Here is a 55,721-nt window from a genome sequence, read left to right on the forward strand (position 1 = left end):
ACGCCTTGCGTCCCACTCCCGCGAAGCCCGAGAACGCGTATGGGTCCTCCTGCTCCGTCACCACCGGGGCGTCCGGGCGCCAGTTCGGCATCGACACGAGGCCGGGCTCTACCATCTCGTACCCCTCGAAGAAGCGGGCTATCTCGTCGCGGGACCGCATGACCAGGGGGTTGCGGATGTTCTCGTAGACGTCGACCGCGCCGCCCGCCTCTTCCCGGGTGAGCGGAAGGCCCTCGTACGAGGCGTGGGACACGACGACGATGCTGCCGGGGGCGAGCGCTTCGCGCAGTTCGGCGACCGCGGTCTGCGGGTCGTCGCAGTCCTCGATGAAGTGGAGCACCGCGACCAGCAGCAGGGCCACCGGGCGGTCCAGGTCGAGCAGTCCGGAGATCTCCGGGCTTTTCACGATCTCCTGCGGGCGGCGCAGATCGGCGGCGGCGATCACCGCCCGGTCGTTTCCTTCGAGCACGGCCCGGCTGTGCGCGACCGCGACCGGGTCGTGGTCGACGTACGCCACCCGCGCCTCGGGGTCGGCGGTCCGGGCGACTTCGTGCACATTGCCGAAGGTCGGTATTCCGGAACCGATGTCCAGAAACTGACTGATGCCCTCGCTCACCGCGTAACGCACGGCTCGCCGCATAAAGGCGCGATTCGCCTGCATGATCTTGGGGAGTCCCGGCATGAACTCCATGGCCTTGCGTGCCGCTTCCCGATCCACCTCGAAATTGTGCGATCCGCCCAGATAGAAATCGTACATTCGAGACACGCTCGGCACTGAAATGTCAATGCCTCGCGGTGCCCAGGCGGGACGCTCCATCGATGTCTCCAACAAGTCGCCACGGCGATCCGGCCATGTTCATGGTCAGTGTTGTCCAGAGGCTACTGATCGACTGCCAAGAGAGCGAGCGGAAACGGAAATTAGCCGTCCGTTATTGGTCACACACCAGTGGCATGTGCAACCGGGCCGTCGCTGCGGGTGACATTCGATGCCGGACCGGTCCTTGCGAGGTGCCTCCGGGCCCATGCGCCGTTGCGGCCTTGGTTGTTGATGAATCCGGTGATGGCACCGGTTTCGCATCGGCGGATTCACTTCCGGACCGGATGGCCTGCGATGTACCGGCAGTTGAGTCCGCCGGGTCGATTGGCGGTGACAAATGCCTTGGCGGTGAAGCGTTTGGAAGCGTTCTTTACCAATGAGGCTATGTCCGGTCGCTCCACCGTCACTTCACCTCACCGTCACTTCACCGGTCCGGCCGGCCGGACGCGTCAACTTCCCGACGGCTCGTCCCCGTTGCCAAGGGCACTCGCACCACCCATGACGTCGGGCACCGGCCCCGTCCCTGCCGGGTTCTGCCTGGTCCCGGACCCTCCCCCGACGGCAAACGCCCGCGGCTCCAGTTCCCCACCATCAGGCGAATCCCGCCCTCGCTCCGCGTGTCCCGTGAGCTGCTGGAACATGCTCCCGGTCGTGTACGGATCACTCATAGGACGGCTCACGGCAGCCGTCGCCCTTCTCTGGCTGCTCGGCACCCCGGCTCCCGCGGTCGCGGACAGCTGCGCGTACGCCTCCATCGGTGAGAGCGGCGGCAGTTCATCGGTCGCCACATCGGGCGACGGCAGTTGCCACGCGGGCCCGGTTCCCGAGCCCACGCCCCCACCCACACCACGACCGGCACCTACGCCTCCCCCGCCTCCGCCGCTTCCTCCACCACCGCCACCACCGCCGTCACCACCGCCGCCCGCACCGCCGCGGGCGAAGCCGGGGCCCGTGCCGCCACCCCCAGCACCGGCGCCCACACCCACGCCGTCGCCCACACCGACGCCGTCCCCCTCGCCGTCCGTACGCCCCACACCCCTGCCCGTGGCGCTGCCCACCTACCGCAAGCCGCCGCGCAAGGTAGTGCGGCACGGCACCTCCCTGGTCAACCTCACCCTGCTGATCACGGCGCCCGCGGTGTTCGCCGTCGCCGTACTGCGTCCCCGCTCCCGCTGACCCCCGGAGGATCACAATGTCGGAATGGCTTGTTCTCGCCCTCGCCATGGTCGCGGCCAGCGCCGTCGTGCTGACCATCGCCGTACTCAACAACCGCCGGATCGGGGAGGACGACGACCCGTCCGAGACCCCTGACGTCATCGAGTACATGACGATGATGATCGGCGTCGTGTACGCGATCGTGCTGGGCCTGGCCATCGCGGGCGTCTGGGAGGGACGTGGCGCCGCGCAGGAATACGTACGTCAGGAGGCCCAGGCACTGCACGAGGTGAGTGTCCGCTCCGCCGTCTACCCGGCCGAGGTGCGCGCCCGCATCCGCGCCGATGTCGACGCCTACGTCCACCACGTCGTCAATGACGAGTGGCGGGCGATGAGCGAGCACGGCAGCCTCACCCCCGAGGGGACCCGCCTGCTGGCCAAGGTGCGCGCCGATGTCACCCAGTACCAACCGCGGAACGACCACGAGGGGCAGGCATATCAGCCACTGGTCGACGAGGTGGCCGCGGCCGACGACGCACGCAGCGCACGCGGGCAGAGCGCCGGTGCGACCATGCCGGGCGTGGTCTGGTTCGGCCTGATCATCGGAGCCCTGGTGACCATCGGGCTTATGTTCACGCTGCAGATCCGCAGAACGTTCCGTGAACTCCTGCTGGCGGGCCTGTTCAGTGTTCTGATCGCCTTTCTGTTGTTCCTGATCTGGGACTTCGACACCCCCTTCGGGCGCGGGCTCTCGGCCACCGCGGCACCGTTCCTCGACCTGTTCCCCCGCGCCACGGGCGGCTAGCGGTCCGTCAGGACGCGGACGGAGTGCGCCGCTCGGGCGAAACCGGAGCCCGAGCGGCGCACTCCGATCGCGGGCGGTATGCACGGCTTCTAGCGTTTGGCACGTCGAGGTGCATTTCTTACGCTCTGTGGAAATCCGTTCCGCAAGTGCTCCTCGGGGATCCGGAGGCTCACCCATGCGCGCAATAGGCGTCGCACCCGTCGCCCTGCTCGGCGCCGCCGCTCTCGCCCTGACCGCTCCGTCCGCAGCCGCGTACGGAACGACGTCGGGAGGCGCGTCCTCCGCGACCGGATTCACCGTCACTCCGTCGGTGATCGCGCCGGGAAGCCAGGTCACCCTGGCCGCCCGGGGGTGCTCCACAACCGCAACCGCCGGCTCGGCCGTCTTCGACACCGTCACCATCCCCGCGGGTGGCACAAGAGCGGCCACGGTCGACTGGGACGCGAGACCCGGCGCCTCCTACGAAGTGACGTTCATCTGCAGCACGTCGCCCGACCCCACGGCGAAGTCCGGTCTCACGATCGCCGCGGCTCCCGCACCGGCCGGGGCCACCCGTCCCGCGGCGGCCCCGGCCGGTGCGCAGGGCGGGCTCGGCGGCGGCATCGGAACGATGAACACGGTGCAGATCGCCGTCGGAGCGGCGTCGGCGGTGGCAGTGGTCGCCGGCTCCGCCCTGGTGGCACGCCGTCGCAGGGAGCGCCGCTCGCACTGACAGCAGGGTAGGTGCCGACCGAGAAGTCACCCCGGGTCCCGTTGCGGGCCCCGGGGCGACGGGCGTTTGCGGCGGGGGGCCGACGCCGGGGGGCGAAGCGCTCGCCCCGGACGGTTCCTCACCCGATGGAGGGATCCGGCGGCCCCGGCCGAGGCTGTGCCGCAGCCCGCTCCGGAGTCGGCCCGAGCAGCGGATAGCCTCACTGCCGTGACAGAACCGCAGCCTCATCAGTTCGAACGTGGCACAGACGGCCCGAAAGTGATCGTCGCAGGCCTCGACGGGTCCGATTCCTCCATGCGTGCCGCGGCCTACGCTGCGGGGCTCGCCCGCCGCCAGGGCGCCATGCTCGCCCTCGTCTACGTCCAGCCGGTGCTGCCCGCTGGGGCCGCGCTGGGCGCACCGATCGCCGATACGACGGGCGAGGTCGCGGAGGGGCTGGTGAGCGAGATCCGGGAGTCGACCCGGCGGGTGAAGGAAATATGGGACGTGCGCTGGGAGTTCCACACCTTCCGCGGCGACCCTTACAACGGGCTCGTGACCGCGGCGGACGAACTGAAGGCGGACGCCGTAATCGTGGGCGCGTCGGAATCGGCCGGACACCGGTTCATCGGCTCGGTCGCGATCCGGCTGGTGAAGGCGGGCCGTTGGCCCGTCACGGTTGTCCCGTAGGCACCGCGGAATCCTTCACTCCGACGGACGGCACGCCTTCTTCCGCACCGGCTCGGCCTGGGCCATCATGAGCGCCCGTCAGGGACAGCCGTCAGCGGAGAGGTGACTCATGGCAAGGCTCCGAGTGGGCGAGGGTGTGCTGCGCCGCAAGCCGATCGAGCAGATCGACGAGAAAGGGCCCGCGGGGGAAGCCGCCACTCAGCTCACCAGAACGCTCGGACTGTGGCAGCTCACAGCCATCGGCGTGGGCGGCATCATCGGCGCGGGCATCTTCACCCTCGCCGGCACGGTGGCGAACGGCACCGCCGGTCCCGCCGTCCTGGTCTCGTTCCTGATCGCGGGTGTGGCGAGTGCCGCGGCCGCGTTCAGCTACGCGGAGTTCGCGGGCCTGATCCCGAAGGCCGGCTCCGCCTACACCTACGGGTACGCGGTGCTCGGCGAGCTGGTGGGCTGGTTCATCGGCTGGGACCTGCTGCTGGAGTACACGGCGATCGTGGCGGTGGTCGCGATCGGCATCTCCGGCTACTTCAGTTTCCTGCTCGGGGAGATGGGGCTCGAAGTACCGAAGTGGATGCTGGGCGCGCCCGGTACCGGCGACGGCCACAAGGTGGACCTGTTCGCCTCGCTGCTCTGTCTGCTCGTCGCGTACCTGCTCACCCTCGGCATCAAGAACGCGGCGCGCTTCGAGACGGTCGTGGTCGTCCTGAAGGTCCTGGTCGTCCTGCTGGTCATCGGCGTCGGTGTGTTCCACATCAACACCGCCAACTACACCCCGTTCTTCCCGTTCGGGATCAGCGGGGCCTTCACCGGTGCGGCCACGGTGTTCTTCGCGGTGTTCGGGTACGACGCCATGTCGACTGCGGCCGAGGAGTCCAAGGACGCCCAGCGCCACATGCCGAAGGCGATCCTGTACTCCCTCGGGATCTCCATGGTGCTCTACGTGGCGGCGTGCCTGGTATTGACGGGGATGCAGAGCTACAAGGACATCGACCCTGAGTCCGGATTCTCCACGGCCTTCAAGTCGGTGGGGCTCGACCGGCTCGCCGATTTGATCGCGGTGGGCGCGATCATCGGCATCCTCACGGTGATGTTCACCTTCATGCTCGGCGTGACCCGGGTCTGGTTCTCGATGAGCCGTGACGGGCTGCTGCCGAAGTGGTTCGCCAAGACCCACCCGACCCGGCACGTGCCGACCCGGGTGACCTGGATCGTCGGTGCCGCCTCGGCCCTGATCGCCGGGTTCCTGCCGATCGGCGAGGCCGCCGAGCTGACCAACATCGGCATTCTGCTGGCGTTCGTCGTGGTGTGCATCGCGGTGATCGTGCTGCGCTACAAGCAGCCGGAGCTGCCGCGCACGTTCCGCACCCCCGGGATGCCGTTCGTCCCGGCGCTCGGGGTGGTGTTCTCGGTCTGGCTGATCACCTTCCTCCAGTGGCAGACCTGGGTGCGTTTCGTGGTCTGGTTCCTGATCGGACTGGTCATCTACTTCGGCTACTCGTACCGGAAGTCGAACATGGCGAACACTCCGGGCGCGGGAACGGGAACGGGCTGACCCGGAAGCCGGGCGGCGGCTGCCCGGCCGCCGCCCGACCGTTCACCGCACCATTCGCCGCACTGTGCGACCGCTCGTCGCACGAGGCCGCCCACCGCCTGTTCCTCGGCGCCCCGATGCGTTCGTATACGCCAGTCGGCAGCGAAGCCGCAGGCCTGGGCGGAAAGGGCGTTCACGATGACCATCACGACGACCGATGAGCGGACCCTCGCGGATCTGCAGCGGGAGCACGGGCCCGCCCTCCTGCATTTCCTGCTCGGTCTGACCTTCGGCGACCGGCAGCGCGCCGAGGACCTGCTCCAGGAGACCCTGGTCCGGGCCTGGCAGCATCCGGAGGCCTTCGACGCCCCGTACGACTCGATGCGGCCCTGGCTCTTCACGGTCGCGCGGCGGCTCGCGATCGACGCGCGCCGCTCCAGGCAGGCCCGGCCGACCGAGCTCGGCGACGCCGTGCTGGATACCACCCCGGCCGGCGAGGACCCCGCCGACACCACGGTCTCGGCGCTCGACGTACGCGAAGCGGTACGCACCCTCAGTCCGGAACACCGCGCGGTCCTCGTCCAGATGTACTTCCGCGGGCTCACCGTGGACGAGACGGCCCGGGTTCTCGGCATTCCGGCGGGCACGGTCAAGTCGCGCTCCTACTACGCGCTGCGCCGGCTCTCCCACAACCTCCCCGGCTACTCCAGCAGGTCCTCCGCGCGCAGCAGGGCGAGCAGCGAGACGGCCTCCGCGGCCTCCACGTAGTCGGCGGCGCAGCGGTCGCAGGTCTGCAGATGGCGGGAGACCGTGCGGGTCTCGCCCGCCGTGAGCGCGTCGAGTACGTAGGCGCCCAGCGCATGGCGAACGTGCGGGCCCTCCCCGGGATCGGCGGTCATCGCATCCTCGTGTCGTCGACGCATCCGGTGGTGACGGATCCTGTCCTTCTGGCCACGCGGGGCGCGCTCCCCCGGTTCAATGCTCCGTGAAGCGCGGTACCGAACACAGAAAGAGGCGAGACGGGATGTGCCCGGAGCGTCAGAATGGAACCGGTGGGGCCGGGCTGCAGGTCCCGATGGCCTGGATGTACGCGGAGTACATCGCCGATGAGCTGCTGCGGACCGGCGATCTGATGGAGCCGTCCACACTGGAGTACCGAGCGGGGCGCGATGCCCTCGCTCTCACCATATTCCTCTCGGACGGCGCGGTGGCCGATGCGCTGCCCGCGGCCCGGCTGGACAAGCTGCGCCTGCTGACGGCGTACGGGGCGACGTGGTGCGGCTGGGTCCGTGAGCGGCTGGACGCGCTCGACGCGGCCCCGGTGTCCGGCAAGGCCGGCCCGGACCCCGATCTGGCCCTGGCCCGCGCGGCCTGGCGCTGGCTGGAGGAGACCGAGCTGCTCGCGGCCGACCTCGACGCGATCGCGCCGCCGCCCTGGGAGCCGGTGGGCGACGGGCCGGACGCGGAGGAGGCGGCCCAGGTGTGGACGCCGGCCTGGCAACTGGGGCTGCCGCTGGGGCATCTGGCGATCCATCTCCACTGACAGGGACCTGGTCGGCCGGTCAGGAACCGTGCACCCCGGCACGGTACTTCGGCAGCCGCACGGTGATCTTCATCCCGGCGCCGATGCCCGTCTCGATGACGAGGCCGTAGTCGTCCCCGTACACCTGGCGCAGCCGTTCGTCGACGTTGAGCAGTCCGATTCCGGTGGAGCGGCCACCCTCGCCGCGCAGGATGTGGCGCAGGCGCTCCGGGTCCATCCCGGTGCCGTCGTCCTCGATGACGACCTCGGCCTCGGAGCCGGCGTCCAGGGCGCTGATGGTGATGCGGCTGGAGGTGACGGCCCCTTCGAGGCCGTGCTTGACGGCGTTCTCGACGAGCGGCTGGAGACAGAGGAACGGCAGGGCGACGGGCAGTACCTCGGGGGCGACCTGGAGGGTGACCAGGAGCCGTTCGCCGAAGCGTGCGCGTACCAGTGCCAGGTACTGGTCGATGGAGTGGAGTTCGTCGGCGAGGGTGGTGAAGTCGCCGTGGCGGCGGAACGAGTAGCGGGTGAAGTCGGCGAATTCCAGAAGGAGTTCGCGGGCCCGTTCCGGGTCGGTGCGGACGAACGAGGCGATGGCGGCGAGCGAGTTGAAGATGAAGTGCGGGGAGATCTGGGCCCGCAGCGCTCTGATCTCGGCCTCGATGAGCTGGGTGCGGGATCGGTCGAGCTCGGCGAGTTCCAGCTGTACGCAGACCCAGCGGGCCACCTCTCCGGCGGCGCGCGCCAGCACCGCGGATTCGCGCGGGGCATAGGCGATCAGGGTGCCCAGTACCCGGTTGTCGACGGTGAGCGGCACGGCGACGGCCCAGCGCAGCGGGCAGTCCAGGTCGTCGCAGTCGCTGCGGAAGGCGGTGTCCCGGCCGCTGGCGAGCAGGTCGCGCACCTGGTCCATGACGTGGCGGCCGTGGTGCTCGCCCTCGCCGTCCCAGACCAGGACCCGGTCGTGGTCGGTGAGGCAGAGCGCTTCCGTGCCGAGCAGGGAGCGCAGCCGGCGGGCGGACCTGCGGGCGCTCTCCTCGGTGAGCCCGGCGCGCAGCGGGGGCGCGGCGAGGGAGGCGGTGTGCAGGGTCTCGAAGGTGGCGTGCTCGACGGGTGTCCCGACGTCGCTGGTGCGCAGGGGCCGGGCGGTGCGGCGGCCGAGCAGAAAACCCGCGCCGAGCGGCAGCAGGGCCAGCAGGACGAGTGCGGCGTATCCGGCGCTCGTCATCGGTGCCTTCCCGACGTCAGTGCCTCGGGCAGGTGAAAGCGGGTCATGGCGGCATTGGTGCCCGGGGGTATCCGGCCGGGGGTGGCGAGGGACACCAGGATCATCGCGAGGAAGCCGACCGGCACCGACCACACGGCGGGCCAGGCGAGCAGGGTGTGCGGCCAGCCGGGCGGGCGGACCGCGCCGCTGACGGTGATGGCGACGGACAGGAACGCGGAGCCGCCGCCGAGCAGCAGTCCGGCGATGGCGCCGGGCGGGGTGAGGCGCCGCCACCAGATGCCGAGGACCAGCAGCGGGCAGAAGGAGGACGCGGAGACGGCGAACGCCATGCCGACGGAGTCGGCCACCGGCACCCGGCTGACGATCAGCGAACCCGCCAGCGGTACGCACATGGCGAGGACGGTGGCCAGCCGGAAGTGCCGTACCCCGCGCGAGGGCAGGACGTCCTGGGTGATGACCCCGGCGACGGCCATGGTGAGCCCGGAGGCGGTCGACAGGAACGCGGCGAACGCGCCGCCCGCGATGAGCGCGCCGAGCAGGTCACCGCCGAGTCCGCCGACGATCCTGCCGGGCAGCAGCAGCACGGCGGCGTCCGCGTCCCCGCCGTGGATCAGCTCGGGGGCGTACAGCCTGCCCAGGGCCCCGTAGACCGGGGGCAGCAGGTAGAACACGCCGATGAGGGCGAGGACGGCGACCGTGGTGCGTCGGGCGTCGCGGCCGTTGGGGCTGGTGTAGAAGCGGACCACGACGTGCGGCAGTCCCATGGTGCCCAGGAAGGTCGCGACGATCAGCCCGTAGGTGGCGTACATCGGGTGGTCGGCGCGGAAGACGGAGAGCTGCTCGTCGAAGCTGACGCGGGGGCGTCCGTCGCCCTGCCAGGCGAGCACCAGGAAGATCGCGGGGACCAGGAGCGCGGTCAGTTTCAGCCAGTACTGGAAGACCTGGACGAAGGTGATGGAGCGCATGCCGCCCGCGGCGACGGCGATCACGACGACGGAGGCCACGAGCACGTCGCCGAGCCAGCCGGGCGCCCCGGTGAGGATCTTGAGCGTCAGCCCCGCGCCCTGGAGCTGCGGTACGAGATAGAGCCAGCCCGCCGCGACCACGAAGACGCTGACCAGTCTGCGCACCTGCCGTGATTCCAGCCGCCCTTCGGCGAAGTCGGGCAGGGTGTACGCCCCCGAGCGGCGCAGCGGTGCGGCGACGAAGACCAGCAGCACCAGATAGCCCGCGGTGTAGCCGACCGGGTACCAGAGCATGTCCGGGCCGTGCACCAGCACCAGGCCGGCGATGCCGAGGAAGGAGGCGGCGGAGAGGTATTCGCCGCTGATGGCGGCGGCGTTGAGCCGGGGCCGTACGGTGCGCGAGGCGACGTAGAAGTCGGAGGTGGTGCGGGAGATGCGCAGTCCGAAGCCGCCGACGAGTACGGTCGCGAGGACGACGGCGGCGACCGCCGCCACCGCGTACGTACGGCTCACTGTGCGGGGCGGCCTTCCACGAGCCGGGCGAAGTCGCGTTCGTTGCGCTCGGCCCGTCGCACGTACCACCAGGCGATCAGGGTGAGCGGCGGGTAGGCGGCGAAGCCGAGGACCGCCCAGACGAGCGCGGCGCTGTGCAGGGCCTCGAAGACCAGTGGCAGCGTCCCGACGACCACGGCGAGGCCGGCGAAAGCGGTGAGTCCGGCCCGCAGTTGGCTGCGCATCAGCGAACGGACGTACGCGCCGCCGAGCGCGGTCTGCTCGTCGATCTCCGACTGGGTGCGGTAGCGCGGCAGCGGGCGCACCCGCCGGGGCTCCCCCGTCACCACTTCGCGCCGGGGCGCTGGCTCTGCGGACATGGGCCCGGAGTGTATGCGGCGCCGGACCGCCGTGGGAAGGGCCGGATCCTGGTCGGCGCTGGTCAGCGGCCGGTCTGGCGCATCAGCAGATCACGCAGCGCCCGGGTGTGGCGGCGGCTCACCGCGAGCTCCGCGGTGCCGATTCGGACGCTCATGCTGCCCGCGTCGAGGCGGAGTTCGTCGATCCGGCCGAGGGCGACGAGGTGGCGCCGGTGGATGCGTACGAAGCCCCTGGAGCGCCAGCGCTCCTCCAGGGTGGTGAGGGGGACGCGGACGAGGTGGCTGCCGGTGGCGGTGTGCAGCCGGGCGTAGTCGCCCTGGGCCTCGGCGTAGGCGATGTCGTCGATCGGGACGAACCGGATGACTCCGCCCAGCTCCACCGGGATCTGGTCGCCCGCGGTGTCGAGCACGGGCGCGGAGCGGTCGCCCACCTGTTCGGCGACCCGGCGCACCGCCTCGGCCAGCCGCTCGCGGCGTACGGGTTTGAGGACGTAGTCGACGGCCTTCAGGTCGAACGCCTGGACGGCGAAGCCCTCGTGGGCGGTGACGAAGACGATGAGGGGAGGCGCGGCGAAGCCGGCCAGCAGCTGGGCGACGTCGAGACCGGTGAGGCCCGCCATGTGTATGTCCAGGAAAACGACGTCGATGGCGGCCGGGTCGTCCGGGCCCGCCTCGACTGCGGCGCCGATTCGGCGCAGCGCCTCGGTGGCCCCGGTGGCCCCGTCGGCGCTGCGGATCCGGGGATCGGCGCGCAGGAGGTACAGGAGTTCCTCCAGGGCGGGTTCTTCGTCGTCGACGGCGAGTACGCGCAGCATGGGCCGGAGTGTAGAGCGCGCACGGGGGTGCGGGGCCTGGTGATTCACCGCTTCTTCGCGTACCGGCCCGCCCGCGCACCCTGGCGGGTCATTTCAGCAGCCTGGACAGGCGGCGGTCGGCCAGCGGCTTGCCGCCGGTCTGGCAGGTCGGGCAGTACTGGAGCGAGGAGTCGCTGAACGACACCTCGCGGATGGTGTCCCCGCAGACCGGACAGGGCTCGCCGGTGCGTCCGTGGACCCGCATCCCGCTCTTCTTCTCGGCCTTGAGCCTCCCGGCCGCGAGACCGCTGGAGCGGGCAACCGCGTCCTGGAGCGTGGTGCGCATCGCCGTGTGGAGCGCGGTGATCTGCTCGTCGGTGAGGTTCGCGGTGAGCAGGTAGGGCGACATCTTCGCGACGTGCAGGATCTCGTCGCTGTAGGCGTTGCCGATGCCGGCGATCAGCGACTGGTCGCGCAGCGCGCCCTTGATCCGGCGGCGTTCCCCGGCGAGCAGCGCGGCGAACGCGTCGCGGTCGAATGAGCCGGCGAGGGGGTCGGGGCCCAGCCTGGCGATGCCCGGCACCTGGGCCGGGTCGTGCACCAGGTACACGGCGAGGCGCTTGGTGGTGCCCGCCTCGGTGAGGTCGAAGCCGTCGCCGCCGGTCAGCACGGTGCGCAGTGCCAGGGGCCCCTTGCCGGGGCGCGGCGGTTCGGCGGGGAAGGCGTCCTTCCAGCGCAGCCAGCCGGCCCGCGCGAGATGGGTGATCAGGTGCAGCGGCCCGACGCCGATGTCCAGGAATTTGCCGTGCCGGGCGATGCCGGTGACCGCACCACCGTGGAGGGCGGACAGCGGCGGGTCGTACGTCTTGAGGACGCTCACGTTGAGCGGCAGGACGCGGTCGATCTCCTTGCCGACCAGGTGGTCGTCGAGGAAGACCCGCAGAGCTTCGACTTCCGGTAGTTCGGGCATGGTCCCAGACTGCCAAAAGCATCGGTCCGGTGCCTGTCGGCGGCCTTGGACCCGCTCGGCCGCGGTGGCTCTCAGAGGCCGTAGACCCGCTCGGCCGTGGTGGCGAGGACCCGAGCCCGCTCGTCCCCGGTGAGGGCCTCGGTGAGGGTGCGTGCCGTCTCGACGACCTCCTCGTACGTCGCCGCGAGCCGGCACACGGGCCAGTCCGAGCCGAACATCAGCCGGTCGGGGCCGAAGGCGTCGAGGACGGTGTCGGCGTACGGGCGCAGATCATGCACGGTCCAGGAGCGCACATCGGCCTCGGTGACCAGGCCGGAGAGTTTGCAGACGGTGTTGGGGCGGGCGGCCAGCGCCCTGATGTCGTCCGCCCAGGGGCGCAGCTCACCTGCGGCGACGGGAGGCTTGCCGGCGTGGTCGAGCACGAAGGCCAGCTCGGGCAACAGCGCCGCCGCCTGGACGGTTGCGGGCAGCTGGCGGGCCTGGACGACGAGGTCGTAGACGAGCCCGGCGTCGGCGACGGCGCTTAGTCCGCGCAGGACCTCGGGGCGCAGCAGCCAGCCGGGGTCGGGCTCGCCCTGCACCTGGTGGCGGATGCCGACGAGCCGGTCGCCGCCGGGCAGTTCACGCAAGCGGGCCAGGGTGTCGGCGACGTCCGGCGCCGTGAGGTCGCACCAGCCGACGACGCCCGCGACGAGGTCGTTGCCGTGGGCGAGTGCCAGGAACTCGGGGGTCTCCGCCGCGACGGTGACGGTCTGGACGAGGACGGTGGCGCACACCCCGGCGGCACGCGCCTCGGGTTCCAGGTCGGCCAGGGTGAAGTTCCTCCGGAGCGGGGCGAGTTCGTCGCCGGTTATCCAGTCCTGGTCACGTACCGAGAGGTCCCACACATGGTGGTGGGCGTCGACGATCCGTTCCTGACCGGTCATGTCACAGCTCCCAGGCGACCGGGAGCCCCGCTGCGGCGCCGTCGGCCGAGTAGTCGTGCGCGACATCGAGCAGTTCGTCCATCCTGGCCTGCCAGGCGATGTTGACGGGGAGCTGCTCCAGCTCGGCGAGGAGTGCGGCGTAGTCCTCGCAGTCGATGACGTGGAAGAGGTCGGTGCCGCTGCGCCAGATCGTCCAGGACGTGGCGCCCGCCGCGCGGATCGCGGCGGTGAGCTCCGCCGGGACCTCGCGGTGAGCGGCCTCGTACTCCTCGATGCGGTCGGCGCGGACCTTGGTGTGCAGGGCGATTCTCATGTCAGTGTCCGTTCTCGGTCAGCAGGCCCTCGGCGCGCAGCTCGTCCCAGAGCTCGCCCGGGATCTCGCGGCGGAGCAGGGCGGCGGCGTCGCGCACCTCGTCCGGGGAGCGGGTGCCCACGAGGACCGTGGCGACGGCAGGGTGGGCGAGCGGGTAGTGGAGGGCGGCGGCCCGCAGCGGGACGCCGTGGCCCTCCGTGACGGCCTTGATCCGCAGAGCCCGGTCCAGGAGGGTGAGGGGCGCGGCCGTGTAGTCGTACGTGGCGCCGGGGCGCGGGTCGGCGAGCAGCCCGGAGTTGAAGACCCCGCCGACGACCACGCTGCGGCCCCGGACGGCCGCCTCGGGCAGCAGCTCGTCGAGCGCGGACTGGTCCAGGAGGGTGTAGCGCCCGGCGCAGAGCACCACGTCGACATCGGTGTCGCGCAGGAACCGGGTCAGCATCGCGGTCTGGTTCATCCCGGCGCCGATGGCGCCGACGACGCCCTGGGCGCGCAGCTTCTCCAGTGCCGGGTACGCCTCGTCGAACGCGGCCCGCGCGTGGTCGTCGGGGTCGTGCAGATAGGCGATGTCGATACGGTCGAGCCCGAGCCGCTCCAGGCTGTCCTCGATGCTGCGGCGTACGCCGTCGGCGCTGAAGTCCCAGCGTCGGCGATGGGTGGCGGGCACGGCGAAGCCTTCGGAGAGGCTGTCGGAGCTGTCGCCGGAACCGGAGCCGGTGGCGTCGGCGGGCAGCGGGTCGAGCACCCGCCCCACCTTGGTGGACAGTACGTACGAGTCGCGGGGCCGGGAGCGCAGGGCCTCGCCCAGCCGTCGTTCGGAGAGGCCGAGTCCGTAGTGCGGCGCGGTGTCGAAGTAGCGGACGTCCTCGTCCCAGGCGGCGTCGACCGCGGCGGCCGCCCGTACCGGGTCGACGGCGTTGAAGAGATTGCCGATGGCGGCCGCTCCGAAGGACAACTCGGTGACCTCGACCGCGCTGCTTCCCAGCCTGTTGCGCCGCATGCTTCCGCCGCCCTCCCCGATGATCGCTTCCTGCACACAGCGAATATTCATCGGATCACTTGGGCACGTCAACACCTCGGCGGCCACTGGTTGTGGCACTTTCCTCGATATCTGTCCGATCTATAACCGATCGGGGGCAGCGTTTCTGTGGACGGTCGGGAGCGGGCGTCAACTCAGGGCGTCGGCAGCAGCGCGAGCAGTTCGGCCAGCTCGTCGTCGGCGCAGCGCGCCAACCGGTCCAGGTCGGGCAGTGCCTTGCCGTCGGCGACCAGCCCTACCCGCACCCGGCCGCCGTACGTGGACAGCGCGACGGCGAGGGACTGGCCGCGGGCGAGCGGCGCCATCGGGTAGACCGCGCGCAGCGGGCAGCCGCCGAGCGAGAGCGCCGAACGTGGCAGGGGCACGCTGGTGACCAGGACGTCGAAGAGCATCCTGGCGGCGTTCCCGGCGATCGGCGCACCGAAGCGGTGGGCGAGCGAGGGGAGTTGGTCGGCGAGCACGGCGACCGCCCCGGGGCCGCGGAAGGGACCCGCGGCCTTGTTGCGGTCCATGGCGGCGCGGACGACGGCGAGCCGCATCCACGGGTCGGGTTCGCCGACCGGGAGCCCGAGCAGATAGGCGGACAGCTTGTTCCCGGTCGCCGCGGCCTGGCCCGGCCTGCGCCGGGAGACCGGCACCAGGGCGCGCGGGTCCTCGACGGGCAGTGGTTCGCCGCGCTCGCGCATCCAGCGGCGCAGCGCCCCGGCGACGATCGCGAGCAGGACGTCGTTGGTCGTGCCGCCCGCGGCGCGGCGGATCCGCTGGACGGCTTCGAGGTCCAGGTCCGCGGTGGCCAGCCGCCGGGTGCCGCTGGAGCTCGCGGTGAGTGCGGGCGTGCCGCGCGGATCGAGGCGGCTGGCCCGCACCATGGAGGCGCCGACACCGAACGCCCGCCCGAGATCCTCGATCCGGCCGAGCGCGAAGCCGGCGACCTGGCGCGGGCCGGGCATCCAGGAGCGGGGCGCAACGGTGCGCGCCCGGCGGACGGGGGTTACGGCGCGGGTCCGGCCGACGGCGGCGATCTCGTCGAAGATCCCGGCGCCGATGGCGACCGCACGCATGCCGTCGGCCAGCGCGTGATGGAGTTTGACGAGCACCGCGAAGGGGCCGCCGTCGGCGCCGCCGATCACGTACATCTGCCAGGGCGGCAGCCCCCGTTCGAGCGGCCGCTCCATCAGTTCACCGGCGAGCCGGGTGGCGCCCGCCATGAAACCGCCGCCCTCGTCCCGCGCCTCCGCCCCGGTCAGCCGCACCCGGCCGATGTGCCGGTGCACGTCGAAGTCCTTGTCGACGAACCAGGCCGCGCCACCGACGGGCAGCAGCACGTCCCTGACCCTCATCCGCAGCCGGGGAATGGCGGCGGCGCGTGCGCCCAGCAGTTCGAGCACGGTCTCCGCGTCGGCGCCGTGCGCCGGGCCGGGGGCCGGGGAGAAGACGGCGAGCGCGCCGAGGTGCATCGGGTGGGCATCGGACTCGAGGTGCCAGAAGGCAAGATCGAGGGGTGCCAGCAGCTCAGTTCCCAACGGATCCTCATGTCGTCGAAGACAAGGACTGACGGAGTCGCCAAACACTTGCGGAGTCGCAGTCAATCGCTCGCGATCGGTTACGGTCAAGTACAGACATGTTACGTTCCGTTACTATCAGGTAAAGAAGTGCGCCTCTGTCACTCGTCTGCCGGGATGACGAATTCGCACCAGACGCACTTGCCACCGCCCCGGGACTCCACGCCCCACAGGTCCGACAGCCGGTCCACCAGCATCAGCCCTCGCCCGGACACCCCGGCCTCCCCCGCGTCCCGACGCCTGGGCAGCGCGCTGGAGCGGTCCTCGACGTCGACCCGCAGCCGACGCTCGGGGCCGGTGAGCACCCGGATGGTGACGATGGCCCCGCCGTCGGTGTGCATGAGCGCGTTGGTGATCAGCTCGTCGGCGGCCAGCTCGACCTCGTCGGCGCGCGCCTTGGCGCCCCAGGCCCGCACCGCCGCCCGGATCATGTGGCGCGCGGAGCTCAGCGCCTCCGGGTCGCTCTGCGCGACGTGCTGCTGGAGCCGGCCGCCGGGCTGGGGCGCGTGGGCGGCCTTGCGGCGCAGCAGCAGGACGGCGACATCGTCCTCGCCGCCGCGCTCGTCGACCTCCTCGCAGAGCCGGTCGGCCAGCCGCTGGAGGTCCTGCGGGCCGTTGCGCACCATGGCCGTCAGCAGCTGGATGCCCTCGTCGAGATCGGCGCCCGGCATCTCCACCAGCCCGTCGGTGAACATCACCAGCGTCTGGCCGGGGTCGAGTTCCGCGGTGCTGACCGGGTATTCGAGCCGCCCGAACTCGGCCGAGAGCCCCAGCGGCAGCCCGCCCTCCGCGGGAAGCCTGTGGCAGCTGCCGTCGCTCTCGCGCACCAGCGGGTCGACATGGCCGGCCCGGACCAGCTGCACCACCCCGGTCGTCAGATCGGCCTCGGCGTAGGTGCAGGTCGCGAAGCGGTCCGTGTCCAGCTCGTGCAGGAAGACCGAGGCCCGCGCCATCACCGTGGCGGGGCTGTGCCCCTCGGCCGCGTACGCGCGCAGCACGATGCGCAGCTGCCCCATGACGGCCGCCGCGTGGGTGTCGTGGCCCTGCACATCCCCGATGACGGCCCCGACCCGGCCGCCGGGCAGCGGAATGACGTCGTACCAGTCGCCCCCGATGTCCCGGCCCAGCCGGGCCGAGCGGTAGCGGACGGCGATCTGCGCCCCCGGCACGTCCGGGATCCTGCGCGGCAGCATGGCCTGCTGGAGGCCCTCGGCGAGATCGTGCTCCTGCTCGTACAGCATGGCCCTTTGCAGGCTCTGCGCGATGGAGCTGCCGAGCGCGACCAGCAGATTGCGTTCGTCGCCGGTGAAGCCGTCCTTGTCGCTGTAGAGCAGGCCGAGCGCGCCGATGGGGCGGGCCTGGGCGATCAGCGGCAGATAGGCGGCCGAGGTGATGCCCAGGTGGCTGATGTGGGGCCACAGGATCGGGTACGAGGTGGCGAAGTCGGTGGCGGACTCGATGAAGCGGGGGGTGAGGGTGCGCACGACCTCGCTCATCGGGTACTGCTCGTCCGTCCGGGTGTACCGGGTGCCGGGCACGAACGAGTCCTCCGGTCCGTCGGCCACCAGATGGATGCGTCCGGCCTCTATCAGCCCCATGACCAGGCTGGTCGCGCCGAGATGTGCCAGCCCCTGGGAGTTCTTCAGCACTTCGATGACGTCGCCGATGGTGCGGGCGTGGGCCAGCGCGGCCGTGGTGCCGTCCACCAGGCTGGTGCGGCGGCGCCGCTCCGTGTCCAGTTCGCGGCGGGCGTTCGAGTCGGCCAGCTCCTGGGTCGCGTCGCGGACGATGCCGATGATGCGGTGCGGGCGGCCGGTTCCGTCCCGCCGGATGAAGCCCTGGGTGTGGGTCCAGCGGAGGCTGCCGTCGCGCCGCCTGATCCTGAAGTACGCCCCGTAATTGCTCTGCCCCCGCTTGAGCGCCTGCGCGACCACGGCGTCGAGCCGGACGCCCTCGTCCGACGGCACCCGCAGCCCCAGCGTCTCCGGCCGGTTGTCGTACTCCTCCACCCTCAGGTCGAACACGTCGAGCGCGGGCCGGTCCATGTGCATGAGGCCACTGTCCAGGTCCCAGTCGAAGCTGCCCATACGGTTCAGGGCGAGGCTGAGATCCGGGTGGGCGGGCCAGTCGTCCGGGAGTGACAGGGCACCCGCTACCCGATCATCCATGTGGGTCACTCTGCCATCATTTGTCCAATTCTTCGAGCGAACCCCGCACGGCCGAGCGAATCCCGCGCTCGCGCCACCCGAGTGCACTTCACGCCATTTCGGGCACCGCACGGAGGGGCCGGACGTCTCGTAGGGCGAACCGCCCCGAGGTCGCGGACCGGCAACGGATACGGTGTTCCGTGGAGCACGGTAAGCCCAGCCTTACCTTTACCCTGAGCCGCACTGCCCGCATCAGCACGTTCTAAGGACCAGCACCTGATGACCCGCCCCGTCCGCGTCGCCATAGTCGGAGCCGGCCCCGCCGGCATCTACGCAGCGGACGCGCTGCTGAAATCCGAGGCCGCCCAGGAACCGGGTGTTTCGATCGACCTGTTCGAGCGGATGCCCGCCCCCTTCGGCCTGATCCGTTACGGAGTGGCCCCGGACCACCCGCGGATCAAGGGCATCGTCCAGGCACTCCACCAGGTTCTCGACAAGCCGCAGCTCCGGCTGTTCGGCAACGTCGACTACCCCAACGACATCGACCTGGATGATCTGCGGTCCTTCTACGACGCCGTGATCTTTTCCACCGGCGCCGACGCGGACCGCGCGCTCGACATCCCCGGCAGCACCCTGGACGGTTCCCACGGCGCCGCCGACTTCGTCTCCTGGTACGACGGCCACCCCGATGTGGCGCGCACCTGGCCGCTGGAGGCGGAGAAGGTGGCCGTCCTCGGCGTGGGCAACGTGGCCCTGGACGTGGCCCGCATCCTCGCCAAGACCGCGGACGAGCTGCTGCCGACCGAGATCCCCGCCAACGTCTACGACGGCCTCAAGGCCAACAAGGCCCTCGAAGTGCACGTCTTCGGACGCCGGGGCCCCGCGCAGGCCAAGTTCAGCCCGATGGAGCTGCGTGAGCTGGACCACTCGCCGAACATCGAGGTCATCGTGAACCCCGAGGACATCGAGTACGACGCGGGTTCGATCGAGACCCGGCGGAGCAACAAGCAGGCCAACATGGTCGCCTCCACTCTGGAGAACTGGGCCATCCGCGACGTCGGCGAGCGGCCGCACAAGCTGTTCCTGCACTTCTTCGAGTCCCCGGTGGAGATCCTCGGCGAGGACGGCCGGGTCGTCGGCCTGCGCACCGAGCGGACCGAGCTGGACGGCACCGGCAACGTCAAGGGCACCGGCAACTTCACCGACTGGGACGTCCAGAGCGTCTACCGCGCGGTCGGTTACTACTCGCAGGAGCTCCCCAAGGTCCCGTTCGACGTGGTCTCCGGCACCGTCCCGCACGCCGCCGGACGCGTCGTCGAAGGCGGGGAGCACATGCCCTCGGTCTACGTCACGGGCTGGATCAAGCGCGGCCCGATCGGCCTGATCGGCCACACCAAGGGCGACGCCAACGAGACCGTGGCCTGCCTGCTGGAGGACCAGGCCGAGGGCCGGCTGCCGGCGCCCGTCCGGCCCGAGCCGGAGGCCGTCACCGCCTTCCTGGAGGAGCGCGGCGTCCGATACACCACCCGCGAGGGCTGGTACCGCCTGGACGCGCACGAGAAGGCCCTGGGCGAGGAGCAGGGCCGGGAGCGGATCAAGGTCGTGGAGCGCGAAGCCATGCTGGACGCCTCCGAGCCCCGTTCCTGACCGTACGGTGTACCGGCCGGCCGATGTCACGGCCGGCCGGAAGGGCGGCTCCGTCCACCTCGGCGGAGCCGCCCGGTCGCGCACGGGGTGCCGCGGCGCCTCAGCGGCCCTGCAATGCCTTGACGTTGTCCCCGAAGGTCCAGCCCTTCGAGCCGTCCCAATTGAGCGACCAGGTCATCAGGCCCTTGAGCGCGTTGCCGTAGTGGTTCCAGGCCTGTGACACCTGGCCGGTCGTCATGTGGCCGCCGCCCGCGCCCGGCTGGGCCGACAGCCCCGGAACCTGCTTGTCGTACGGGACCCTGATGGTGGTGCCCTGGATGACGAGCCCCTTGTCCAGACAGTCGGTCTGGGCCGTGAACCCCTCGACCGTGCCTGCGGAGTACGAGTCCCCGGCGCACCCGTACATGCTGCCGTTGTAGTACTGCATGTTCAGCCACCACAGGCGCCCATTGTCCGCGTACTTCTTCACGATGGGCAGATACGCGCCCCAGATCGAGCCGTAGGTGATGCTCCCGCCGGTGACATAGGCCGTCTCCGGCGCCATCGTCAGCCCGAAGTTCGAGGGCATCCGCGCGAGCACGCCGTCGATGATGCGGATGAGGTTGGACTGCGAGGCCGACAGCTGGTTGATGTTGCCGCTGCCGGTCAGACCGGTCTCGATGTCGATGTCGATGCCGTCGAAGTTGTACTTCTTCAGGACCGGCACGATCGTCTCGACGAACCGGTCGGCGACGGCGGTGGAGTTGAGGTCGATGCCGGCGGCCGCGCCGCCGATGGACATCAGGGTGGTGAGTCCGGACTTCTTCGCCTGGCACATCTCGGCCGGGGTCGGGACCTTCACGGTGGAGTCCATACCGTCCTCCCACAGGACGGTGCCGTCCGAGAGAATGACCGGGAAGGCCGCATTGATCACGTTGTAGCCGTGCTGCGCGATCCGGCCGTCGGTGACCGGTATCCAGCCGAGCGGCGGGTGCACCCCGTTCGAGGCCCCGTCCCAGTTCTCCCAGTACCCCTGGAGCACCTTTCCGGAGGGCTTCGACTTGACCGCGCAGGTCTCGTCCTGCGCGACGCTCGACTCCGCACCCACCAGCAGCTGTACGACACATACCGCCGCGAGGCCGACCCCCAGCAGGCGCGATGTCCGATCGAACATGCTCAGTTCCCTTCCTGTCGCGGCCGGTGCCGCCGGGGCAGTACTTCTGCCCGAGGCGGCCCGGCGCGGGGCGAGTTACTCGAATGACATGCGCCTGACAAGCCCAGGCGGAATGCGATCTCGCATTTCACAGCTCGCCACACGCTAGGGAGGTCCGGACCTGCCGTCAATAGGTCTGGACCAAAGCGACGACCAGGCCGCATCCCGGAGTCGGCCCCGAATCCGCGCGAGCGGGCCCGAAAGCGCTCCCCGGGGGCCGGTTGCCGCCACACAATGACTTAGCTTAGGCTTGCCTAACTCTTTGCGATCTGCATCGGGGCCGCCTGTCGTACCCCGTACGGCCGCTCATTCGGCATGCCCTCGCACGGTCGCGGGGATCCGCTGCTCCACCCGTTCAAACATGAGGAACATCCATGTCCCGGTTCACCCGCGCGCGTCGCCGGACGCTCGCCGCAACTGCCGCCGCCGCAGCGCTCGTTCTCGCCCTCGGCGGCTGCTCGTCGGGCGACGACGCCAAGGAGACCTCCGGCGCGTCCGGGAAGAGCGGCGGCGCGTTCCCCGTCTCCGTCAAGAGCGCGCTCGGCACCGCGGAGATCAAGGAGCAGCCCGAACGGGTCGTCACCCTCGGCCAGGGCTCCGCCGAGACGGCCATCGCGCTCGGCCACACCCCGGTGGGCATCGAGAAGTACGACTGGGGAAGCGACAAGACGGGCTATCTGCCCTGGATCCACGAGGCGGTGAAGAAGGCCGGCGACAAGCTGCCGACCCAGTTCACGGGCGGTGAAGACATCGACTTCGAGGCGATCACCGAGCTGGAGCCGGACGTGATCCTCGCGCCGTGGTCCGGGATCACGCAGAAGGACTACGACATCCTCAAGGACATCGCCCCCACCGTCGCCTATCCCGATCTGCCGTGGAGCACGGACTGGGACCAGCAGATCGAGATCATCGCCAAGGCGCTGGGACAGCCGGACGAGGCGAAGACGCTCACCTCGAAGATCGAGAAGCAGCTGTCCGACGCGGCGGCCACCCGGCCCGAGTACAAGAAGTACAAGTTCTCGTACATCTACAACACCGGCCCCGGCACCCTCGGTGTCTTCAAGCCCGATGAGCAGCGCGTCAAGATGGTCTCCTCGCTCGGGCTCACGGTCGACCCGGTGGTGAACACCTTCAAGGAGACCAAGGGCACCGACTCGGCGCTCATCGGCCTGGAGAACGCCGAGAAGCTGAAGGACAGCGACCTGGTCTTCACGTTCTACATGGACGACAAGGCCCGCAAGGAGACCGAGGCGCAGCCGCTGTACGCGGCGATCCCGGCGGTCAAGAGCGGTGCCGTGGTGGCGGGCAAGGACAACTCCTTCGTCACGGCCTCCTCGATCATCAACCCGCTCACCGTGCCGTGGGTGATCGACCGTTACCTGCCACTGATCGACAAGGCCGTCGCGTCCGCCGCCAAGGGCTGAGGCGGACCACCACCCCCATGGCCATCACCACGCACGCGCCGCCGAGCGGTGCCGGTACCTCACGGACCGGCACCGCTCGGCGGGCGTTCTCCGTCGTCATCGCGGTCGCCGTCCTGGTGCTCGCCGTACTCGCGAGCGTCATGTTCGGCAGCCGTACCACCTCGTTCGGCGATGTCCTGCACGTCCTGTCCGGCAGCGCGGACCCGAATGTCACCACCATCGTCGAGAGCCGCTGTCCGCGCACCGCGCTCGGTGTGCTGGCCGGTCTCTGCCTCGCCGTCGCGGGCACCCTCATGCAGGGGGTGACCCGCAATCCGCTGGCCGATCCCGGGCTCCTCGGGATCAACGCGGGTGCCTCCGCGAGCATCGTCGCCGCGACGGCGTTCCTGGGGGCCTCGGGCAGCACGGACACCATGTGGTGGGCGCTGCCCGGTGCGTTGCTCGCGGGTCTGCTCGTCCATGCGATCGGGTCGGCGGGTTCGGGCAGCGGTCTCATCCGGCTGGTGCTCGCCGGCGCGGTGCTCTCCGCCGTGCTGATGGCATTCATCCAGGCGGTGACGCTGAGCCGCCCGCAGGTGTTCGACAGCTACCGGTACTGGGTCGTCGGGGCGCTCGGCGGGCGGGACTTCGATGTCTTCTGGTCGGTCCTGCCGTTCGCCGTGGCCGGTCTGGTGATCGCCGCGGTGCTCGGTCCCGCCCTCAACGCACTCGCGCTCGGCGACTCGACGGCGGCGTCCCTGGGGGCGAATCCGGCGATGGTGCGGGCGGGCGGGCTGTTCGCGGCCACGCTGCTGAGCGCGGCGGCGACGGCGGCGGTCGGTCCGATCGCCTTCGTCGGACTGGCCGTTCCGCATGTGGTGCGCGCCGTGGTCGGTGTCGACTTCCGCATGCAGGTCCTTCTCTCGGCGCTGGCCGGTCCGGCGCTGCTGCTCCTCGCGGATGTCGTGGGCCGGGTGGTCATGCGCCCGCAGGAGCTGATGGTCGGTGTCGTGACCGCGTTCATCGGAGCGCCGGCACTGCTCGTCGCCGTACGCAGAATGAGGGGCAACGCATGACCTCGCATCAGGCCGCGGTCCGCACCGCCTCGCCCCGGAAGGTGATCAGGGCCGGTGGGAGGGTGGCGGTGCCCGTCCGGCAGGTGTCGGTGCTGACGGCCCTCGTGCTGCTGGTGCTGCTGCTGGCGGGCGCCGTCGCCACGTTGTCGCTCGGGCGGCTCGGCATTCCGCTCGCCGACCTGGCCGGGGCGGTGACCGGCGGGGCCGAGGGCAAGGACGCGTTCGTGCTGGAGCGGCTGCGCGGTCCCCGGCTGACGGTCTCCGTGGGCACCGGTGCGGCGCTCGGGCTCTCCGGCGCGCTGTTCCAGTCCGTCACCCGCAATCCGCTGGGCAGCCCCGATGTGATCGGGCTGGCGTCCGGTGCCGGGGCGGGCGCCGCCATCTCGGCGCTGCTGTTCCCGGACACCGTGCCGTTGGCGCTCGGCGCGCTGCTCGGCGCCCTCCTCGCCATGGCGCTGGTCCACGTGTCGACCGGGACCGGATTCCGTAACCCGGCCCGGCTGGTCATCGCGGGGATCGGGGTCGCCGCGATCGGCACCGCGATCACCCAGTACGTCGTCTACGCCATGGAGCGGGACCGGGCCGCCGTCCTCACCGCCTACGTCAACGGCAGCCTGTCGGCGCGGTCCTGGGAGGACGCGGCCACGATCTGGCTGGTGCTGCTGGTGGCGGCCCCGCTCACCGCGCTGGTGTCACGGCGGCTGGACATCGGGGAGATGGGCGACGACATCGCCGCCGCGCTCGGCTCCGAGCCCCGCCGCACGAAGACGGCCGCCCTGCTGCTGGCGATCGTGCTCTCGGCGGGGGCGGTCAGCGTCGCCGGCCCCATCGCGTTCATCTCGCTGACGGCCCCGCAGATCGCCAGGCGGATCACCCGGGTCTCCGGCCCGCACCTGGCTCTGTCGGCGCTGACCGGAGCGCTGCTGCTGGTGCTCGCGGATCTCTGCGCCCAGCAGTTGCCGCTCTTCGACAACCTGCCGGTCGGCATCTACACGATGGCCGTCGGAGGCGTGTACCTGGGCTATCTGCTGGTACGGGAGTGGCGCCGGGGAGCCCTGTGAGGTCGGCACCGTACGCCACTCGCCACTGAGGAGACCTCGGCCCCGCATCCCTTGAACGCGTTCAAGAAAGCTCGTAGAGTCTGCACCGAGCACAGTTGAACGCGTTCAAGTCGGGGGGCGGCGATGTCCGTGCTGGTCAATTCGATCGTGATGCTGGGCATGCTGTTGGTGGTCCCCGCGGGGCTGCGGCTGACCAGTGTGGCCGGGCTGGACCGGATGCGGCGCCTGTGGCCGCTCTTCGCCGTTCCCGGCGCCGTCTCGCTCTGGCTGCCGCGCGGCACGGCCGCCACCGCCCTGGCGGTCTGTTACGCGCTCGGCGCCGTACTGCTCGCCCTGCACGCCCCATCCCGGCTGCTGCGGCTCCGCGACCTCCCGATGTCCCGGGCACCGGCCGAGATCGCCCTGCTCACCACCCTGGTCACGCCGTCGATCGCCGCCACGGCCCTGGTCGCCGAACGCTCGGGGCACACACTCTTCGGCTTCGGGCTCGGCATCCTCGCGCTGACCGTGCCGCACTTCCACTTCGCCGGATTCGCCGCCGCGCTGGTCGCGGGGCTCGTCTGCCGGATCACCGACAGCCGCGCGGGAAGGTTCGCCGCGCTGAGCGTGCCGCTGGGCACCCTGCTCGTCCTGATCGGCTACTTCATCGGGGACCGGGCCGAGCTCGCGGGAGCCGCCGTGCTGACCGCGGGAATGTGGACCGTCGCCCTCCTCACCTGGCGGTCGGTCCGTGCGGGGCAGCGGGACCGGGTCACCCGGGCCCTGCTCGCCGTCTCGTCCGCCGTGCTCGCCGTCACCATGGTGCTCGCCCTGAGCTGGGCGCTCGGCGAGGCCACCGGACTCCCGCACCCCACACTGACCTGGATGGCCGCCACCCACGGCCTCGGCAACGCACTGGGCTTCGCGCTCTGCTCGGTGCTCGCCTGGCAGCGGCTCCGCGATCACACCGACCATGAAGGAAGCAGGACCGCATGAGCTACCTCAGCTATCCCGAGGCCGGCGCCACCCGCCTCGGCCCGCTGCCCGGCGGATACCACCACCTCCACCACCGGGCCAGGGTCGGGCGTGGCCGGGCCGACCTCCGGGCTGCGGGCGCGGCGGTCACCGAATGGCGCATGCACCGCACCAGCGGGGCCAGGGTCGACGCGTCGGCTCCCCGCGCCGGCGACGGGGTGCGCGTCCGGGTGTCGCTGGGCGTCGGCCCGCTCCGGTTCGCCGCACCCTGCCAGGTCGTCTGGACCGCTTACGAGCAGGACCGCGTCGGGTTCGCCTACGGGACCGAGGCCCGGCACCCGGAGCGCGGCGAGGAGTCCTTCATGGTGGAGCTGGCCGACGACGGAGCGGTGTGGTTCACCGTCACGGCGTTCAGCCGCCCGGCCGCCTGGTACACCCGGCTCGCGGGGCCCCTTGTACCGGTGCTCCAGCGGTGGTACGCGCGGCGGCTGGGCAGCACGCTGCGGCGCATCGTGGACGAGGAGCGCGGCAGGCGGGGCTGAATCGCCGATACTGGAGGTGATGGAGTGGTTCACCGCAGACGGGTACTGGCTCAGCCGACTGATCTTCCAGCGGGCGCTGGCCGCTGTCTACCTGTTCGCGTTCCTCACCGCCGCGCTCCAGTTCCGGGCACTGATCGGCGAACGGGGCATGCTGCCGGTGCCCGATTTCCTGCGCCGCACCGACTGGCGCGACGGCCCCGGGCTCTTCCGGCTCCACTACTCCGACCGCTTCTTCGCGCTCGTCGCCTGGACCGGCTGCGCGCTGGCCGCCGCTCTGCTCGTGGGCGCGGACTCCTACGTTCCGCTCTGGGCGGCGATGCTGCTCTGGGCGCTGCCCTGGGCGCTGTACCTCTCGATCGTCCAGGTCGGCCAGACCTGGTACGGCTTCGGCTGGGAGTCGCTGCTGCTGGAGACCGGCTTCCTCGCCGTCTTCCTTGGCAACGCGCACACCGCTCCCCCGGTGCTGGTGCTGTGGCTGCTGCGCTGGGTCCTGTTCCGGGTGGAGTTCGGTGCCGGGCTGATCAAGATCCGCGGCGACGAGTGCTGGCGCAAGCTGACGTGTCTGTACTTCCACCACGAGACCCAGCCGATGCCGGGGCCGCTGAGCTGGTTCTTCCACCGGCTGCCCAAACCCGTCCACCGGGCCGAGGTCGCGGCCAACCATGTCACCCAGCTCCTGGTTCCGGTGCTCCTCTTCACTCCGCAGCCGGTGGCGAGCGCCGCAGCGGGGCTGATGATCATCACCCAGCTGTGGCTGGTCGTATCGGGGAACTTCGCCTGGCTGAACTGGGTGACGATCACCCTGGCCCTGTCCGCCGTCGACTGGTCCCTGTTCACCGCGCCGCCCGCCCAGTCCGCGCCGCCGCTCTGGTACGAGATCGTCGTCTTCGCGGTGACCGCGCTGGTCGTGTTCCTCAGCTACCGCCCGGCGCGCAATCTGGTCTCCCGCCGTCAGGTGATGAATCGCTCGTTCGACCCCTTGCACCTGGTCAACACCTACGGCGCGTTCGGCAGCATCAGCCGGGTCCGGCTGGAGGTGGTGGTCGAGGGCACGGACGAGCCGGAGCTCCACGACGGCACCGTCTGGCGGGAGTACGGTTTCCGCGGCAAACCGGGCGATCCGCGCCGGATGCCCCGCCAGTTCGCCCCCTACCATCTGCGGCTGGACTGGCTGATGTGGTTCGCGGCGCTCTCCCCCGCTTACGCCCATCCGTGGTTCGGCCCGTTCGTGGAGCGGCTGCTGGAGAACGACCGGGACACCCTGCGGCTGCTGCGTCACAACCCGTTCCCCGATGCCCCTCCGACGCATGTCCGCGCCAGGGTGTACCACTACCGGTACACCACCTGGCGGGAGCTGCGGGCCACAGGGCGCTGGTGGCACCGGACCCATGTGCGGGAGTTCATGCCCCCGGTCTCGCTCGGCCCGACCCGGACCGGCCCGGCCCGGCGGTCCTGAAAGCCCCGGGGCGGCCGTGGCGCGGGCGGCCCGGTGAACGGCGCACACCCCACGGGCCGAGCTCCGGACCGCGCGATGCGGTCCGGAGCTCGGGTGTGATGGCGCCGGGGGAAGCGGGGTCAGTCGATGCCCGGCAGGATGTGCGGCTCGGCGAGGTCGTCCTCGTAGCCGGCCAGCCGGATCGGCGCGGACCTGGCCCAGACCTCGATGTTCCGGAGCTTCTCGGGCTTGCCGGTCCGTTCTCCGTGTCGTTCGGCCGGGCGCTTCTCGTGCTTCGTCATTTCCGGTGTCGTCACCGCGCACTCCTTTGTGTCGCATAGCCCCGGGCATCGCCGACGTTCCGGCCTCATTACCGGGGATCGGCTGCCCGTGGTGGGCAGGGGCAAGAACGGTTCGGTCGCGGTGGCGCCGGGTACAGGGCGGGACGGCGACTTGGTTGAAAGCCTGTCCCGGGACGGTCGAGGAAGGTTTGTGGACTCCTCGATTACGTCCGTTCACATCAGGGTAACCAAATGAGCGCCTTCGCGCTCGATGGAACGTGTGCTCTAGGTCACTTTCAGCCACCGAAAACACAAAAGGCCCGGTCGGGAGCGAATCCCGACCGGGCCTGGCCCGGCTCACGCACGATGCGTCACCGTGCGACTACCAGTTGGCGGGTGCGTAGTCCTTGAGGAAGCAGCCGTACAGGTCCTCGCCGTCCTCGCCGCGCACGATCGGGTCGTAGACGCGAGCGGCGCCGTCGACCAGGTCGAGCGGGGCGTGGAAGCCCTCCTCGGCGAGACGGATCTTGTCGGGGTGCGGACGCTCGTCGGTGATCCAGCCGGTGTCGACGGCGGTCATCAGGATGCCGTCCTTCTCGAACATCTCCTGGGCGCTGGTCCGGGTGAGCATGTTCAGGGCGGCCTTGGCCATGTTGGTGTGCGGGTGGCCCGCGCCCTTGTAGCCGCGGCTGAACACGCCCTCCATCGCGGAGACGTTGACCACGTAGGCGCGCTTGGCGGCCGTCGCCGCCATCGCCGGACGGAGCCGGCTGATCAGGATGAACGGGGCGGTGGAGTTGCAGAGCTGGACTTCCAGCAGCTCGATCGGCTCGACCTCCTCGACGGTCTGGATCCAGCTGTTGGTGTCGTGCAGGTCGGGCACCAGTCCGCCGGCGTCGATCGCCGTCCCGGCGGCGATCCGCTCCAGCGACGCGGAGCCGGTGACCAGCGCGAGCTCGGTCACGTCCTGCGCGCTCAGACCCTCCTTGCGGGCGGCCGGCAGGGCCGCGACCCGGTCGACGGTGCCGCTGCCGAAGGTGCCGATGACCTCGGCGGCGGGCAGCTCGCCCGCCGGGAGCGGCGCCGACTCGGCGTTGACCAGTTCGCTGTACGCGTTGGCGGAGCGGCGCACCGTCTGCGCCGCGTTGTTGATCAGAATGTCCAGCGGGCCCTCGGCTGCGACCGAGTCGGCGAGCGCGACGACCTGGGCGGGGTCGCGCAGGTCGATGCCGACGATCTTCAGCCGGTGGATCCACTCGCCGCTGTCCGGCATCGCCTTGAAGCGGCGGATCGCGTCATTGGGGAAGCGGGTGGTGATGGTGGTGTGCGCCCCGTCGCGCAGCAGCCGCAGCGCGATGTACATGCCGATCTTCGCCCGGCCGCCGGTCAGCAGCGCACGGCGGCCGGTGAGGTCGGTGCGGGCGTCGCGGCGCGCGCGGTTCTCCTTCGCGCACGGCTGGCAGAGCTGGTGGTAGAAGGCGTCCACCTCGACGTAACGGGTCTTGCAGATGTAGCAGGAGCGGGGCCGCTGGAGCACTCCCGCGATCTCGGCGCGGGCGGACGAGGACGGCAGGACGCCCTGCGTCTCGTCGTCGATCCGGTCTGCCGAGCCGGTCGCGGTGGCCTCGGTGACCGCCTTGTCGTGCGCGGTCTTGGCAGCGCGGCGCTCCTGGCGGCGGCGCTGCTTCACCGTCCGGTAGATACCGGCCGTGGCACGGCGCACGGCGATGGCGTCGGGGTGGTCGATCTCGATGGTGTCGAGTTCGTCGAGCACGCTCAGGCAGACGGCCAGCCGCTCCGGGTCGATACCGGGACCGAACCCCTCAGTTCCGGGAGCGAGCCCCGGGCTGTCCTCTGTCACCGTCATTGCCGTTCCTCTGCCGTCCGTCTCTCGTGGCGCCGACCGCCGTACCTGCTCCTGCCGGGCCGAACGCCCCGATCAAGTCTGCCATGCACCGGACGCTGCTCCGTTCGCGTGACATGTGGCGTGACCACGCGACTCCACGCCCGCGTTCGCGCGCATGCGATACGGATGCGCGCGGCCGCCGGCCGCCCGACGCCTCCTTCGGTGATTCGGCCTTCCTCCGGCCCTACGAGGAGGGGAGGCGGGACGAGAGCCTCCGGCTGGCCCGGGTCCGCGCGCTCATCGGGAACGAGCAGCCCTTCGCCGACGACCTCGACCGGATCGCCGCTGCCGCGCGGGAGTGGCGCGGCCGGCACGCCGAGCCGCTGATCGCCGCGGTCCGCCGAGACGGTCCGGCCTCCGAGTCCTCCGCCCCGATCCGGCGGAGCAACACCGAGTTCGCCACGCTGCGGCGGCTGTACCGGACCCAGCAAGCCCATCTCGATGCGGCGCGCGACCGGGCCCGCGCCGACGTGCCGTGCCGGATCACGGTCGGCTGCGTCCGGGAGGGCGAGGACTGGCACCTGTGCGTGTCGGACAACGGCATCGGCATCGCCCCGGAGTTCACGCAGAAGGTGTTCGTCATCTTCCAGCGTCTGCACGGCAGGGACGAGTACGAGGGGACAGGCATCGGCCTGGCGATCTGCCGGAAGATCGTGGAGTTCCACGGGGGCCGGATCCGGCTGGACGAGGAGACCCCCGAAGGCACCCGGATCCGTTTCACACTGCCGGTCGCCGCCGCGCCCGCGAGCTCCGCGGCGGAACCGCTCGTGGCAGACACCGCAGCCGGGCGGCCCGGCCATGGCTGAGATCCGCCGGATTCTTCCCGGAGTGGGACCGTTCGTCGCGGGTAGGCGGACGGCGAGAAGCTGTCACCGAACACCCCTGCGTCGCCCTGGCTGGAGCACATGAACGAACAGGTCACCTCGCGACCGGCCGGCTGCCCCTGCCCGGACCGGTCCACGGAGGTTCTGCACAGCGCCGAGGTGTTCGACGGCGAGCCCGGCTGCATCGCACAGGCGCGGGCGCTGGCCGATCGTTTCCTGGTCCGGCTGGCCGCCGAGTGGCTGGCGGTGTTCGGTGAGCACACCCGCAGCGATCTGCTGCTGGCGGTGAGCGAGCTGGTCACCAACGCCGACCGGTACAGCCAGGGCCCCTACCTGCTGGAGCTGGAGGGCACCGCGGAGCGCGTCAGCGTCACGGTGTACGACTCCAGCACCGCCCTGCCGCTGTTCTACTCGCCCGACCCGACGCGCCCCGGCGGTCACGGCATGGAGATCGTGGTGGCGCTGTGCGACCGGCTGACCGCTGAGCGGGTGCCGGTGGGCAAGCGCATCCGGGCCGAGTTCGAACTGAGCAGCTGAGCAGCTGAGCTGTGGGGCGGGCGGGACGCCGCCCGCCCCACGACCATGCCAGGCCCTCGGATGCGGTAGGCGCCCGTCGGCACGGACCGGGCCACGCCGTAGGGGGTCAGGGCGACAACGCCGGTGCCGCGTGCGCGGGTGTCCGGCCCGATGTCGAGCGGGCTGACGCCGAGGGCCCTCGCCAGCTCCGGTGCGAGGTCGAACGCGGCCGTCCTCCAGTCCTCCTCGTCCTCGTCGGACTCCTGCGCCGGGTCCCATTCGGAGTTCAGGCCGAGCTCGGCGCGGCGCGCCCTTTCGAACGGCAACAGCTCGCCCAGCGTCAGCAGTTCGTCCTCGCCCTCGCCGGTCTCGCAGTACCGCCGGAGCACCGTGCCCCGTTCGGCGACGAGCCAGGCGGAGCCGTCGCGGGGTGTGCCGGGCCGGCCGCTCTCCGGGGGCGGCGGTGGTTCAGCCGCGCTCGAAGACGCAGTCCCCGCACAGGCCACCGGCCGGTGTGCGGTAGTACAGGCAGCAGCTGCGTCGCTGGAATGCCGCGTCGTGCGGGGCGCCGGTGTCCCGGAGGTCCGGGTGGTCGAAGAGCTCGGCGGCCAGTGCGCGGGCCCGCGCCGCCGCGTCGGGGCGGCGGTGCGTACGTGCCCAGGCGAGGAGCTGGCGCAGGGCTCCGGCCAGGGCGGACCCGGCGTTGCCCCACAGCAGCCGGTCGGACAGGGGACCGTCCCGGTGGACCGCCTCGGCCAGGGGTACGAGGTGGCCGTACTGAACGGCTTCGCGAATCCGGCAGGCGGTGCCGGGCAGTGACCCGGTGCCGTCCAGCCGCAGGTCGTCGGGGGCCGGGTGCCGCGGGTCCCAGTGGAGGGCATCGGGCGCGAGGGCGGGGAAGCTGCCGGTGAGCACGGCCGGTCCGAGTACGACCGACCAGAGCCGGGAGGCCAGTCCCAGGTGCGCGATCGAGGCGGCCACTCTGCGCTCGGAGGTGCCCAGCCGGGCTGCGACCGTGTCGATCCGGTCCGTGAGCGGGGCCTGCTCCCCCGCGTACAGCCGTGCCAGTGGAACATGTGCTCCGTCGGGTGGCGCGGTGGTGCGCAGCGCGAAGAATCCGCCCACCGAGGCCACTGCGGACCCGTCCATCGCACGTGCTCCCTCCCGGCGTTCGCCGTAACCCTGCGGGGTGAGGACTCTAAGCCCTCCGAGGGAGAACTACCCTCCGGAGGAGGACACTGGGACCACGGCCGTACTACTGAGGCAGTACGCCGAATCGCCGTCTCAAGGACGACGACGCAGCCGCGTCGAAGAGACATCGTGGTGTACATGAGTTCCCTTGCGCTGTCCGTGGTGCTGTCACTGGTCTCCGCGGTCGCCTACGCGGCCGGGGCGATCGTCCAGGAGCGCGTGGCGACCGGCGACGGCCACTCGCTGGCACCGCTTCGCAACCGGGTCTGGTGGGCCGCCGTGGCGCTGAACGGCGGGGGCGCGGTGCTCCATGTCGTGGCGCTGGCCTACGGTCCGCTCAGTCTCGTCCAGCCGCTCGGTGCGCTGACCATCGTCTTCGCCCTGCCGATGGCGGCACTCTTCGTACGCCGCCGGGCGGGGGCCACCGCGTGGCGGGGCGCGATCATGACAGCCGTCGGGCTGGCGGGCCTGCTCGCGCTCACGGGGAACGCCGGGTCGCACGCCCTGAACGGCCGGGATCAGCTGATCGTCGCCGGTGTGACGCTCGGCGCGGTCGCGCTGCTCGCCCTGGTCTCCACGGGCACGCACCGGCCTGTGGTACGGAGCGTGATCCTGGCCGGTGCGGCGGGCATCGCGTTCGGGATCGCCTCGGTCTTCGTGAAGACGGTGGCGGTGGGGTGGAAGTCCGGCGCGGTGACGGAAGGGCTGCCGGCGCTGCTGGCGATCGCCGGTTTCGCGGCCACCGGACTGCTGCTCTCCCAGGCCGCTTACCGGGGTGCCGGACTGACCGCACCGCTGGCGACGGTGACCGTGGTGAACCCGGTGATAGCGGCGGTCGTCGGCCTCACGATGTTCGGCGAGCGGTTCCGGTACGGCACGACCGGGACCATGCTCGCGCTGGCCTGTGCGGTGGTTGCGGCGGGCGGCCTGATCCTGCTCACGACGGAACGGCTGGACACGGAGAACCGGGCCGCGCAGACGGCGGACGGCGCGCTCCCGGACGCTGCGGACGTGGCGAGCGCGGAAGCGGGAGCCGGTGCCGCGGGGGCGGCGGAACCCGCGGCGGAACCGGTCCGCCCGGCCCACGCACCGGGGACCGCGGTGCTCACCGGGCCCGTACCGGCAGAGCCTGCCGCTTCAGTCGGCCCTTCGGCGCCCGCCGGGACCGCCGAGGCGGTCCGGGGCACGTTCTCCGCACCGCGTCCGCTGTCGGTGCTGATGCCGCTGGAGTGTCTGGGCCGGGTGACGTTCGGTTTGTCGCCGTACCCCGGCACCGAGGAGCAGAGCCGCTCGTCAGCGGGCCCTGCCGAACCCGGTGACGGGACCGAATCCCTGGGGGCCGTTCAGACCCTGACGCCGCCCGCCCTGAGGTAGTCCAGCGGGTCGATGTCCGATCCGTAGCCGGGGCCGGTGCGGATCTCGAAGTGCAGGTGCGGGCCCGTGACGTTCCCGGTGGAGCCCGAGCGCGCGATCCGCTGGCCCGCCGAGACGTGGCGGCCCTCGCGCACGTGCAGCGCGGACAGGTGCGCGTACTGGCTGTACTTGCCGTCGTTGTGCCGGATGACGACCTGGTAGCCGTACGCCCCGCCCCAGCCCGCCGAGACGACCGTACCGGAGGCCACCGCCCTGATCGACGTACCGGTCGGGACGGGGAAGTCGACCCCGGTGTGGTAGCCGCTGGCCCAGGAGCCGGACTGGTGGTACGGGGTGCCGATGCCGGCCGCGACGGGGGCGACGAGACCGGCGTGCTGCTCCGCGCGCGGCTTCGGCCGGTGGCTCTCGGTCTTCTTCGGCTGGGGCTTCGGCTTCGCGGTGCTGTGGTGCGGCTTGGGTGTTGCGGTGGTCGGGCTGGGCTTCGCCGTCCGGTGCCGGGAGGCGGCCGCTTGCTGTTTCGGTTCGGCGGCCCGGTCCTGGGCCTTCGCCTTCGGGCGCTCCGGGGCTGCCGACCGCTGCGGTGCGGTGGACTTCCGGGGCTTCGGCTCGGCCTTCGGCTTCGCCTGCGCGGCTGGGCCCGTCCTCGGCGACCGGGCCGGGTCCAGGCTCAGGCGCTGCCCGGGCAGGATGAGGTCGGGGTCGTCCCCCACGACCTCGCGGTTCTGCGCGTAGAGGTGCTGCCAGCCGCCCCGGAGGCGCTCGGTCGCCGCGATCGCGGAGAGCGAGTCGCCACGTGCCACGGTGTACGACTCGCGCTTGCCGGGCACGGTGGTCGGCGTGGCGGGGGCGGAGGTCCGTTTCGCCGTGGACTTGCCGGAAACGGTCCTGCCCGGGGCGGTCCGGTCCGGAGCCTTCACATGACCGGTGCGCTGCGACTGCGGGTTGATGTCGACGGGGTCCCCGCCGCTGGTCAGCCCGGCCTTCGTCGAGCAGCCCGGCCACGCGCCGGGTCCCTGCGCGTCGAGCACCTTCTCGGCGATGGAGATCTGCTCGTCCCGGGTGGCCAGATCGGCGCGCGGGGCGTAGACCGTACCTCCGTACGCCGCCCAGGTGGACCGGGTGAACTGCAGTCCGCCGAAGTAGCCGTTGCCGCTGTTGATGTGCCAGTCGCCGGTCGACTCGCAGGCGGCGACCTTCTCCCACACGTCCGTCGACGCGGCGCCCGCCGAGGCTGCCGCGATGAGCGGGAGCGCGAGGCCCGCACCGCCCGCGGTGACCGTGAGCGAGGCACGGTTGATCCGGCTGGGCTGATATCTGCGGTGCCGTCCGTTCGCGGCCATGGCTTGGCTCCCCCACTGACAGTAGGACACGTCGCAAGCGCCCAACTTATGTGCAGGCAAAGGGCGGTGACAAGAGAGCGAACGGACTCACCCGTCACCGCCGAACCAGCGGTCCCGCCGCCGACGAACTGTCAGGGTACGGATGTGGCAGCGCGACGCCGGGCCGCCGCGTCCACGAGTGCAGCCATGACCCGGGTGTCCTGGCCCATCTCGGGATGCCACTGGACCCCCAGCACCAGACTCTCGTGGCCGGTGAGTTCGACGGCCTCCACGGTGCCGTCGGGTGCGTGAGCGCTCGCGACGAGGCCGGTTCCCAGGCGGTCCACGGTCTGGTGGTGGTAGGCGGGCACCACGTCCGGTTCCGCGACGGCCGCCGCGTACGCCGTGCCGGGAACGGGAGTGACGGGGTGTTCGCAGAAGACGCCGGGACCGCCGGTGTGCCCGTCCAGGTGCTGGTGCAGTGTGCCGCCGAGCGCGACGTTGAGCAGTTGCATGCCCCGGCAGATGCCGAGCAGCGGGACGCGCCGGTCGATCGCCGCCTCGATCAGCGCGATTTCCCACGCGTCGCGTTCACGTGCCGGCGGACCGGTGCGCGGGTCGGGCGACTCGCCGTACCGGTGCGGTTCGACATCGGCGCCGCCCGCGATCACCACACCGTCCAGTGCCGCCACGGCCTCCCGGGCCGCCTCGGCGGTGTCGTCGGGGGGCAGCATCACCGCCAGGCCGCCGGCCGCCCGCACCAGGCGCGGGTAGACGGCGGGCAGCAGGACGGCCTGCGTGTCCCAGACACCCCACCGGGCCGGTTCCTGATAGGTGCTGATACCGATGACGGGCCGGGTCATGGCCGCCTCCTCCGGTTGGTTCCCTGTTCGCTCGTGGTGCCGCCGCTGCCGCGTACGGGTGCGGCGGCGGCGGCGGTGCGGGCGCGTTCGCGACGCCCTTGTTCCCAGGTCCTGTTCAGTCCCGGGACAGTTCGGCCTCGGCCGCCGCCAGTGCGGCGAACTCCTCCTCCGGGGCGCTCGCGACGAGGCGGTGACGGCTGTACAAGGCGAAGTAGGCCAGCGCCACCACGTACACGCCGAGCGCGATGAACGCTGCGTCCCGGTCCACCAGGAAGGTCGCCACCAGGGCCGAGCATGCCAGCACGAAGGCCACGGACGAGGTGAACGCGCCGCCAGGCGTCCGGTAGGGCCGTTCGAGGTGCGGTTCGCGCCGGCGCAGCACGATGTGGGAGAGCGCCATCAACGCGTAGCTGATGGTGGCGCCGAAGACGGCGACGTTCAGCATCCGGCCGCCGTTGCCGATCCAGGCGGCCAGCGTGAAGCCGATCGCGCCGGGGATCAGCAGGCCGAGGTAAGGGGACTTGCGACGGTTGGTCAGCGAGAGGAAGCGCGGCAGGTAGCCGGCCCGGGAGAGCGCGAACAGCTGGCGGGAGCCGGCGAAGATCAGCGAGAAGAACGAGGCCACCAGGCCCGCCAGGCCCGCGTAGTTGACGAAGCGGCTCAGGCCGGTGGGGCCGCCCTTGCCCTCCAGCGCGACCACGAGCGGGTTGCCCGCCTCCTGAATGGCCTTGGCGCCCTGTGCGCCGGTGGCGGAGAGGAAGGTGAGCACCGCGAGGCCCACCAGCACGGTCAGCGAGATGGCCAGCGCCCTCGGCATCGACCTGACCGGGTCCTTGGCCTCCTCGGCGGCAAGCGGCACTCCCTCGACACCCAGGAAGAACCACATGCCGAAGGGGAAGGCGGCCCAGATGCCGAGCAGTCCGAAGGGCAGCCAGGACGAGGAGCCGAGCGCATCGGTGTCCACCGGGATGTCGTTGAGGCGGTCGGCGTCGAAATCGGTGAACGCGCCGATGGCGAAGATCAGGAGGGCGGCCACGGCGACGGCGGTCACGATCAGGCTGAACCGGAGCGCCTCGCCGACACCCCAGAGGTGGATCCCGATGAAGACCGCGAAGCAGGCGAGGTAGACGGGCCAGCCGGAGGTGAGCCCGAACAGGCCGAGGGATTCGACGTAGTCACCGATGAACAGCGAGATGGCGGCGGGGGCGAGGATGTACTCGATGAGAATGGCCGTACCGGTCAGGAAGCCGCCCCAGGTACCCAGGGCGCGTCGCGCGAAGCCGTAACCGCCGCCCGCGGTGGGCAGGATGGCGGAGAGTTCGGCCAGCGCGAAGACGAGGCACGCGTACATCAGGCCCATCAGCACGGTGGCCGCGGCGAGCCCGCCGAATCCGCCCTTGGACAGGCCGATGTTCCAGCCGGAGTAGTCGCCGGACACCACGTAGGCGACGCCGAGTCCGGTCAGCAGGAGCCAGCCCGCGCTGCCCCGGCGCAGCGTACGGCGGTGCAGGTACTCGTCCTCGCCGGTCACCGCGCCGGCCTTGCCGCCGGGTGGGCTGGTGGGTGTGTCGGTTCCCTGGGCCATGGGGCGCTCCAGATGTGTGTCGACGGCGCTGCGTCGAGGCGTGGCAGGCGAAAGGGCGCGTCAGAGTTCGTGGGCAAACGTTCGCGGGCAAAGGTTTCGAAGGCAGTGATTCGAAGGCAATGGTTCGCGCTCAAAGGTTCACTGGCACACCTTTATGGAACGCCAGGTGAAACACAAGGGGCGTGCGTCAAGCAGTGGTTACACGTATGCGCCTTGCTGGTGTCCAGGCGAGGTGGGCGCCTCCTCGGCGAGGATTCGCCGCCACCTGCGAACCCTCTTCCCAAGCAATGGTTTCCTGTCATACCTTATGGATCTCGGTGCACCCAAGGAGGAATCCCGTGGCAGACCGCAAACCCCCGCTCGCCGTCGAGGAGCTGCGCTCGCTCGTCGCGAACGGGGCCATCGACACCGTCGTCCTGGCCTTTCCCGATATGCAGGGCCGGCTCCAGGGCAAGCGGTTCGCCGCCGGTTTCTTCCTCGACGAGGTTCTGGAGCACGGTACCGAGGGCTGCAACTATCTGCTGGCCGTCGACACCGACATGAACACCGTCGACGGCTACGCCATGTCCTCCTGGGAACGGGGCTACGGCGACTTCGCGATGGTCCCGGACCTCGAAACGCTGCGCCTGCTGCCCTGGCACGAGGGCACCGCAATGCTCGTCGCCGACCTCGCCTGGAACGACGGCGGCCCGGTCGTCGCCGCCCCGCGCCAGGTGCTGCGCCGGCAGCTGGACCGGCTGGCCGGCCTCGGCTACCGCGCCCAGGTGGGCACGGAGCTGGAGTTCATCGTCTTCAAGGACACCTACGAGCAGGCCTGGGACCGCGGCTACCGCGGGCTGACCCCGGCCAATCAGTACAACATCGACTACTCCATCCTCGGCACCGGCCGCGTCGAACCCCTGCTGCGCCGCATCCGCAACGAGATGCAGGCGGCCGGGCTGACCGTCGAGTCGGCCAAGGGCGAGTGCAACCTCGGTCAGCACGAGATCGCCTTCCGCTACGACGAGGCGCTGGTCACCTGCGACCAGCACGCGATCTACAAGACGGGCGCCAAGGAGATCGCCGCGCAGGAGGGCGTCTCGCTCACCTTCATGGCCAAGTACGACGAGCGCGAGGGCAACTCCTGTCACATCCACCTCTCGCTCACCGACGACAACGGTGACAACGCGATGGCGGGTCACGGCCCGGACGGCATGTCCCGCCTGATGCGGCACTTCCTCGCCGGGCAGCTCGCCGCCCTGCGTGACTTCTCCCTGCTGTACGCACCGAACATCAACTCCTACAAGCGGTTCCAGCCCGGCTCCTTCGCGCCGACCGCCGTCGCCTGGGGCCACGACAACCGCACCTGCTCCCTGCGCGTGGTCGGCCACGGCCGCTCCCGCCGCTTCGAGAACCGGCTGCCCGGCGGGGACGTCAATCCGTACCTCGCCACCGCCGGACTGGTCGCCGCTGGGCTGTACGGCGTGGAGCACGAGCTGGCGCTGCCGGAGGTCTGCACGGGCAACGCCTACACCTCCGAGTACGAGCAGGTGCCGACCTCCCTGCGCGAGGCCGCCGACCTGTGGGAGGCCAGCCCCATCGCCAAGGAGGCGTTCGGCGAGGAGGTCGTCGCGCACTATCTCAACATGGCGCGTGTCGAACTCGCCGCCTACGACGCCGCCGTGACCGACTGGGAGCTGCGCCGCTCCTTCGAGCGCCTGTGACCTCCGTCCCGTCCCGCACTTCCCCTCGCACCCTCACCGCCCTTCACGTCCCTCACCCCCGATCGAGGCCCGTACGTGTCCCACCAGTCAGCACCGCACAGCCTGGACGTCCTGAACCCGGCCACCGCCGAGGTCATCGCCACCGTCCCGACCGCCACCGCCGCCGATGTCGACGCGGCCGTCGCCCGCGCCGCCACCGCCCAGCGCGTCTGGGCCGCGGCGGCCCCCGCCGACCGCGCCCGGCTGCTGCGCCGGTTCGCCGCCACCATCGACGAACACATCGAGGAACTGGCCCTGCTGGAGGTCCGGGAGGCCGGACACACCATCGGCAACGCCCGCTGGGAGGCGGGCAATGTCCGCGACCTCCTCGACTACTGCGCGGGCGGCGTCGAACGCCTGCTGGGCCGGCAGATCCCGGTCGCCGGCGGCATCGACTTCACGCTCCTGGAACCGCTCGGAGTCATCGGGGTCATCGCCCCCTGGAACTTCCCGATGCCGATCGCCGCCTGGGGTGCGGCCCCGGCGCTCGCCGCCGGCAACGCCGTCCTGCTCAAGCCCGCCGAGACCACCCCGCTGACCGCGCTGCGCCTGGCCGAACTGGCCCTGGAGGCCGGGCTGCCCGGCGGACTGTTCCAGGTGCTGCCGGGCGAGGGGCCGGTGGCCGGCGGCGCCCTGGTGGACCACCCCGGCGTGGCCAAGATCGTCTTCACCGGCTCCACCCGGACCGGCAAGCACATCATGACCCGCTGCGCCGAACGCGTGAAGCGCCTCACCCTGGAGCTCGGCGGCAAGAGCCCCAACGTCGTCTTCGCCGACGCCGACCTGGAGGCCGCGGCGGCCGCCGCCCCGATGTCCTTCCTGGACAACGCGGGCCAGGACTGCTGCGCCCGGACCCGCATCCTGGTCGAGCGCTCGGTCCACGACCGCTTCCTCGACCTGCTGGCACCGGCCGTCGCCGCGGTGGTGGTCGGCGACCCCTCGGACGAGAAGACCCAGATGGGTCCGCTGATCTCGGCCGTCCAGCGCGATCGCGTGAGCGGGTTCGTGGACATCCTGCCCGACGGCGTACGGACGATCCTGGGCTCGGCGCCCGACGGACCCGGGTTCTGGTACCCGCCGACCGTCCTCGCCGGGGTGTCCCCGGATGCCCCGGTCGCCGTGGACGAGGTCTTCGGGCCGGTCGCCGTGGTGCTGCCGTTCGACGACGAGGCGGACGCCGTACGGCTGGCGAACGCCACGGAGTACGGTCTGGCCGGTTCGGTCTGGACACGTGACGTGGCCCGTGCCCTGCGGGTCGGCCAAGGGCTGCGGGCCGGGAACCTCTCGGTCAACTCGCACTCCAGCGTCCGCTACGCCACCCCCTTCGGCGGTTACAAACAGTCCGGACTGGGCCGCGAGCTCGGCCCCGACGCACTCGCCGCCTTCACCGAAACCAAGAACATCTTCATCAGCACGGAGGCCTGAGCACCATGACCGACACCACCGCTGTCTGCCGCCGCCTGGTCGGCCGCACCGCCGTTGTCACCGGAGCCGGGAGCGGCATCGGACTGGCCACCGTCCGGCGACTGGCCGCCGAGGGCGCGCATGTGGTCTGCGCCGATGTGGACGAGGCGAGCGGCAAGGCCGCCGCCGAGGAGGTCGACGGCCTCTTCGTACGTACCGACGTCACGGACGCCGAGCAGGTCGAGGCCCTTTTCAAGGCCGCCTTCGACACGTACGGCTCGGTCGACATCGCGTTCAACAACGCGGGGATCTCGCCGCCCGAGGACGACTCGATCCTGGAGACCGGCCTCGAAGCCTGGCGGCGGGTGCAGGAGGTCAACCTCACCTCCGTGTACCTGTGCTGCAAGGCGGCCATCCCGTACATGCGGCGCCAGGGCAAGGGCTCCATCATCAACACGGCCTCCTTCGTGGCCCGGATGGGCGCCGCCACCTCTCAGATCTCGTACACCGCCTCCAAGGGCGGCGTGCTGGCCATGTCGCGTGAACTCGGTGTGCAGTTCGCGCGGGAGGGCATCCGGGTCAACGCGCTGTGCCCAGGCCCGGTCAACACCCCGCTCCTGCAGGAGCTGTTCGCCAAGGACCCGGAGCGGGCCGCCCGCAGGCTGGTGCACATCCCGGTCGGCCGGTTCGCCGAACCCGGCGAGATGGCGGCCGCCGTGGCGTTCCTGGCCAGCGACGACTCCTCCTTCGTCAACGCCACCGACTTCCTGGTCGACGGCGGGCTCACCGGCGCCTACGTCACACCGCTCTAGGACGCCCGGCTCGCGTGCCCCGGTGCCCCGCCTCGCCGCGTTGTCGTCGGTCGCCGACGCGCCTTCCCCAAGCTCTCGGCCCCGCTCGAGCAGGGGAGACCCCGTCCGACTCCCTCCTCAGCCTTGCGATGCACGGCACCGGACCCCGCTCCCTGATCCGGCCTGATCCAAACGAAAGACCCTAGGCCGGTGCGGACGCGGGACGGGGCACCCCGCCCCCGTCCCGTCCCCCGTCCGCGGAGACCGCTCACACCACAGGAGTGTCCCCAGCGTGCCCGTACTCCGTCCCGCACTCCGGTTCGCCCGGCGCTCCGCCGCGCGGCTCGCCGTCACCGCGCTCGCGCTGACGGCTGCCCTCACCACCCTCCCCGCACCCGCCGAAGCCCACGACCGTCCGGGGTCCGGCCGTCCCTGTCCACAGCTGACCGTGTCAACTGGCTGGTACGGGGCCAACCAGGCCCGTATCCAGCGGCTCGTCGACCGTTACGGGAGCTGCTCACCGCTCCACCGCGACGGCCGTGCCGCGCCGGTGGCGGTCTTCGACTGGGACAACACCGTCATCAAGAACGATGTCGGCGACGCAACCATGTTCTGGCTGCTGCGCAACTCCCGGATCCGGCAGCCCGAGCACGGCGACTGGCGCACCACCAGCCGCTACCTCACGGATTCGGCGGCCGCTTCGCTGCGCGCCGCCTGCCCGGACGGCACCGGCCGCGACCGCACCCTGCCGACCGCGACCGACACGGCCTGCGCCGACGAGATCCTCTCGGTCTACAGCGAGGCCACCACCACCTCGGGGCAGGACGCCTTCGCCGGGTACGACCGACGCGCGATGGAACCCTCGTACGCCTGGCTGGCACAGCTCACCCATGGCTGGACGGCCGCCCAGGTGCGTTCCTTCGCCGCCGCGGCGCGCGCCGAGAACCTGGCCGCCCCCGTGGGCGCCACCCAGCAGGTCGGCAGTAGCACCGACGCCACCGGTTACGTCCGCTACTACGAGCAGCAGCGCGACCTGATCCGCACACTGCGCCGGGCCGGATTCGACGTCTGGATCGTCTCCGCTTCGCCGCAGCCCGTGGTCGACGTCTGGGCCCGGGGTGTCGATGTCGCGCCCGGGAACGTGATCGGGATCCGGTCCACCACCGAGCGGGGCCGCTACACCTCGCATCTGAGCGCCTGCGGCACCGCGCGCCCCGGCGACGACTCGCAGATCACCTACATCGACGGCAAACGCTGCTGGATCAACAAGGAGATCTTCGGCGTGCGCGGTGCGGCCGCCTCCCGGGTGCAGGCCCCCTCGATGCGGCCGGTGTTCGCCGCCGGGGACTCCGACACGGACGTGTCGATGCTCCGTGACGCGACCGGTCTGCGGCTGGCCCTCAACCGCAACAAGGCCGAGCTGATGTGCCGTTCCTACGACGACGCGGACGGCAAATGGCTGGTCAACCCCATGTTCATCCGGCCGAAGGGTCGGATGAACGGCGTCTACCCGTGTGCCACCACCGGCTACACCGCGTCGGATGGGACCTCCCGGCCCGTGCTCCGTGGTGATGGCAGTGTGATTCCCGATCAGTACGACACCGTCTTCTCGGGCTGACGCCCGGTACACGCGGCACACACGGTTCACACGGATGCCGGGGTGGCCTGATCCGGCCACCCCGGCATTCGCGCGCCTTCAGTCTCAGCCGCTGACGCTCGCCGCGCCGGTCTCGATGTGTCCGGTGTACCGCCGCGACCAGGAGGTGTCGCCGCCGATCCTGATCGTGAAGTCGTACCAGCCCTCGGCCAGCGCCACCGCGTTGCAGTAGTCCTCCTTGCTCCCGCCGGCCGGGACGGTGTAGGTCCAGGGGCCGTCGCCGCGGTACCGCCCGGACGTCACGGTGAATGTGACGGCGCTCGCCGAGGTGTTGGTGAAGGTGAACCACAGGGCGGGCTTGCCGGTGTCCGGCGCGTTCACGTAACAGGCCGCCACCTCACACGACTTGCCCGCGGCGGTGGCGTCGCCGGTGAACCGGCGCAGGAATCTGTTGGGTCCGGTGATGGTGAGGTCGTACTGGCCGTCGCCGTTGCCCGTACCGATGCTGAAGAAGTCCGTGGCGGTGCCGCCCGCGTCCACGGTGTACTGCCACGGCACCGTCGCGCGGTAGGCGTTGGGGTGCACGCCCTTGAGTCTGCCGAAGTAGTGGTCGAAACTGCGGTTCTCCTGCGTCAGCACCACGACATGGCGGACGTCCTTGATGGTGCCGGTCGCCGCGGTGCTGCTCACCGTGCCCGTCCGGACCGCGGCGCCCGCGGCCACCGGGGGCATGGCGACCCCCGTCGCCACGCCACAAAACCCCTTCGGGTGATCGGTGTCATCTGCCTGCCTACGCCGGATTCGGATGCGTCGTTGTGACGCCGAGGACGGAGTGACGCCCTAACCCCCAGACCTTTGGCAGAAGAACTAACTGAGTTATTGCCAACTCGCCAGCAATGCCAGTCAATTCAAAGGTGCATGGCGTGCCTCGCCCGTCTTCCCGCCCGTCGCGGACGGCCAGTGCTCCAGCAGGAAGTGCAGGGCTTCGACGGACCGCTCCCAGGACGCCTGCACGTCGCGGGGCGCGCCGAAGCCGCCGCTCGCCTCCAGGGCGCAGTAGCCGTGGAAGGTGCTGCGCAACAGCCGTACCGCGTCCGTGAGATCGGGCTCGGCCAGGCCGTAGGCGCGCAGCATCGCGCCCGTGGTCTCGATGGTGCGGTGGTACGCGGTCGACTGCGCGACGATCTCGGGGTCGACCCGCATCTGCGTGGCCTCGTACCTACCGGGCCGCTCCAGCGCGAAGGCCCGGTAGGCGTCAGCGAACCCGACCAGGGCATCCTTCCCGGCCCGGCCCGCGACGGCGGCGGAGATGCGGTCGATGAACTCCCCGGCGGCCAGCAGTGCGACCCGGGTTCGCAGATCGTGCAGATTCCTGACGTGCGAATACAGGCTGGCGTCCTTGACTCCGAAGCCGCGGGCCAGCGCGGAGATCGTGACCTTGTCGAAGCCGATGGAGTCGGCCAGATCGGCCGCGGCCTCCACCACTCGTGCGGTCGTGAGTCCCGCGCGAACCATCCGCCACCTCCGCCATCATTTCCCTAGTTAGCCTAGGCATTTACCTAATATACATAGGTACGCCATCCGGACGATGCCGGACAGGCCGTTCCCGCACCCGTATCCATACTGAAGATCCCGGCATCCCTGAAGATCCCGGCATCCCTGAAGATCCCGGCATCCCCGAGACGGATTGCTGAGCACACAGATGAACGGCACTGCACAGATCGGCGTCACAGGGCTCGCGGGCATGGGCCGCGCGTCGTACACCAGAGCGGCAGGCCGCGTCCCGGCGCGAGATAGGTCGGCAGCGACTCGGTCCGTACGCGGCCTCGTGGCTGACCCGGCAGCGTCACTACATGCCTGGCAGTGTCCGTACGGTGGACCGAGTCCCGAAGAGTCAGGTGCTCCCCGCCCTGGAATCCCGTCGGATCAACACGTTCACCTCGACGGTAATCGACGGCTTCATCATGTCGTGTCTTCTGCTGCTGGGCCCACCGGTCGAGGTCGGCCACCTTGAACTTCAGTTTGCCCCCGAAGTAGTACCTAGGGATGCCATGCCTTCGGGACTCTTCGGTACATCCAACGTTCCGTCATGTCGAGATGGACCACTGCGCTGGGGACTCCGATGTAACAGCGCTCAATTCACCTCCCCCACTTGGTTCGAAGTAGATATATCCGCAAACTTCGGCCGCACCGAGCCGCCCTTACCGTGGAAGCAAACGCAGCCGACGAACTACGAGCATCTGGACGATCCAGCGGGCGCCGGTCAATCTGCGAGCGCGACACCGCCGCATGACTTGTCCTCAGCGATCGCGATCGCGCTGGCTGCGCGTCTCCGCACCAAACCTGAATGTGGCGCCCCCCGGAGCGCGTTCCGCACGGCCCAAACGGTCGTACCACAGAGCGCGGACGACCATCCGGGGATCATTTGCGACACCATGACAGCCTCCCAGTCCGCGATCGTCTGTACCTCGTAAGCTCAGTAGCCCGTTCCATCATGGTGGTCGGCCGAACTGTCGAAGACCACGTAACCGGAAGCAGGCAGAGCCGTTATGAGCAGTACAGCGCAGATCGGTGTCACGGGACTTGCCGTCATGGGGCGCAACCTGGCCCGGAATTTCGTACGCAACGGATACACCGTTGCTGTACACAACCGCACGGCGGCTCGCACCCACGAACTCGTCGAACAGTTTGGCACTGAGGGTGATTTCATCTCGACCGAGAGCGCCGAGGAATTCGTGGCAGCCCTGGAAAGGCCACGACGTCTGATCGTCATGGTGAAGGCCGGAGAGGCAACGGACGCTGTGATCGCGGAGTTCACGCCTCTCTTGGAGCCCGGCGATGTCATCATCGACGGAGGCAACGCGCACTTCGCAGACACGCGCCGCCGAGAGCGCGAGTTGCGCAAGCAGGGCATCCACTTCGTCGGCACCGGCGTCTCCGGCGGCGAAGAAGGCGCGCTCAACGGACCGAGCATCATGCCAGGCGGCAGCAGAGAATCTTACGAATCGCTTGGGCCGATGCTGGAAAAGATCTCCGCGAAGGCCAAGGACGGCGCCCCGTGTGTCACGCATATCGGTCCTGACGGCGCCGGCCACTTTGTGAAAATGACGCATAACGGCATCGAGTACGCCGACATGCAGCTCATCGGCGAGGCCTACCAGTTGCTTCGCGACGTCGCCGGATACTCCCCCGCGCAGATCGCGGATACCTTCCGCGTCTGGAACACCGGGCGCCTGGACTCCTACCTCATCGAGATCACAGCAGAAGTGCTCTCCCATGTCGATGCGGCTACTGGTAAGCCCTTCGTGGACGTTGTGCTCGACCAGGCGGAGCAGAAGGGCACCGGCCGTTGGACCGTGCAGGTCGCCCTCGACCTGGGTGTTCCTGTCTCCGGCATCGCCGAGGCCGTCTTCGCCCGCTCCGTCTCCGGCCACGCCGCCCTCCGCGATGCCTCACGCCACCTCGCAGGACCGACCGCCCGCAAGCTCGGTGAGGACAAGGCGGCTGCATTCGCCGATCAGGTCGAGCAGGCACTGTATGCCTCGAAGATCGTCGCCTATACCCAGGGCTTCCACGAAATCGCGGCCGGCAGCGAGCAATACGATTGGGACATCAACCTCGGGAAGGTCGCCGCGATCTGGCGCGGCGGATGCATCATCCGGGCCGCGTTCCTCGACAGGATCACCAGCGCCTACGAAGCCCAGCCTCGGATGGCTAGCCTCCTCTCCGACAAGGGCTTCGCCGAGGAAATCGCCGCCGCACAGAACGACTGGCGCACCGTGATCGCCACCGCCACCACCCAGGGCGTCCCCACCCCCGCCTTCGCCGCCACCCTCGCCTACTACGACTCCCTGCGCGCCGAGCGCCTCCCCGCCGCCCTCACTCAAGGCCAGCGCGACTACTTCGGCGCACACACCTACCACCGCATCGACCGCGATGGCGCCTTCCACACCCTCTGGGGCGGCGACAAAACCGAAGTCGAAAGCTGACCAAGACCCGCAAGGCTGATGACAGGGGCGGATTCGCCCCAGCTTGCGATCACGGACGCCCGCGTTCTGTCCGGCTGATCTTGGACTGTGGAGGATGCCATCCATGACTTGCATCCGAAGGGGCCGTGCCGCGTAGAACACCAGCTTCGCTTCGGTCTCGGGAATGCGGCTGAGGAAGACTCTGGGGGCGGTATCGCGATGGCCCGGGTCTGTTGGCAGCGGAGGCGGTGATCCGGCGCAGCTCCACCGCCCAGGAGCGGACCGCGTGCCGCATCGGCGTTGAGCGCGGTCTGCCGGCTGTCGTCGGCGAACGCCTGGTAGAAGGGCACGGCCAGGCCCATATACCCAGGGTGCGACCTCGTGCCGGGTGCGCCGCAGCATGTTCCGTGCGCTCAGTCCTACTGCTCCAACTCGTCGGCGAAGGCGCGGAGAGCATCGGCCAGCTCCTTCTTGGTGGGCAGCTCATCCACCTTCTTCTCCAGGCCGTCGATGCGTTCCGCCAGGTCATCCAGGTTTGCCGGATCCGTGGGATGAGATGTGGGGCCGTCCGTAGGAGATGGGGACTCGGTACCGCCCGAGCCTCCCGCATCCGTACCACTGGAGCTGCCGCCGTCGGTGCCGCCTGAACCACTGACGGAGCCACTGTCCCCGCCGCTGGTGTCCCCGCCACTGGTGTCCACGCCGCCTACGACACCGCCGCTTCCCGTATCGGACGTCTCTGTGGGCACAGGAGTCGGGCCGGACGATCCGCCGTCCTGGTCGGCCACTGCAATCGCCCCGCCCACGCCCAGTACCACCGCGGCTGCCGCGCCGACCAGCGCCACTGCCATTCGTCGCGTCTGGATCTTCCTCATATGTGTCATATGGCGGACACTAACCGCTGATCGCCGCGGAGGGTCTCCTTCCGCTGAATCGGTGCCACATGGGCCCTCGCACAGGGTGGGCCCCTGGTTCGTCCCTCCAAGAGATGACGAGGTGGGGCGGTCAGGACGAGTAAAATCCTCCGGCATCGCTCCGGGCGGTCGAAGTGAATGGTTCACACGCCTGCGCAGCACAGGTTGCCCGGGGGCCTCGCGGCGGCGCTGATCGCCGACTACCGATTACGCCCGTTCACGCGCTGCGAGCACGGCGGCGCCGCCGTGCTCGGCGGGCTTCGTCATCGCTGCCGCCCTGTCAAGGACGGCAGCCGACGCGGCTGCCCGGCGCCCCCGGCTGGCTGCCGGCACAGGCCGGGACCGAGGAGCTCGGCATCGGGTGCTTCGTGCCGGTACAGGAAACTGCCGCCGGCCCGTGGGCCACCGAGGAGCCGGTTCGCCGGCCGCATGGCTCCTGCGCGCCGCGCACAGCTGCGTGGCCCCCGCCGCGCGGATCCTTCGCGCATCGCCCGCGACGGCTTTAGCGTGGGAGGGTGTATGAGGGTGTGGTCACCCTGTTCCTCTGCGGGGACGTGATGCTCGGACGGGGCGTCGATCAGATCCTCCCGCACCCCGGTGACCCGGCCCTGCGGGAGGCGTACATCCGCGACGCCCGTGCCTACGTCGACCTGGCGGAGGCTGTGAGCGGGCCGATCCACCGGCCGGTCGGCTTCCGCTGGCCGTGGGGCGTGGCGCTGCAGGTCCTGGATGACGCCGCGCCGGACGTGCGGGTGGTCAATCTGGAGACTGCCGTCACCGGTGACGGGGACTTCACGCCCGGCAAGGACGTCCACTACCGGATGAGCCCGGCCAATCTGCCGTGCCTGGCCGCGGCCCGGCCCGACGTCTGCGCGCTGGCCAACAACCATGTGCTCGACTTCGGCCCACGCGGCCTCCACGAGACGCTCGACGCCCTGGCGGACGCAGGACTGCAAACGGCGGGCGCGGGCCGGAACGAGGTGCGGGCGAGACAGCCGGCGATCGTACCCCTGGGCTCCGGCGGGCGGGTGCTGGTCTTCTCCTTCGGGATGCCGTCCAGCGGGATCCCGAAGGACTGGGCCGCCACCGCACAGCGGGCCGGTGTCAACGTGCTCGCGGAGCCTACGGCGGCCTCTGCGTCCGCGTTCGCCGACCGTCTTCGGCAGGTCAGGCAGCCGGGAGACATCACGGTCGCCTCGGTCCACTGGGGCCCCAACTGGGGCTACGACGTCTCCCGCTCCGAGGTCCGCTTCGCCCACGCGCTCCTCGACGCAGGCGTGGACGTCGTGCACGGACATTCCTCGCATCACCCGCGCCCGCTGGAGGTGTACCGGGACAGGTTCATCCTGTACGGCTGCGGCGACCTCGTCGACGACTATGAGGGTATCGGCGGATACGAGAGCTACCGGGACGACCTGCGGGTGCTGTACCTGGTCTCGGTGGAGGCGGACACCGGCCGACTGGTCGACGCGCGGATGGTGCCCCTGCAGGCACGCAGGATGCGGCTGGAACACGCCTCACCCGAGGACACCGAGTGGCTCCGCGCCGTCCTCGACAGGCACAGCCGGGAGTTCGGCACCCGTGTCGACGGCGGGCCCGACGGCACGCTCACGCTGCGGCCCCTGCGTGCCGGGCAGCACGCGTGAAGTCCTCATGCGAGACCACTCAGCACGTGCGCGACGCATGCGACGCGCCCATGCCCCGTGGCAGAGCACCGTGCGCCCGGCACGCACAAGCATCCTTGCCGCGAGAGCCCACTACGACCGCCGACACGAAGCCGGAGAACGGCACACCGCAGCCCAATGCAACCTCCTCAACCGACTCCTCGGCTGCCTCACCAGCAACATCCCTGCAACGGGACACCGACACGGTTGGCGGCCCACGTGATGACGGCTTCGGCGGCGCAGCACCAGGGGTGATTCGCGAGCTTCGCGCCGGTCCGGCGGTTCTGGGCCCTGGAGTCGCGAAAGCCGGCGACCTGAAACGCCGCCTCCTTGTCGACGAACTCACGCATTTCGTCCTCGTCGATGATCCGGCCGGGCGCGGCGAGGATGCGGGCGATGCTGTCGACCACCCCCGGCGGTGGGAACTCGCAGACCGCCGCGCAGCCGTAGACTTGTCAGGGAATCCATTTCAGGCGGGCGTTCCGCGAGATTGGCCCCGCCCACGGTATTGGAGCTTCTCACTCCCGTAATCGCGGGCTCTCTATTGAGCGGGAGCCTCTGCCTCGCATTAAGAGCGGTGGAATCCCCTCAGGAAGGACGTGAGGATGATCCGTCTTGTGAGCCAGGCGCCCGTAAATGGCATCGACTTGGCCGCTTCGGCTGTGCGCTTGATTTTCCCCCTCGGCATAGTGGTGGTCGTAGTTGTTATCCTGCTTGGCCTCGTCTGGTGGGACGCGCGCCGTCGGTCTCGGGCACGTCAGCAGGAACCGCGGGCCGAACGTTCCTCCCGTAGCAACGAAAGCTTGAGGGCAGCAGATGATTTCGGGGAAGGTCTCAGCCCATATGAAATCAACCGGCCCTCTTCTCAAAGAGACGTACCCAAGGACGACAACGGTGGGGCTTTTGGCAGATGAGACCCAGCGGCTGACATTCAGCGAAATCGGCGGACTCGCCGAGTTTCCTTGCCCCCGCAACAAGCCCGGGGAAGCATGCATCCGGAGTCGGAAATTTCCGACTCCGGATGGGGAAAGCTGGTGCTCCCCGGGCACACGTGGCTCTCGGTGTTTCTGCGAGGCGATCATCACCGCGCCGCTGTAGTTCCCAGCCCCTCGAGGTACACGCTGGACACTGCCACGAAACGTCACCGATCACCCGCCGCGCACCATCGGCCGGCCCGGTAAGAACCGAACTCGCCCTGGCGCTGTGCGGCAAGCATGTCGGGGTGGCGTGCGTTGTGGAACATCGGCAGTCCCTGTTCGCAGGCCAGGCCGGCCGCGGCTTCGTCGGCGTCTTTGTGATGCGATCACTCCCGATCCGCATAAAGATCGGATTACGGGCGGTGGCCCGGTCGCGCCCATGAGCCTGCCCTGTGCGCGGGAACGGCATGGGCGCTGTCAACGGCCGGTTCCCGGCCTATACCGTCAGGGGGCGTGGAGGTATGTATGCCGAGGCCCTTGTGGACCGGAGCAGTGAGTTTTGGCCTGGTCAGCATCCCGATCAAGGTCGTCAGCGCGACCGAGGACCGTTCGGTTCACTTCCACCAGGTGCATCTGGAGGACATGGGCCGGGTCCGCACCCGCAAGGTCTGCTCGATCGACGGCGAGGTCGTGCCGCAGGAGGAGGTCGGCAAGGGCTACGAACTCACGAAGGACGAGCTCGTCGCGGTCACCGACGAGGAGCTCGACGAGATGCCGCTGCCCACCGCGAAGGCCATCGAGATCGTGGCGTTCGTCGACGCCGACAGCATCGACCCCATCCGGATCAGCGACAGCTACTTCCTCGCAATCGACGGACAAGTCGCCGCGAAACCATACACGCTGCTCCGCAAGGCACTGGAACGCTCCGACAAGGTCGCCATCGCCAAATTCGCGTGGCACAACCGCGAAAGGCTCGGGCTGCTCCGGGTGCGGGATGACGCGATCGTGCTGCACGCGATGCGGTGGCCCGACGAGATCCGCAGCCCCGAATCCCTCAAACCGAAGGACATCGATCTGGACGACGAGGAGATCGAGCGGGCCGTCCAGCTCACCGACACCATGGCCCTCGACGACGCCTCGGGCTTCCGGGACGAGTACCGCGAAGCCCTGGAGGAACTGATCGAGGCCAAGGCGGAAGGCGCCGAACTCCCGCAGCCGGCCGAAGGCGAGGAGAGGGAAGCCGGGAAGGTCGTCGACCTGATGACCGCCCTGAACGCCTCCGTCAAGGCAGCCCGGGAGAGTCGCGGCGAGCACGGCGGCCAGGACGCGACCGTGCACACGATGCAGCGACGCAGGAAGACCACGCCCAAGAAGAAGGCCGCGCCGGCCAGTAGGACCACCGAGAAGAAGACCACGGCCGGGAAGAAGCGCACGGCGAAGAAGACCACCACGAAGAAGACCACGGCCGTCAGGAAGCGCAGCGCGTCCTGAAAGGGCGCCTGGGCGGGACAGTCATGGGGTTGCCGCGGATCGCTCCGATGCTCGCGACGCCGGGCAGCCTGCCCCCCAGGGGCATGGAGGAGCGCTGGGCGTTCGAGGTGAAGCAGGACGGGCAAAGGGCCATGATCTACCTCCCGGGCGACGGGAGCACGCTTCTGCGGTCCCGGTCCGGGGCGGACATCACCACCGCCTACCCCGAACTCACAGGGCTCGGGTCCGTGCTCGGTCGGCCCGCGGTCCTGGACGGCGAGATCGTCGCACTCGACCGCGAGGGACGCAGTGACTTCGAGCGGCTGCAACCCCGCATGGGACTGACCTCTGCGGCGAAGGCCGCCCGCATGGCCGAGCTGGTGCCCGCCCACCTCGTTCTGTTCGACGCCGTGCACCTGGACAGCCGCAGCCTGACCGGACTGCCGTACACCGAGCGCCGCACCCTCCTGGAGGACCTGGGCCTGGACGGGGAGCACTGGTCGACGCCCGCGGCGGCCGTCGGACACGGCGAACAGGCGCTGGAGATGACCCGGACCGCAGGCCTGGAAGGCCTGGTCGCGAAACGGCTCACCTCTGTGTACGAGCCCGGTGTCCGGTCCCGCTCGTGGATCAAGATCCGGCACGTCCGGACCGTCGATGTGGTCGTGGGCGGATGGGTGCCCGGCCGCGGCCGGCTCACCGGCCTGCCCGGCGCCCTGCTGGTAGGAGAGGCACACGAAGGCGGGCTGCGGTACGTGGGCAGCGTCGGCACCGGATGGAGCAACACCGAACGCACCACTCTCGCCGAACTGCTCCGCGTCGCCGCGATCGACGACTGCCCCTTCGACAGGATGCCGCACGTGGCCGGAGCGCGATGGGTACTGCCGCGCCTGGTCGGCGAGGTCCGCTACACGAGCCGGACCCGCTCGGGACTGCTGCGACAGCCCTCCTGGCACCGGCTGCGCCCCGACCTGGCCCCGGACGATTTCGTATGACCCGGGTCCTTTCTTCGTCCCTGAGCCCGGCCGTGAGCGAAGCGGGGCAATCCGACAGCTGTCGTGGTGAGGAGCGTGCATGCCTGCGAAGGCTCGTCTTGTCCGTGCGATACAACAGTTCGTGCACGCCCGAGCGGCGCAGCGGTACGGCAGACGTCCCCTGATGTCGGCAGGCAATTCATGCCCGCGCCGGTGGACCGCATCGCTGATCCACGGGGCAGCCACACCCCACACCACGGTTCCACCGCGTCGCCGTTCGAATACAGGACCGAGGCTGTCTGCACCCACTGTCTGCGGAGCCCGAGGACATCGCCGTCCGGGAGGGGCGCATCGTCGGGGGTCTGCGCGGCCATCCGCCCGCCAGGGGACCGACAGGTGAGGTGCGAGTGGGCATTGCAGCGGATCGTGTCGTGTTCCCTTCGCTTCTCGATGAGTCGTTCGGCTGTGGCCGCTGGCCTGGCAGTTGCGACGACATCGACCACGCGGAGATGCGCGGGGACGCGGGTGGAGTGAGCATCGATTAGTGGATGAGCGTGCCGCGTGACCACACGGACCCGCGCGGGGTGTCCCGGACCTGAACGGGGATGAGAGGCATGGGCGCAAACCAGCGTGATCCGGTGCTCCCACGGGGTCGGGGCCCGCTCTCCGGCGCGTTGATCGGCTCTCTCGTGGGGCAGTGTCCCCTGCCGGACCCCGCAGCGGCCCGGGAGACGGATCCTTACGGTGATGATCTTCAGTTGGCGCTGTACGTCACGTACGAGTTGCACTACCGGGGCTTCGCCGGAGTGGAGCCCGCCTGGGAGTGGGCCCCCTTGCTCCTGACCGTGCGTGCTGCGCTGGAGGACCGCTTCCTGACCGCGCTGCGCCACGACGTGCCGGCTCGGCGTTCTCTGGACGATGTCCTGGCCGGACTTCTGGTGGAACCCGTGGACGGAGGAGGCGTGCCGGAGTTCCTCCGGGAGCACGGCACCTTGCGCCATCTGCGCGAGTACGCGATGCAGCGTTCTCTTTACCACTTGAAGGAGGCGGATCCGCACGCCTGGGTGCTGCCGCGGCTCAGCGGTCGCGCCAAGGCGGGAATGGCCGCTGTCGAGTACGACGAGTTCGGCGGAGGCCGCGCGGATCGCGTGCACGCCCGGCTCTTCGCGAACCTCATGGCGGATCTGGGGCTGGAGACGGGGTACGGCCACTATCTCGACGACGGCTGCGCAGAGATGCTTGCGCTGGTGAACGGCATGTCGCTCTTCGGCCTCCACCGCAGCCTGCGGGGAGCATTGGTGGGGCACTTCGCCGCAGTGGAGATCACTTCCTCGCCCGCCTCCCGCCGACTCGCGCTCGCCATGAGACGTGCGGGTGCCGGTCCGGCCGCGGAGTTCTTCTACACCGAGCACGTTGAAGCCGATGCCGTGCACGAACAGGTTGTCCGTCGTGAAGTGATCCGGGGGCTCCTGGACGATGAACCCGAACTGGAGGAGGACGTCGTGTTCGGCATCACCGCAACGTCGCACCTGGAGGGGCGCCTCGCTGACCGGCTCCTCACACGCTGGGGCGCCTGAGGGGAAGGCATCCCCGTCCGCGGGCAGGGGTTGCCGTGGCCGTTTACCAGGAGGCGGCACGGGCCGTCCGGAGGGAACCTTCGACCAGGTCCGGCCCGTGTTCGGCTGGAGTTCGTGTATGGCTGTGGAACTCGCGAGAGCCTCGTACCCCTTCCTCGTCACGCTGCCAGGCGTCTACCCTCCGCAGGGCGACACCTGGCTGTTGATGACGGCTGTTGAACGCGAGGGCATCCGCCCTGGGGCCCATGTGCTGGAGGCACGGCAGCGGCGCGGCCACGCGTCGCTGCTGCCCGGGATGAGCTCCCAGCCCGTCGGCGGTTGCCGTGGCGGCTCACGCGCGACACAGTTGTAGGAGCACACACGAGATCGGAGCGTGTCGTGATCATTCTCGGAGTCATCCTCCTTGTCATCGGTTTCGTGACCGGCATTTCCATCCTGTGGACGATCGGGATCATTCTCGCCGTGGTGGGTCTGATTCTGTGGATCCTGGGCGGGATGGGACACGCCGTCGCCGGGCGAAGGCATTACTGGTAGGGCAATCGAGCAATCGCGTGGGCTCCGACCAGGCTTGAGGGGCAGGCACGCTGAGGCCTCCAGTCGAGGCCCACAACCCTGAGCTGCGACTGCGCCGTACGCTTACGCCCCTGAGTTCAGCGGCATGGAATTCGTGCCGCAAAGCGGCTCTGCCCCGCGCTTCTTCGGCTCCGCGCGCACGGCTCCCCTACGTGTGTCCGAGAGGTGTGCCATCGCCGCTCGCGCCCCTGGTCGTCGACGAAGCATGGGGGCTCACCTGCCTTTCCGCCCGGATCTGCCCTCCCGGGCCATGGACGCGAGCGCCGGTGTGCGTCACCAGCATCCACAAAATGGGCAGAGGTCTGGAACAAGGCTCGGTCTTCCACGACCAGCATGGTGCGGCCTTCGGCGTCGAGCCCCCGGCAGGGCGGTGCTCATTCGCCACCAGGTCCGCCCCCGTCAGCCGCCTCGCCCCGCGGAGAGCCGGGGCGGCCCGCACCGTTCTCCCGAAAGGACCCAGGAATGTCTGACAACGACGTGAGCAAGCGGAAGGTACTGGCGATCGTCACGAACTACGGCGTCGAGCAGGACGAGCTCCTGGTGCCCCTGGAACACCTGCGTGGCTGGGGCGCTGACGTGGACGTCGCCGCAGTATCCAGTGACGATGTCCGGACATTGGTGAGTGACAAGGACCCCGGGAAGGCGATCCGGCCCGAGGTCACCCTGACTGACGTGGACCCGGCCGCTTACGACCTCCTGCTCGTCCCAGGGGGCACGCTCAATGCCGACGCCCTGCGCGGGCAGGACTCTGCCACTGACATAGTGCGCTTCTTCACTTCGTCCGGGCGGCCCGTGGCGGCCATCTGCCACGGACCATGGGCCCTGGTCGAAGCAGATGTCCTGGCGGGGAAGAAGCTGACGTCCTACCCCTCGCTGAAGACGGACATCCGCAACGCCGGCGGCGAATGGGCCGACGAGCCCGTCGTCACGG

55 protein-coding genes and 1 pseudogene (3 of these 56 running past the window's edge) are annotated in these 55,721 nt (G+C 70.3%); 30 read left to right on the plus strand and 26 right to left on the minus strand.

Annotated features, from left to right (window positions below; translation table 11 throughout):
* Positions 1-2 carry a 2-nt sliver of a putative bifunctional diguanylate cyclase/phosphodiesterase gene (locus tag ACIRJP_RS05765; protein ID WP_404168495.1) on the minus strand. 2,173 nt of this gene lie to the left of the window's left edge, so a 2-nt sliver of its 2,175-nt coding sequence is all that appears in the window; only part of the start codon is in view: it crosses the left edge, with 2 bases visible at positions 1-2; its stop codon lies beyond the left edge, outside the window.
* Positions 1-817 carry the 5' portion of an SAM-dependent methyltransferase gene (locus tag ACIRJP_RS05770; RefSeq protein ID WP_404168497.1) on the minus strand. The gene continues 2 nt to the left of window position 1, outside the view, so only the first 817 of its 819 coding nucleotides appear in the window; the start codon lies at positions 815-817; the stop codon is cut by the window's left edge — 1 of its three bases falls inside, at position 1. Before ACIRJP_RS05770 ends, ACIRJP_RS05765 begins: the two co-directional genes overlap by 4 nt.
* An 859-nt stretch (positions 818-1,676) precedes the next feature.
* On the minus strand, positions 1,677-1,817 hold the full coding sequence (locus ACIRJP_RS05775) for a hypothetical protein (RefSeq protein ID WP_404168499.1): 141 nt from the start codon (positions 1,815-1,817) through the stop codon (positions 1,677-1,679).
* A 44-nt stretch (positions 1,818-1,861) separates the two neighbouring features.
* Between ACIRJP_RS05775 and ACIRJP_RS05780 the strand changes: the two genes are divergently transcribed.
* The 6 genes from ACIRJP_RS05780 (at position 1,862) to ACIRJP_RS05805 (ending at position 6,457) form a co-directional block, all read left to right on the plus strand.
* Complete coding sequence (locus ACIRJP_RS05780; RefSeq protein WP_351252274.1) at positions 1,862-1,993, plus strand: hypothetical protein; 132 nt, start codon at positions 1,862-1,864, stop codon at positions 1,991-1,993.
* A gap of 16 nt (positions 1,994-2,009) precedes the next feature.
* Complete coding sequence (locus tag ACIRJP_RS05785; protein ID WP_404168501.1) at positions 2,010-2,777, plus strand: hypothetical protein; 768 nt, start codon at positions 2,010-2,012, stop codon at positions 2,775-2,777.
* 175 nt (positions 2,778-2,952) lie between these two features.
* Positions 2,953-3,489, plus strand: coding sequence for a hypothetical protein (locus ACIRJP_RS05790; RefSeq protein ID WP_404168503.1), 537 nt, complete (start codon positions 2,953-2,955; stop codon positions 3,487-3,489).
* Positions 3,490-3,696: 207 nt separating this feature from the next.
* Positions 3,697-4,158 carry a universal stress protein gene (locus ACIRJP_RS05795; protein WP_404168505.1) on the plus strand — a complete coding sequence of 154 codons (462 nt, stop codon included), beginning with the start codon at positions 3,697-3,699 and terminating at the stop codon, positions 4,156-4,158.
* A 109-nt stretch (positions 4,159-4,267) separates the two neighbouring features.
* Entirely contained in the window at positions 4,268-5,710 is a 1,443-nt protein-coding gene (locus ACIRJP_RS05800) for an amino acid permease (RefSeq protein WP_404168507.1), read from the plus strand.
* Positions 5,711-5,887: 177 nt separating this feature from the next.
* Positions 5,888-6,457, plus strand: a complete 570-nt coding sequence (locus ACIRJP_RS05805; protein ID WP_404168509.1) for a sigma-70 family RNA polymerase sigma factor — start codon at positions 5,888-5,890, stop codon at positions 6,455-6,457.
* Here the strand turns inward: ACIRJP_RS05805 and ACIRJP_RS05810 are convergent.
* On the minus strand, positions 6,391-6,588 hold the full coding sequence (locus tag ACIRJP_RS05810; protein WP_404168511.1) for a zf-HC2 domain-containing protein: 198 nt from the start codon (positions 6,586-6,588) through the stop codon (positions 6,391-6,393). The genes ACIRJP_RS05805 and ACIRJP_RS05810 overlap by 67 nt on opposite strands.
* A gap of 125 nt (positions 6,589-6,713) precedes the next feature.
* Between ACIRJP_RS05810 and ACIRJP_RS05815 the strand changes: the two genes are divergently transcribed.
* Positions 6,714-7,232: a hypothetical protein gene (locus ACIRJP_RS05815; RefSeq protein WP_404168513.1), complete on the plus strand. Its 519-nt coding sequence runs from the start codon at positions 6,714-6,716 to the stop codon at positions 7,230-7,232.
* A 19-nt stretch (positions 7,233-7,251) separates the two neighbouring features.
* Here the strand turns inward: ACIRJP_RS05815 and ACIRJP_RS05820 are convergent, their stop codons facing one another.
* The 10 genes from ACIRJP_RS05820 to ACIRJP_RS05865 all read right to left on the minus strand — a co-directional run bounded on the left by ACIRJP_RS05820 (position 7,252) and on the right by ACIRJP_RS05865 (position 18,051).
* Positions 7,252-8,442, minus strand: a complete 1,191-nt coding sequence (locus ACIRJP_RS05820; protein WP_404168515.1) for a sensor histidine kinase — start codon at positions 8,440-8,442, stop codon at positions 7,252-7,254.
* Entirely contained in the window at positions 8,439-9,920 is a 1,482-nt protein-coding gene (locus ACIRJP_RS05825; RefSeq protein ID WP_404168517.1) for a cation acetate symporter, read from the minus strand. The genes ACIRJP_RS05820 and ACIRJP_RS05825 overlap by 4 nt, the downstream gene beginning before the upstream one ends.
* Complete coding sequence (locus tag ACIRJP_RS05830; protein WP_404168519.1) at positions 9,917-10,279, minus strand: hypothetical protein; 363 nt, start codon at positions 10,277-10,279, stop codon at positions 9,917-9,919. Before ACIRJP_RS05830 ends, ACIRJP_RS05825 begins: the two co-directional genes overlap by 4 nt.
* A gap of 62 nt (positions 10,280-10,341) precedes the next feature.
* A complete protein-coding gene (locus ACIRJP_RS05835) occupies positions 10,342-11,094 on the minus strand; it encodes a LytR/AlgR family response regulator transcription factor (RefSeq protein WP_404168521.1) in 753 nt (250 codons plus the stop codon).
* An 88-nt stretch (positions 11,095-11,182) separates the two neighbouring features.
* Positions 11,183-12,043 carry an Fpg/Nei family DNA glycosylase gene (locus tag ACIRJP_RS05840; RefSeq protein ID WP_404168524.1) on the minus strand — a complete coding sequence of 287 codons (861 nt, stop codon included), beginning with the start codon at positions 12,041-12,043 and terminating at the stop codon, positions 11,183-11,185.
* A gap of 71 nt (positions 12,044-12,114) precedes the next feature.
* Positions 12,115-12,969: an amidohydrolase family protein gene (locus tag ACIRJP_RS05845; RefSeq protein ID WP_404168527.1), complete on the minus strand. Its 855-nt coding sequence runs from the start codon at positions 12,967-12,969 to the stop codon at positions 12,115-12,117.
* A gap of 1 nt (position 12,970) precedes the next feature.
* Positions 12,971-13,282, minus strand: coding sequence for an L-rhamnose mutarotase (locus ACIRJP_RS05850; protein ID WP_266727499.1), 312 nt, complete (start codon positions 13,280-13,282; stop codon positions 12,971-12,973).
* Between the two features lies 1 nt (position 13,283).
* Positions 13,284-14,282 carry an aldo/keto reductase gene (locus ACIRJP_RS05855; RefSeq protein ID WP_404168960.1) on the minus strand — a complete coding sequence of 333 codons (999 nt, stop codon included), beginning with the start codon at positions 14,280-14,282 and terminating at the stop codon, positions 13,284-13,286.
* A 173-nt stretch (positions 14,283-14,455) separates the two neighbouring features.
* Positions 14,456-15,844: a wax ester/triacylglycerol synthase family O-acyltransferase gene (locus tag ACIRJP_RS05860; protein ID WP_404168530.1), complete on the minus strand. Its 1,389-nt coding sequence runs from the start codon at positions 15,842-15,844 to the stop codon at positions 14,456-14,458.
* A 140-nt stretch (positions 15,845-15,984) separates the two neighbouring features.
* Positions 15,985-18,051, minus strand: coding sequence for a SpoIIE family protein phosphatase (locus ACIRJP_RS05865; protein ID WP_404168533.1), 2,067 nt, complete (start codon positions 18,049-18,051; stop codon positions 15,985-15,987).
* Positions 18,052-18,309: 258 nt separating this feature from the next.
* On the opposite strand from ACIRJP_RS05865, the gene ACIRJP_RS05870 reads away from it, so the two are divergent.
* Positions 18,310-19,677, plus strand: a complete 1,368-nt coding sequence (locus ACIRJP_RS05870) for an FAD-dependent oxidoreductase (protein WP_404168536.1) — start codon at positions 18,310-18,312, stop codon at positions 19,675-19,677.
* Between the two features lie 100 nt (positions 19,678-19,777).
* On the opposite strand, the gene ACIRJP_RS05875 is transcribed toward ACIRJP_RS05870, so the two are convergent.
* Complete coding sequence (locus ACIRJP_RS05875; protein ID WP_404168539.1) at positions 19,778-20,830, minus strand: chitinase; 1,053 nt, start codon at positions 20,828-20,830, stop codon at positions 19,778-19,780.
* A 413-nt stretch (positions 20,831-21,243) separates the two neighbouring features.
* Between ACIRJP_RS05875 and ACIRJP_RS05880 the strand changes: the two genes are divergently transcribed.
* The 6 genes from ACIRJP_RS05880 (at position 21,244) to ACIRJP_RS05905 (ending at position 27,361) form a co-directional block, all read left to right on the plus strand.
* A complete protein-coding gene (locus tag ACIRJP_RS05880) occupies positions 21,244-22,293 on the plus strand; it encodes an iron-siderophore ABC transporter substrate-binding protein (RefSeq protein ID WP_404168542.1) in 1,050 nt (349 codons plus the stop codon).
* 17 nt (positions 22,294-22,310) lie between these two features.
* Positions 22,311-23,348, plus strand: a complete 1,038-nt coding sequence (locus tag ACIRJP_RS05885; RefSeq protein ID WP_404168545.1) for a FecCD family ABC transporter permease — start codon at positions 22,311-22,313, stop codon at positions 23,346-23,348.
* Positions 23,345-24,409, plus strand: a complete 1,065-nt coding sequence (locus ACIRJP_RS05890; RefSeq protein WP_404168548.1) for a FecCD family ABC transporter permease — start codon at positions 23,345-23,347, stop codon at positions 24,407-24,409. The genes ACIRJP_RS05885 and ACIRJP_RS05890 overlap by 4 nt, the downstream gene beginning before the upstream one ends.
* Positions 24,410-24,532: 123 nt before the next feature.
* Positions 24,533-25,384 carry a YndJ family protein gene (locus tag ACIRJP_RS05895; RefSeq protein WP_404168551.1) on the plus strand — a complete coding sequence of 284 codons (852 nt, stop codon included), beginning with the start codon at positions 24,533-24,535 and terminating at the stop codon, positions 25,382-25,384.
* Positions 25,381-25,905 carry a DUF1990 family protein gene (locus ACIRJP_RS05900; RefSeq protein ID WP_404168554.1) on the plus strand — a complete coding sequence of 175 codons (525 nt, stop codon included), beginning with the start codon at positions 25,381-25,383 and terminating at the stop codon, positions 25,903-25,905. Before ACIRJP_RS05895 ends, ACIRJP_RS05900 begins: the two co-directional genes overlap by 4 nt.
* A gap of 19 nt (positions 25,906-25,924) precedes the next feature.
* Positions 25,925-27,361, plus strand: a complete 1,437-nt coding sequence (locus tag ACIRJP_RS05905) for a lipase maturation factor family protein (RefSeq protein ID WP_404168557.1) — start codon at positions 25,925-25,927, stop codon at positions 27,359-27,361.
* A gap of 119 nt (positions 27,362-27,480) precedes the next feature.
* Here ACIRJP_RS05905 and ACIRJP_RS05910 read toward each other — a convergent pair whose 3' ends face one another.
* Positions 27,481-27,657: a hypothetical protein gene (locus ACIRJP_RS05910; protein WP_383716666.1), complete on the minus strand. Its 177-nt coding sequence runs from the start codon at positions 27,655-27,657 to the stop codon at positions 27,481-27,483.
* A 346-nt stretch (positions 27,658-28,003) separates the two neighbouring features.
* Positions 28,004-29,488, minus strand: a complete 1,485-nt coding sequence (locus ACIRJP_RS05915; protein ID WP_404168560.1) for an SDR family NAD(P)-dependent oxidoreductase — start codon at positions 29,486-29,488, stop codon at positions 28,004-28,006.
* An 83-nt stretch (positions 29,489-29,571) separates the two neighbouring features.
* Between ACIRJP_RS05915 and ACIRJP_RS05920 the strand changes: the two genes are divergently transcribed.
* Positions 29,572-30,333, plus strand: a complete 762-nt coding sequence (locus ACIRJP_RS05920; protein ID WP_404168563.1) for an ATP-binding protein — start codon at positions 29,572-29,574, stop codon at positions 30,331-30,333.
* Between the two features lie 99 nt (positions 30,334-30,432).
* On the plus strand, positions 30,433-30,888 hold the full coding sequence (locus tag ACIRJP_RS05925) for an ATP-binding protein (protein WP_266430109.1): 456 nt from the start codon (positions 30,433-30,435) through the stop codon (positions 30,886-30,888).
* Here ACIRJP_RS05925 and ACIRJP_RS05930 read toward each other — a convergent pair.
* Entirely contained in the window at positions 30,789-31,373 is a 585-nt protein-coding gene (locus ACIRJP_RS05930; RefSeq protein WP_404168987.1) for a hypothetical protein, read from the minus strand. The two genes, ACIRJP_RS05925 and ACIRJP_RS05930, sit on opposite strands and share 100 nt — an antisense overlap.
* Positions 31,336-32,016 (minus strand): (2Fe-2S)-binding protein, encoded by a 681-nt coding sequence (locus tag ACIRJP_RS05935; RefSeq protein ID WP_404168568.1) that lies wholly within the window; start codon positions 32,014-32,016, stop codon positions 31,336-31,338. Before ACIRJP_RS05935 ends, ACIRJP_RS05930 begins: the two co-directional genes overlap by 38 nt.
* Positions 32,017-32,196: 180 nt before the next feature.
* Between ACIRJP_RS05935 and ACIRJP_RS05940 the strand changes: the two genes are divergently transcribed.
* Positions 32,197-33,432 carry a DMT family transporter gene (locus ACIRJP_RS05940; protein ID WP_404168571.1) on the plus strand — a complete coding sequence of 412 codons (1,236 nt, stop codon included), beginning with the start codon at positions 32,197-32,199 and terminating at the stop codon, positions 33,430-33,432.
* Here ACIRJP_RS05940 and ACIRJP_RS05945 read toward each other — a convergent pair.
* The 3 genes from ACIRJP_RS05945 to eat all read right to left on the minus strand — a co-directional run bounded on the left by ACIRJP_RS05945 (position 33,402) and on the right by eat (position 37,199).
* Positions 33,402-34,772, minus strand: a complete 1,371-nt coding sequence (locus tag ACIRJP_RS05945) for a peptidoglycan DD-metalloendopeptidase family protein (RefSeq protein WP_404168574.1) — start codon at positions 34,770-34,772, stop codon at positions 33,402-33,404. The genes ACIRJP_RS05940 and ACIRJP_RS05945 overlap by 31 nt on opposite strands.
* A 131-nt stretch (positions 34,773-34,903) precedes the next feature.
* Entirely contained in the window at positions 34,904-35,614 is a 711-nt protein-coding gene (locus ACIRJP_RS05950) for a gamma-glutamyl-gamma-aminobutyrate hydrolase family protein (protein ID WP_404168576.1), read from the minus strand.
* 115 nt (positions 35,615-35,729) lie between these two features.
* A complete protein-coding gene (gene eat / locus ACIRJP_RS05955) occupies positions 35,730-37,199 on the minus strand; it encodes an ethanolamine permease (protein WP_404168579.1) in 1,470 nt (489 codons plus the stop codon).
* A 338-nt stretch (positions 37,200-37,537) separates the two neighbouring features.
* On the opposite strand from eat, the gene ACIRJP_RS05960 reads away from it, so the two are divergent.
* From ACIRJP_RS05960 to ACIRJP_RS05975, 4 genes are all read left to right on the plus strand, one after another.
* A complete protein-coding gene (locus tag ACIRJP_RS05960; RefSeq protein ID WP_404168582.1) occupies positions 37,538-38,902 on the plus strand; it encodes a glutamine synthetase family protein in 1,365 nt (454 codons plus the stop codon).
* Between the two features lie 75 nt (positions 38,903-38,977).
* Positions 38,978-40,366: an aldehyde dehydrogenase family protein gene (locus ACIRJP_RS05965; RefSeq protein WP_404168585.1), complete on the plus strand. Its 1,389-nt coding sequence runs from the start codon at positions 38,978-38,980 to the stop codon at positions 40,364-40,366.
* A 5-nt stretch (positions 40,367-40,371) separates the two neighbouring features.
* Positions 40,372-41,157: a 3-oxoacyl-ACP reductase gene (locus ACIRJP_RS05970; RefSeq protein ID WP_404168588.1), complete on the plus strand. Its 786-nt coding sequence runs from the start codon at positions 40,372-40,374 to the stop codon at positions 41,155-41,157.
* Between the two features lie 271 nt (positions 41,158-41,428).
* On the plus strand, positions 41,429-42,754 hold the full coding sequence (locus tag ACIRJP_RS05975) for an HAD family hydrolase (RefSeq protein WP_404168591.1): 1,326 nt from the start codon (positions 41,429-41,431) through the stop codon (positions 42,752-42,754).
* 84 nt (positions 42,755-42,838) lie between these two features.
* Here the strand turns inward: ACIRJP_RS05975 and ACIRJP_RS05980 are convergent, their stop codons facing one another.
* Together ACIRJP_RS05980 and ACIRJP_RS05985 are read right to left on the minus strand one after the other, a co-directional pair.
* Positions 42,839-43,483 carry a phospholipase domain-containing protein gene (locus ACIRJP_RS05980; RefSeq protein ID WP_404168594.1) on the minus strand — a complete coding sequence of 215 codons (645 nt, stop codon included), beginning with the start codon at positions 43,481-43,483 and terminating at the stop codon, positions 42,839-42,841.
* A 153-nt stretch (positions 43,484-43,636) separates the two neighbouring features.
* Positions 43,637-44,248 carry a TetR/AcrR family transcriptional regulator gene (locus ACIRJP_RS05985; RefSeq protein ID WP_404168597.1) on the minus strand — a complete coding sequence of 204 codons (612 nt, stop codon included), beginning with the start codon at positions 44,246-44,248 and terminating at the stop codon, positions 43,637-43,639.
* A 1,034-nt stretch (positions 44,249-45,282) separates the two neighbouring features.
* On the opposite strand from ACIRJP_RS05985, the gene gndA reads away from it, so the two are divergent.
* On the plus strand, positions 45,283-46,722 hold the full coding sequence (gene gndA, locus ACIRJP_RS05990) for an NADP-dependent phosphogluconate dehydrogenase (RefSeq protein ID WP_404168600.1): 1,440 nt from the start codon (positions 45,283-45,285) through the stop codon (positions 46,720-46,722).
* A 398-nt stretch (positions 46,723-47,120) separates the two neighbouring features.
* Here gndA and ACIRJP_RS05995 read toward each other — a convergent pair whose 3' ends face one another.
* Positions 47,121-47,585: a hypothetical protein gene (locus ACIRJP_RS05995; protein ID WP_404168603.1), complete on the minus strand. Its 465-nt coding sequence runs from the start codon at positions 47,583-47,585 to the stop codon at positions 47,121-47,123.
* A gap of 545 nt (positions 47,586-48,130) precedes the next feature.
* On the opposite strand from ACIRJP_RS05995, the gene ACIRJP_RS06000 reads away from it, so the two are divergent.
* On the plus strand, positions 48,131-49,261 hold the full coding sequence (locus tag ACIRJP_RS06000) for a CapA family protein (RefSeq protein WP_404168607.1): 1,131 nt from the start codon (positions 48,131-48,133) through the stop codon (positions 49,259-49,261).
* Between the two features lie 188 nt (positions 49,262-49,449).
* Here the strand turns inward: ACIRJP_RS06000 and ACIRJP_RS06005 are convergent, their stop codons facing one another.
* A complete protein-coding gene (locus tag ACIRJP_RS06005; RefSeq protein ID WP_404168610.1) occupies positions 49,450-49,689 on the minus strand; it encodes a hypothetical protein in 240 nt (79 codons plus the stop codon).
* A 1,032-nt stretch (positions 49,690-50,721) separates the two neighbouring features.
* Between ACIRJP_RS06005 and ACIRJP_RS06010 the strand changes: the two genes are divergently transcribed.
* From ACIRJP_RS06010 to ACIRJP_RS06040, 7 genes and pseudogenes are all read left to right on the plus strand, one after another.
* A complete protein-coding gene (locus ACIRJP_RS06010; RefSeq protein WP_404168613.1) occupies positions 50,722-51,687 on the plus strand; it encodes a Ku protein in 966 nt (321 codons plus the stop codon).
* Positions 51,688-51,734: 47 nt separating this feature from the next.
* The gene (locus ACIRJP_RS06015; RefSeq protein ID WP_404168616.1) at positions 51,735-52,661 is read left to right on the plus strand and encodes an ATP-dependent DNA ligase; all 927 of its coding nucleotides are present in this window, start codon (positions 51,735-51,737) and stop codon (positions 52,659-52,661) included.
* 593 nt (positions 52,662-53,254) lie between these two features.
* Positions 53,255-54,217 carry an iron-containing redox enzyme family protein gene (locus ACIRJP_RS06020; RefSeq protein WP_404168619.1) on the plus strand — a complete coding sequence of 321 codons (963 nt, stop codon included), beginning with the start codon at positions 53,255-53,257 and terminating at the stop codon, positions 54,215-54,217.
* A 118-nt stretch (positions 54,218-54,335) separates the two neighbouring features.
* On the plus strand, positions 54,336-54,569 hold the full coding sequence (locus ACIRJP_RS06025) for a hypothetical protein (protein ID WP_404168622.1): 234 nt from the start codon (positions 54,336-54,338) through the stop codon (positions 54,567-54,569).
* 26 nt (positions 54,570-54,595) lie between these two features.
* A complete protein-coding gene (locus ACIRJP_RS06030) occupies positions 54,596-54,751 on the plus strand; it encodes a DUF6131 family protein (RefSeq protein WP_148833239.1) in 156 nt (51 codons plus the stop codon).
* Between the two features lie 195 nt (positions 54,752-54,946).
* Positions 54,947-55,122: pseudogene (locus ACIRJP_RS06035) on the plus strand (ornithine decarboxylase); the annotation flags it as partial.
* A gap of 130 nt (positions 55,123-55,252) precedes the next feature.
* A protein-coding gene (locus ACIRJP_RS06040) for a DJ-1/PfpI/YhbO family deglycase/protease (RefSeq protein WP_404168625.1) crosses the window boundary here: on the plus strand, positions 55,253-55,721 show its 5' portion. The gene runs 101 nt beyond the window's last position; only the first 469 of its 570 coding nucleotides appear in the window; it begins with the start codon at positions 55,253-55,255; its stop codon lies beyond the right edge, outside the window.

The sequence above is a fragment of the Streptomyces sp. NPDC102437 genome (genome assembly GCF_044765565.1).
Classification (GTDB): domain Bacteria; phylum Actinomycetota; class Actinomycetes; order Streptomycetales; family Streptomycetaceae; genus Streptomyces.

Bases quoted from the DNA above. Each gene is read 5' to 3' on its own strand.
- eat (WP_404168579.1), bottom strand. From the start codon at position 37,199: ATGGCCCAGGGAACCGACACACCCACCAGCCCACCCGGCGGCAAGGCC.
- ACIRJP_RS06020 (WP_404168619.1), top strand. From the start codon at position 53,255: ATGGGCGCAAACCAGCGTGATCCGGTGCTCCCACGGGGTCGGGGCCCG.
- ACIRJP_RS05875 (WP_404168539.1), bottom strand. From the start codon at position 20,830: ATGTTCGATCGGACATCGCGCCTGCTGGGGGTCGGCCTCGCGGCGGTA.
- ACIRJP_RS05940 (WP_404168571.1), top strand. From the start codon at position 32,197: ATGAGTTCCCTTGCGCTGTCCGTGGTGCTGTCACTGGTCTCCGCGGTC.
- ACIRJP_RS05865 (WP_404168533.1), bottom strand. From the start codon at position 18,051: ATGGATGATCGGGTAGCGGGTGCCCTGTCACTCCCGGACGACTGGCCC.
- ACIRJP_RS05820 (WP_404168515.1), bottom strand. From the start codon at position 8,442: ATGACGAGCGCCGGATACGCCGCACTCGTCCTGCTGGCCCTGCTGCCG.
- ACIRJP_RS05985 (WP_404168597.1), bottom strand. From the start codon at position 44,248: ATGGTTCGCGCGGGACTCACGACCGCACGAGTGGTGGAGGCCGCGGCC.
- ACIRJP_RS05855 (WP_404168960.1), bottom strand. From the start codon at position 14,282: ATGCGGCGCAACAGGCTGGGAAGCAGCGCGGTCGAGGTCACCGAGTTG.
- ACIRJP_RS05970 (WP_404168588.1), top strand. From the start codon at position 40,372: ATGACCGACACCACCGCTGTCTGCCGCCGCCTGGTCGGCCGCACCGCC.
- ACIRJP_RS05840 (WP_404168524.1), bottom strand. From the start codon at position 12,043: ATGCCCGAACTACCGGAAGTCGAAGCTCTGCGGGTCTTCCTCGACGAC.
- ACIRJP_RS05895 (WP_404168551.1), top strand. From the start codon at position 24,533: ATGTCCGTGCTGGTCAATTCGATCGTGATGCTGGGCATGCTGTTGGTG.
- ACIRJP_RS05900 (WP_404168554.1), top strand. From the start codon at position 25,381: ATGAGCTACCTCAGCTATCCCGAGGCCGGCGCCACCCGCCTCGGCCCG.
- ACIRJP_RS05920 (WP_404168563.1), top strand. From the start codon at position 29,572: ATGCACCGGACGCTGCTCCGTTCGCGTGACATGTGGCGTGACCACGCG.
- ACIRJP_RS05905 (WP_404168557.1), top strand. From the start codon at position 25,925: ATGGAGTGGTTCACCGCAGACGGGTACTGGCTCAGCCGACTGATCTTC.
- ACIRJP_RS06010 (WP_404168613.1), top strand. From the start codon at position 50,722: ATGCCGAGGCCCTTGTGGACCGGAGCAGTGAGTTTTGGCCTGGTCAGC.
- ACIRJP_RS05950 (WP_404168576.1), bottom strand. From the start codon at position 35,614: ATGACCCGGCCCGTCATCGGTATCAGCACCTATCAGGAACCGGCCCGG.
- ACIRJP_RS06015 (WP_404168616.1), top strand. From the start codon at position 51,735: ATGCTCGCGACGCCGGGCAGCCTGCCCCCCAGGGGCATGGAGGAGCGC.
- ACIRJP_RS05880 (WP_404168542.1), top strand. From the start codon at position 21,244: ATGTCCCGGTTCACCCGCGCGCGTCGCCGGACGCTCGCCGCAACTGCC.
- ACIRJP_RS05890 (WP_404168548.1), top strand. From the start codon at position 23,345: ATGACCTCGCATCAGGCCGCGGTCCGCACCGCCTCGCCCCGGAAGGTG.
- ACIRJP_RS05785 (WP_404168501.1), top strand. From the start codon at position 2,010: ATGTCGGAATGGCTTGTTCTCGCCCTCGCCATGGTCGCGGCCAGCGCC.
- ACIRJP_RS05810 (WP_404168511.1), bottom strand. From the start codon at position 6,588: ATGACCGCCGATCCCGGGGAGGGCCCGCACGTTCGCCATGCGCTGGGC.
- ACIRJP_RS05925 (WP_266430109.1), top strand. From the start codon at position 30,433: ATGAACGAACAGGTCACCTCGCGACCGGCCGGCTGCCCCTGCCCGGAC.
- ACIRJP_RS05815 (WP_404168513.1), top strand. From the start codon at position 6,714: ATGTGCCCGGAGCGTCAGAATGGAACCGGTGGGGCCGGGCTGCAGGTC.
- ACIRJP_RS05885 (WP_404168545.1), top strand. From the start codon at position 22,311: ATGGCCATCACCACGCACGCGCCGCCGAGCGGTGCCGGTACCTCACGG.
- ACIRJP_RS05935 (WP_404168568.1), bottom strand. From the start codon at position 32,016: ATGGACGGGTCCGCAGTGGCCTCGGTGGGCGGATTCTTCGCGCTGCGC.
- ACIRJP_RS05805 (WP_404168509.1), top strand. From the start codon at position 5,888: ATGACCATCACGACGACCGATGAGCGGACCCTCGCGGATCTGCAGCGG.
- ACIRJP_RS05945 (WP_404168574.1), bottom strand. From the start codon at position 34,772: ATGGCCGCGAACGGACGGCACCGCAGATATCAGCCCAGCCGGATCAAC.
- ACIRJP_RS05850 (WP_266727499.1), bottom strand. From the start codon at position 13,282: ATGAGAATCGCCCTGCACACCAAGGTCCGCGCCGACCGCATCGAGGAG.
- ACIRJP_RS05995 (WP_404168603.1), bottom strand. From the start codon at position 47,585: ATGACACATATGAGGAAGATCCAGACGCGACGAATGGCAGTGGCGCTG.
- ACIRJP_RS06025 (WP_404168622.1), top strand. From the start codon at position 54,336: ATGGCTGTGGAACTCGCGAGAGCCTCGTACCCCTTCCTCGTCACGCTG.
- ACIRJP_RS05915 (WP_404168560.1), bottom strand. From the start codon at position 29,488: ATGACGGTGACAGAGGACAGCCCGGGGCTCGCTCCCGGAACTGAGGGG.
- ACIRJP_RS05830 (WP_404168519.1), bottom strand. From the start codon at position 10,279: ATGTCCGCAGAGCCAGCGCCCCGGCGCGAAGTGGTGACGGGGGAGCCC.
- ACIRJP_RS05790 (WP_404168503.1), top strand. From the start codon at position 2,953: ATGCGCGCAATAGGCGTCGCACCCGTCGCCCTGCTCGGCGCCGCCGCT.
- ACIRJP_RS05870 (WP_404168536.1), top strand. From the start codon at position 18,310: ATGACCCGCCCCGTCCGCGTCGCCATAGTCGGAGCCGGCCCCGCCGGC.
- gndA (WP_404168600.1), top strand. From the start codon at position 45,283: ATGAGCAGTACAGCGCAGATCGGTGTCACGGGACTTGCCGTCATGGGG.
- ACIRJP_RS05835 (WP_404168521.1), bottom strand. From the start codon at position 11,094: ATGCTGCGCGTACTCGCCGTCGACGACGAAGAACCCGCCCTGGAGGAA.
- ACIRJP_RS05800 (WP_404168507.1), top strand. From the start codon at position 4,268: ATGGCAAGGCTCCGAGTGGGCGAGGGTGTGCTGCGCCGCAAGCCGATC.
- ACIRJP_RS05845 (WP_404168527.1), bottom strand. From the start codon at position 12,969: ATGACCGGTCAGGAACGGATCGTCGACGCCCACCACCATGTGTGGGAC.